The 57,671-nt window shown below is 58.8% G+C and carries 45 protein-coding genes and 6 tRNA genes (1 of these 51 running past the window's edge); 45 read left to right on the forward strand and 6 right to left on the reverse strand.

Annotation, left to right across the window (positions count from 1 at the left end):
- Positions 1 to 225: 225 nt before the first annotated feature.
- From coaE to uvrB, 3 genes are read left to right on the forward strand one after another with little or no spacing between them, the layout of a single operon-like run.
- The gene (coaE, locus tag DWW51_RS05185) at positions 226 to 867 is read left to right on the forward strand and encodes a dephospho-CoA kinase (RefSeq protein WP_117564883.1); all 642 of its coding nucleotides are present in this window, start codon (positions 226 to 228) and stop codon (positions 865 to 867) included.
- Positions 860 to 1,441: a lytic transglycosylase domain-containing protein gene (locus DWW51_RS05190; RefSeq protein ID WP_089573603.1), complete on the forward strand. Its 582-nt coding sequence runs from the start codon at positions 860 to 862 to the stop codon at positions 1,439 to 1,441. The genes coaE and DWW51_RS05190 overlap by 8 nt, the downstream gene beginning before the upstream one ends.
- A 51-nt stretch (positions 1,442 to 1,492) precedes the next feature.
- On the forward strand, positions 1,493 to 3,733 hold the full coding sequence (gene uvrB / locus DWW51_RS05195) for an excinuclease ABC subunit UvrB (RefSeq protein WP_117773748.1): 2,241 nt from the start codon (positions 1,493 to 1,495) through the stop codon (positions 3,731 to 3,733).
- A 65-nt stretch (positions 3,734 to 3,798) separates the two neighbouring features.
- Here the strand turns inward: uvrB and DWW51_RS05200 are convergent, their stop codons facing one another.
- From DWW51_RS05200 to DWW51_RS05215, 4 genes are all read right to left on the reverse strand, one after another.
- Complete coding sequence (locus tag DWW51_RS05200) at positions 3,799 to 5,439, reverse strand: NAD(P)/FAD-dependent oxidoreductase (protein WP_117655644.1); 1,641 nt, start codon at positions 5,437 to 5,439, stop codon at positions 3,799 to 3,801.
- An 80-nt stretch (positions 5,440 to 5,519) separates the two neighbouring features.
- Complete coding sequence (locus tag DWW51_RS05205; protein ID WP_117773749.1) at positions 5,520 to 6,791, reverse strand: NAD(P)/FAD-dependent oxidoreductase; 1,272 nt, start codon at positions 6,789 to 6,791, stop codon at positions 5,520 to 5,522.
- Positions 6,792 to 7,622 (reverse strand): Mrp/NBP35 family ATP-binding protein, encoded by an 831-nt coding sequence (locus tag DWW51_RS05210; RefSeq protein WP_117773750.1) that lies wholly within the window; start codon positions 7,620 to 7,622, stop codon positions 6,792 to 6,794.
- Between the two features lie 145 nt (positions 7,623 to 7,767).
- Positions 7,768 to 9,921 carry an alkaline phosphatase family protein gene (locus DWW51_RS05215; RefSeq protein WP_197032181.1) on the reverse strand — a complete coding sequence of 718 codons (2,154 nt, stop codon included), beginning with the start codon at positions 9,919 to 9,921 and terminating at the stop codon, positions 7,768 to 7,770.
- A 193-nt stretch (positions 9,922 to 10,114) separates the two neighbouring features.
- Here DWW51_RS05215 and uvrA point away from each other — a divergent pair, with 193 nt between their 5' ends.
- The 39 genes from uvrA to folB all read left to right on the forward strand — a co-directional run bounded on the left by uvrA (position 10,115) and on the right by folB (position 54,052).
- Positions 10,115 to 12,994, forward strand: a complete 2,880-nt coding sequence (gene uvrA / locus DWW51_RS05220) for an excinuclease ABC subunit UvrA (RefSeq protein WP_099431427.1) — start codon at positions 10,115 to 10,117, stop codon at positions 12,992 to 12,994.
- A 132-nt stretch (positions 12,995 to 13,126) separates the two neighbouring features.
- The gene (ybaK, locus tag DWW51_RS05225; RefSeq protein ID WP_089573609.1) at positions 13,127 to 13,627 is read left to right on the forward strand and encodes a Cys-tRNA(Pro) deacylase; all 501 of its coding nucleotides are present in this window, start codon (positions 13,127 to 13,129) and stop codon (positions 13,625 to 13,627) included.
- Between the two features lie 105 nt (positions 13,628 to 13,732).
- Complete coding sequence (gene murJ / locus DWW51_RS05230) at positions 13,733 to 15,313, forward strand: murein biosynthesis integral membrane protein MurJ (protein ID WP_117773752.1); 1,581 nt, start codon at positions 13,733 to 13,735, stop codon at positions 15,311 to 15,313.
- A 6-nt stretch (positions 15,314 to 15,319) separates the two neighbouring features.
- Positions 15,320 to 17,260: an excinuclease ABC subunit UvrC gene (uvrC, locus tag DWW51_RS05235; protein WP_369832564.1), complete on the forward strand. Its 1,941-nt coding sequence runs from the start codon at positions 15,320 to 15,322 to the stop codon at positions 17,258 to 17,260.
- Between the two features lie 365 nt (positions 17,261 to 17,625).
- Complete coding sequence (locus DWW51_RS05240) at positions 17,626 to 19,239, forward strand: ABC transporter substrate-binding protein (protein ID WP_117647497.1); 1,614 nt, start codon at positions 17,626 to 17,628, stop codon at positions 19,237 to 19,239.
- 157 nt (positions 19,240 to 19,396) lie between these two features.
- Positions 19,397 to 20,353 (forward strand): ABC transporter permease, encoded by a 957-nt coding sequence (locus tag DWW51_RS05245; RefSeq protein ID WP_055251823.1) that lies wholly within the window; start codon positions 19,397 to 19,399, stop codon positions 20,351 to 20,353.
- A 3-nt stretch (positions 20,354 to 20,356) separates the two neighbouring features.
- Positions 20,357 to 22,372, forward strand: coding sequence for a dipeptide/oligopeptide/nickel ABC transporter permease/ATP-binding protein (locus DWW51_RS05250; RefSeq protein ID WP_117735806.1), 2,016 nt, complete (start codon positions 20,357 to 20,359; stop codon positions 22,370 to 22,372).
- Entirely contained in the window at positions 22,373 to 23,200 is an 828-nt protein-coding gene (locus DWW51_RS05255; RefSeq protein ID WP_006236159.1) for an ABC transporter ATP-binding protein, read from the forward strand.
- A gap of 80 nt (positions 23,201 to 23,280) precedes the next feature.
- Positions 23,281 to 24,258, forward strand: a complete 978-nt coding sequence (locus tag DWW51_RS05260; RefSeq protein WP_117773754.1) for an acetylxylan esterase — start codon at positions 23,281 to 23,283, stop codon at positions 24,256 to 24,258.
- A complete protein-coding gene (locus DWW51_RS05265) occupies positions 24,251 to 25,102 on the forward strand; it encodes an acetylxylan esterase (protein WP_117773755.1) in 852 nt (283 codons plus the stop codon). The genes DWW51_RS05260 and DWW51_RS05265 overlap by 8 nt, the downstream gene beginning before the upstream one ends.
- A 68-nt stretch (positions 25,103 to 25,170) precedes the next feature.
- Positions 25,171 to 26,091 (forward strand): dihydrodipicolinate synthase family protein, encoded by a 921-nt coding sequence (locus DWW51_RS05270; RefSeq protein ID WP_117773756.1) that lies wholly within the window; start codon positions 25,171 to 25,173, stop codon positions 26,089 to 26,091.
- Positions 26,092 to 26,261: 170 nt separating this feature from the next.
- On the forward strand, positions 26,262 to 27,227 hold the full coding sequence (locus tag DWW51_RS05275) for an ROK family protein (RefSeq protein ID WP_022094876.1): 966 nt from the start codon (positions 26,262 to 26,264) through the stop codon (positions 27,225 to 27,227).
- 140 nt (positions 27,228 to 27,367) lie between these two features.
- A complete protein-coding gene (locus DWW51_RS05280; RefSeq protein WP_117773757.1) occupies positions 27,368 to 28,054 on the forward strand; it encodes an N-acetylmannosamine-6-phosphate 2-epimerase in 687 nt (228 codons plus the stop codon).
- 101 nt (positions 28,055 to 28,155) lie between these two features.
- Entirely contained in the window at positions 28,156 to 29,076 is a 921-nt protein-coding gene (gene rapZ / locus DWW51_RS05285) for an RNase adapter RapZ (RefSeq protein WP_117638000.1), read from the forward strand.
- A gap of 6 nt (positions 29,077 to 29,082) precedes the next feature.
- Positions 29,083 to 30,012, forward strand: coding sequence for a DNA-binding protein WhiA (gene whiA, locus DWW51_RS05290; RefSeq protein WP_117759549.1), 930 nt, complete (start codon positions 29,083 to 29,085; stop codon positions 30,010 to 30,012).
- Between the two features lie 193 nt (positions 30,013 to 30,205).
- Positions 30,206 to 31,231 carry a type I glyceraldehyde-3-phosphate dehydrogenase gene (gene gap, locus DWW51_RS05295; protein WP_099431436.1) on the forward strand — a complete coding sequence of 342 codons (1,026 nt, stop codon included), beginning with the start codon at positions 30,206 to 30,208 and terminating at the stop codon, positions 31,229 to 31,231.
- Positions 31,232 to 31,371: 140 nt separating this feature from the next.
- Complete coding sequence (gene pgk, locus DWW51_RS05300) at positions 31,372 to 32,562, forward strand: phosphoglycerate kinase (protein ID WP_022094881.1); 1,191 nt, start codon at positions 31,372 to 31,374, stop codon at positions 32,560 to 32,562.
- The gene (tpiA, locus tag DWW51_RS05305) at positions 32,555 to 33,322 is read left to right on the forward strand and encodes a triose-phosphate isomerase (RefSeq protein WP_022094882.1); all 768 of its coding nucleotides are present in this window, start codon (positions 32,555 to 32,557) and stop codon (positions 33,320 to 33,322) included. The genes pgk and tpiA overlap by 8 nt, the downstream gene beginning before the upstream one ends.
- Before the next feature lie 5 nt (positions 33,323 to 33,327).
- Complete coding sequence (gene gpmI / locus DWW51_RS05310) at positions 33,328 to 34,881, forward strand: 2,3-bisphosphoglycerate-independent phosphoglycerate mutase (protein ID WP_117773758.1); 1,554 nt, start codon at positions 33,328 to 33,330, stop codon at positions 34,879 to 34,881.
- A gap of 161 nt (positions 34,882 to 35,042) precedes the next feature.
- On the forward strand, positions 35,043 to 35,297 hold the full coding sequence (gene secG, locus DWW51_RS05315; protein ID WP_117773759.1) for a preprotein translocase subunit SecG: 255 nt from the start codon (positions 35,043 to 35,045) through the stop codon (positions 35,295 to 35,297).
- Positions 35,298 to 35,587: 290 nt separating this feature from the next.
- Positions 35,588 to 37,264, forward strand: coding sequence for an ABC transporter substrate-binding protein (locus DWW51_RS05320; protein ID WP_117758575.1), 1,677 nt, complete (start codon positions 35,588 to 35,590; stop codon positions 37,262 to 37,264).
- Positions 37,265 to 37,421: 157 nt separating this feature from the next.
- Positions 37,422 to 38,459, forward strand: coding sequence for an ABC transporter permease (locus tag DWW51_RS05325; RefSeq protein ID WP_117758574.1), 1,038 nt, complete (start codon positions 37,422 to 37,424; stop codon positions 38,457 to 38,459).
- Between the two features lie 14 nt (positions 38,460 to 38,473).
- Complete coding sequence (locus DWW51_RS05330; RefSeq protein WP_117640785.1) at positions 38,474 to 39,409, forward strand: ABC transporter permease; 936 nt, start codon at positions 38,474 to 38,476, stop codon at positions 39,407 to 39,409.
- Between the two features lie 2 nt (positions 39,410 to 39,411).
- Complete coding sequence (locus tag DWW51_RS05335) at positions 39,412 to 40,503, forward strand: ABC transporter ATP-binding protein (RefSeq protein ID WP_022094887.1); 1,092 nt, start codon at positions 39,412 to 39,414, stop codon at positions 40,501 to 40,503.
- Entirely contained in the window at positions 40,503 to 41,531 is a 1,029-nt protein-coding gene (locus tag DWW51_RS05340; RefSeq protein ID WP_022094888.1) for an ABC transporter ATP-binding protein, read from the forward strand. The genes DWW51_RS05335 and DWW51_RS05340 overlap by 1 nt, the downstream gene beginning before the upstream one ends.
- 595 nt (positions 41,532 to 42,126) lie before the next feature.
- A tRNA-Leu gene (locus tag DWW51_RS05345) sits at positions 42,127 to 42,216 on the forward strand.
- 59 nt (positions 42,217 to 42,275) lie between these two features.
- A complete protein-coding gene (locus DWW51_RS05350; RefSeq protein WP_117773760.1) occupies positions 42,276 to 44,621 on the forward strand; it encodes a GAF domain-containing SpoIIE family protein phosphatase in 2,346 nt (781 codons plus the stop codon).
- A gap of 78 nt (positions 44,622 to 44,699) precedes the next feature.
- Positions 44,700 to 45,446, forward strand: a complete 747-nt coding sequence (locus tag DWW51_RS05355; RefSeq protein WP_117773761.1) for an anti-sigma factor antagonist — start codon at positions 44,700 to 44,702, stop codon at positions 45,444 to 45,446.
- Between the two features lie 105 nt (positions 45,447 to 45,551).
- Positions 45,552 to 45,627: transfer RNA gene (locus DWW51_RS05360), tRNA-Gly, on the forward strand.
- Between the two features lie 34 nt (positions 45,628 to 45,661).
- A tRNA-Cys gene (locus DWW51_RS05365) sits at positions 45,662 to 45,735 on the forward strand.
- A 42-nt stretch (positions 45,736 to 45,777) separates the two neighbouring features.
- A tRNA-Gly gene (locus tag DWW51_RS05370) sits at positions 45,778 to 45,853 on the forward strand.
- A 521-nt stretch (positions 45,854 to 46,374) separates the two neighbouring features.
- On the forward strand, positions 46,375 to 48,108 hold the full coding sequence (locus DWW51_RS05375; RefSeq protein WP_231501580.1) for a glycoside hydrolase family 13 protein: 1,734 nt from the start codon (positions 46,375 to 46,377) through the stop codon (positions 48,106 to 48,108).
- A 142-nt stretch (positions 48,109 to 48,250) separates the two neighbouring features.
- Positions 48,251 to 48,326, forward strand: a tRNA-Gly gene (locus DWW51_RS05380).
- A 3-nt stretch (positions 48,327 to 48,329) separates the two neighbouring features.
- A tRNA-Val gene (locus tag DWW51_RS05385) sits at positions 48,330 to 48,404 on the forward strand.
- A 680-nt stretch (positions 48,405 to 49,084) separates the two neighbouring features.
- Positions 49,085 to 51,307, forward strand: coding sequence for an anaerobic ribonucleoside-triphosphate reductase (gene nrdD, locus DWW51_RS05390; protein WP_117773762.1), 2,223 nt, complete (start codon positions 49,085 to 49,087; stop codon positions 51,305 to 51,307).
- A 426-nt stretch (positions 51,308 to 51,733) separates the two neighbouring features.
- Positions 51,734 to 52,315: an anaerobic ribonucleoside-triphosphate reductase activating protein gene (gene nrdG / locus DWW51_RS05395; RefSeq protein ID WP_117773763.1), complete on the forward strand. Its 582-nt coding sequence runs from the start codon at positions 51,734 to 51,736 to the stop codon at positions 52,313 to 52,315.
- A gap of 66 nt (positions 52,316 to 52,381) precedes the next feature.
- Positions 52,382 to 52,939 carry a GTP cyclohydrolase I FolE gene (gene folE, locus DWW51_RS05400; protein ID WP_022094399.1) on the forward strand — a complete coding sequence of 186 codons (558 nt, stop codon included), beginning with the start codon at positions 52,382 to 52,384 and terminating at the stop codon, positions 52,937 to 52,939.
- Between the two features lie 2 nt (positions 52,940 to 52,941).
- Positions 52,942 to 53,523, forward strand: coding sequence for an HD domain-containing protein (locus DWW51_RS05405; RefSeq protein WP_172622418.1), 582 nt, complete (start codon positions 52,942 to 52,944; stop codon positions 53,521 to 53,523).
- 43 nt (positions 53,524 to 53,566) lie between these two features.
- Entirely contained in the window at positions 53,567 to 54,052 is a 486-nt protein-coding gene (gene folB, locus DWW51_RS05410) for a dihydroneopterin aldolase (protein ID WP_055251396.1), read from the forward strand.
- Between the two features lie 6 nt (positions 54,053 to 54,058).
- Here folB and DWW51_RS05415 read toward each other — a convergent pair whose 3' ends face one another.
- Positions 54,059 to 54,835 carry a M48 family metallopeptidase gene (locus tag DWW51_RS05415; protein WP_231501581.1) on the reverse strand — a complete coding sequence of 259 codons (777 nt, stop codon included), beginning with the start codon at positions 54,833 to 54,835 and terminating at the stop codon, positions 54,059 to 54,061.
- Between the two features lie 74 nt (positions 54,836 to 54,909).
- On the reverse strand, positions 54,910 to 55,923 hold the full coding sequence (locus DWW51_RS05420) for a dipeptidase (protein ID WP_117773764.1): 1,014 nt from the start codon (positions 55,921 to 55,923) through the stop codon (positions 54,910 to 54,912).
- Between the two features lie 120 nt (positions 55,924 to 56,043).
- Between DWW51_RS05420 and DWW51_RS05425 the strand changes: the two genes are divergently transcribed.
- The 3 genes from DWW51_RS05425 to DWW51_RS05435 all read left to right on the forward strand — a co-directional run.
- Entirely contained in the window at positions 56,044 to 56,472 is a 429-nt protein-coding gene (locus tag DWW51_RS05425; protein WP_035138874.1) for a peptidylprolyl isomerase, read from the forward strand.
- Between the two features lie 3 nt (positions 56,473 to 56,475).
- Entirely contained in the window at positions 56,476 to 57,054 is a 579-nt protein-coding gene (locus tag DWW51_RS05430) for an urease accessory protein UreE (RefSeq protein ID WP_089572974.1), read from the forward strand.
- Positions 57,055 to 57,136: 82 nt separating this feature from the next.
- Positions 57,137 to 57,671, forward strand: partial view of an HAD-IIB family hydrolase gene (locus DWW51_RS05435; protein ID WP_117757384.1) — the 5' portion only. The gene runs 263 nt beyond the window's last position; only the first 535 of its 798 coding nucleotides appear in the window; it begins with the start codon at positions 57,137 to 57,139; the stop codon falls past the right edge of the window.

Genomic DNA, 57,671 nt, shown 5'->3' on the forward strand with positions numbered 1-57,671 from the left:
CCAGCCCGTGGGAGGCCAGGGCGCCGCTGACCGGTGGACGGCACCGAGCCGTCTGATGACTTGAAGAAGGGGGAGGCCTCGCGGCCTCCCCCTTTTTTGCGTTTTATAAAGAGCTGTAATACAAGAACTCGCCTTCTTTTAGCTTGTCTTACTGTTTGGCTGTATTTTGAGTCCTTCTTTTGTATTTGCGCGATAATAACTCCCATTGGCGTTAGGGAGGACTTGATGTTTACCGTTTTTGTCTTGGGCAATATTGCTTCGGGTAAGTCGACTGCCTGCCGCTATCTCGAATCTCATGGCGCCATGCTTATCGATCTGGACGAGCTTGCCAAATCGCTGTATGTGCCAGGCTCCGATATCGTCAATGCCCTCGCGGAAGAATTTGGCTGGGATATTTTGGATGAGGAGGGCGGCATTCGCCGCAGCATCCTCGCTTCTCGAGCTTTCGCTTCTCCTGATTCGGTCGCACGGCTCAATGGCCTTGTGCACCCCGTTCTCATTGAACAGCTTTCGCTTAGGATTCTCGATCCGGTTTGTTGTACGGTTTCGTCCCCCCGTTATCCCTTTGCGGTTGTCGAGGTTTCTGCCCCGACTGGTTTTGAGGATGCTTTTGGCCTGGCTGATGAAATTCTGGTTATCAGTGCTCCTTTGGCAGTTCGTCGCGAGCGTGCCATTCATCGTGGTATGGAGTCCTCTGATTTTGATGCTCGCTCTGCATGCCAACCTGATGAGGCTTCGCTTTGCAATCTCGCTACGACGGTAATCGATAATGCGGGAGGCGATAATTCGCTCTTTGAACAACTGGACGCATGGCTTGTGCGCCATGGCTTCGGGGATGTAACGGATAAGGAGGAGGCCGATGCCTAAGACACGTTTCTTTACGTGGTATCGCGTTGCGCCACTTGCCGTTGTGCTCGTCTTCGGCTTTATTTCGCTCGTCTACTCGTATGCTCCTGCCGCCTTCTTTAAGCCTTTGTATCCAATTGACTACGAGGCGTATGTAAAGCAATCGAGCATTTCGCACAATCTTGATCCATATCTGGTGTGTGCTGTCATAAAGTCGGAATCGAATTGGGATCCCGAGGCTGAGTCGAATCAAGGCGCTCGGGGATTGATGCAGCTGATGCCCGAGACTGCCCAGGATATGATTGCCAAGGGTCTTGTCGATGGTAGCGAGTATTCCGCCGACAACCTTAACGATCCCGCTACGAACATCGAGTTTGGCTGTGCGTATCTTTCGTATCTTCTAACGTATTTTAACGGGTCGACTGACAGCGCCATTGCCGCCTATAACGCCGGCATGGGCAATGTCGACGGATGGGCGCAGCAGAGCACGTCGCTTCATAATGCAATCACCTTTCCCGAGACGCAGGCGTATCTGATTCGTGTCAATAATGCCTGGGTTCGCTACAAGACCCTCTATCCCGATCGGTTCGTATAGGACTATGCCTGCCGCCTGCGTATACTGCAGATATATGAGTTAGGAGTATCCATGGCGGAATTTGAAGTTGAGCGTGTTGGAGGAGAGCTCAAACGTTTTGGCGTTGAGGGCTCTGAGGTGCCGTTTGAGGTCGTGTCTCCCTATGAGCCTGCAGGTTCTCAGCCTAAGGCCATTGAGTCGCTTGTGCAGGGTGTGAGGGACGGAGATCGCTATCAGGTTTTGCTGGGCGTGACTGGTTCGGGCAAGACCTTCACGATGGCTAAGACTATTGAGGCCCTGGGGAAGCCGACGCTGGTCATGGCTCCCAATAAAACGCTCGCCGCTCAGCTTGCGAGCGAGCTCAAAGAGTTCTTTCCCAACAACGCTGTGGTCTACTTTGTCTCGTACTACGACTACTATCAGCCCGAGGCGTATGTGCCGCAAAGCGATACATATATCGAGAAAGACTCCTCGATTAACGAAGAGGTCGAGATGCTGCGCCATCAGGCGACCGCGTCACTGCTCTCTCGACGCGATGTGATCGTTGTCGCATCGGTCTCGTGTATCTATGGCATTGGCTCTCCTGAGGACTATGCGGGTCTGGCTCCAAACGTCGACAAGAAGGTGCCGCTCGAGCGCGATGACTTTATCCATGCACTTATCGACATTCAATATGATCGCAATGACTATGACCTAGCGCGCGGCACGTTCCGCGTGCGCGGCGATGTTGTCGACGTGTATCCGCCTTATGCCGAGCATCCGTTGCGGTTTGAGTTCTTTGGCGACGAGGTTGAGCTTATTGCCGAGATCGATGAGGTTACCGGTGAGATGCTTCGTGAGTACGAGGCCATCCCCGTATGGCCGGCATCGCACTACGTGACCGAGAAGCCGAAGGTCAAGGCGGCTCTGAAATCAATCAGTGAAGAGTGCGAGAAGCGTGTGGCCGAGCTCAAGGCGACCGACAAGTTGCTCGAGGCACAGCGTCTGCAGCAGCGCACCGACTATGATCTCGAGATGCTCGAGACCATGGGTTTTTGTAACGGTATCGAGAACTACTCGCGTCATCTGGACGGTCGAAAACCGGGCGAGCCGCCGTTTACCCTGATCGATTACTTCCCTAAGGACATGCTCTGCATCATCGATGAGAGCCATGTGACGGTGCCGCAGATTCGCGGCATGCACGAAGGTGACCGCTCGCGTAAGGTGACGCTGGTGGAACACGGTTTTCGCCTTCCTTCGGCACTCGATAACCGCCCGCTTCGTTTCGATGAGTTTGAGGCAAGGATCCCCCAGTTCATCTACGTTTCGGCCACGCCGGGCGACTACGAGCTGCGGGTGAGCCAGAACGATGTTGAGCAGATTATTCGTCCGACCGGCCTGCTCGATCCCAAGATCGATGTGCGTCCGGTTCGCGGTCAGATTGACGATCTTGAGGACGAGATTCGCGAGCGCGTTGCCCGCAAGGAGCGCGTGCTGGTGACCACGTTGACCAAGCGCATGGCCGAGGACCTGACCGACCATCTGCTTGATGCGGGCATTAAGGTCAATTACATGCATTCTGATACGGCGACAATGGACCGTGTCGAGATCCTGCGAACGCTGCGCGAGGGCAAGATCGATGTTCTCGTTGGCATCAACCTGCTTCGCGAGGGCTTGGATCTTCCCGAGGTCTCACTGGTGGCAATTCTCGATGCCGATAAGGAAGGCTTCTTGCGCAACCGCCGTTCGCTGATTCAGACGATTGGCCGCGCGGCCCGTAACGCCGATGGCGAAGTCATCATGTATGCTGACGTTGTGACCGATTCGATGAAAGAGGCCATCGAGGAGACGCAGCGCCGTCGCGAGATTCAGATGGCATATAACGAAGAGCATGGCATTGTGCCCAAGACGGTGCGCAAGGCCATCAACGACATCTCAAGTTTTATTGCCGAGGCCGAAAAAACCGTGGGTTCCAAGGGACGCTCGAAGGGCGACTCTCTTGGCCATGGCGCATTCTATACGCCCGATGAGTCGGGCGAGGGTGGCGTGCCGGAAACGGTGGCGCCCGAGCAGACACTTGCGGAGCAGTTGGAAGAACTGCCGCATGACGAGCTCGTGCGGATCGTCGAAACCATGGAAGAGGATATGCGTAACGCTTCTGCCGCCATGGACTTTGAGGAGGCGGCGCACCTGCGCGATGCCGTCGTTCAGATTCGGGCGATGCTCGAGGGTGCGTCTGAGGACGAGACGATCGAGCGCTTACGTTCGCAGGCTCGCAAGGGTTCCACGTTCGCATCGGGCAGAAAACGCCAGGGTGCACGGTTTAAGAAATAGCGAACATGCCCCGAGTTCCCTGCGGAGCTCGGGGCATGCGTCTTTTGCGCGCTGGAATTCGTGCGTTAGAGGTCTGCGATCAGGGCTTCGGCACAACGGATGCCGTCGGTGGCGGCGCTCATGATGCCGCCGGCATATCCAGCTCCCTCACCGCAAGGGTAGAGGCCCGGGGTCGACACGGCATGGCATGTTCGGTCTCGGGTGACGGTGACCGGTGAGCTCGAGCGAGTCTCCACGCCGGTAAGGACAGCATCGGAGCGGTCGTAGCCTCGTAGCTTTTTTCCAAGTAGGGGAAGTCCCAGGCGGAGCGACTCGACGATATGCTGCGGCAGGGCTTCGTCAATTGCCGTCCAGGTCACACCGAGCGGATAGGTGGGCTTTACCTTTCCGGGCGCCTTGCTGGCGCGTCCTGCGAGGAAATCTCCGACGAGCTGTGCCGGTGCGTTCCAGTTGGAACCGCCCAGGCGGTAGGCGGCCGCCTCGCAGGCGCGCTGGAGCTCGATGCCGGCGAGTGGGTCATCGTTGGGAAGGTCCTCAGGCGTGACGTTAACGAGCAGGGCGGCATTTGCGTTGCGTCCGTCGCGGGCATTGAGACTGGCGCCGTTGACGCACAAGTGGCCCTGCTCGGAAGAGGCGGCGACAACCTGCCCGCCGGGACACATGCAAAACGAGAACACGCTGCGGCCGTTGGGAAGATGGGCGACGAGCTTGTAGGGGGCTGCTCCGAGGGCAGGATGTCCCGCCGAGGCTCCGAATTGGGCTCGGTCGATGTCGCGCTGCGGATGCTCGATGCGAACGCCCATGGCAAAGGTCTTTTGTGCGAGGACCACGTTGTGGTCCTTAAGGAGCTCAAAAATATCGCGAGCAGAATGCCCGCAGGCGAGGATGAGGTGCTTTGTCTCGATTGGCTCGCAAGCGGTGTCTTGGGACGATTGGACATCAATACCGGTGATGGCGCCAGACGCGTCGATGCGAATGTCGACGAGCTTCGTTCGATAACGGACGACACCTCCGAGCTGCTCGATGCGCTGGGATATAGCGGTGACGACCGTGGGAAGGATGTCGGAGCCAATGTGCGGCTTGGCATCCCACAGAATATCGCGGGGCGCACCCGCCTCGACGAAGGTTTCGAGGATAAGGCGATGGGCGGGATTTTTGGTTCCCGTATTGAGCTTGCCGTCCGAGAAGGTCCCCGCGCCGCCCAGGCCAAACTGGATATTGCTCTCGGGGTCGAGGATGCGCTCCTTTAGAAAGAGGTCGATCGCCTGCGAGCGGCGAAATGCCGGGTCGCCGCGCTCGATGAGCAAGGGCTTAAGACCTGCTTCGGCGAGCGTAAGCGCAGCGAAAAGGCCGGCGCATCCGGCGCCGACAACGACAGGGCGTTCTTGAGGTACGTCGGAGGCGGGGGAGGGGAATGAAGGCTCATCGTCTTCTATCGCGCGTACGCGCGAGCGGTCACGCTCGGCAACGCTGTCGACCGCTTCTCGCTCGAGGTGGGGACTAGTCAGCTCAACACGAAAGCTCAGGATAAAATGGACGTCTCGTTTTTTGCGAGCGTCGATTGACTTGCGGTGGAGCTCGATGGACTTGATCTCGGAGTCCTTGCAACGTAGGACGCGCTTGGCGACTCGCTTGCCAACAATGAGACAGGCATTTTCATCGTCGGCTTCATCGAGCGACGCGTTGACTTGGGTGATTTCGATCATCGAGGTCTCCTTAGAGGCAAGAAAGAGGCCGTCCGGTATCCCAGACGGCCCGAATGCGTTTTTGATTATAGACTGCGCGGCTACAGGCTGCTTGCAGCGCGAATGCCCGAGAGCCAGGCCCACGCAAGGTTAAAGCCTCCGCAATCGGCGTCGATGTCGAGCGCTTCGCCGCAGACGTAAAGCGGGGCGTCGACAACGCTGCGCGCGCGTAGACTGGGTGTTGAGATGCTCTCGACAGATACGCCACCACGCGTGACCTGCGCCGAGCGCTCATCGGTCGTCCCCTCGGCAAACAGCTTAAAGTGCTTGAGGATCGAGACCAGATGGATGACATCGTTGGAGCCTGGATGGCACTGCTCGAACGCTGTGCAGACGACGCGGGAGAGTTGCGGGGCGAGCATGCCGTCGAGCCAACGGGGATCGCGGGGTGAAAAGCGGCCGAGCAGTTCAACGCGTCGGTTGAGCGTATCGAGCAGCTCGTCTTTGGAGAGGTCGGGGAAAACGTCGAGCAGGATCGTATCGCCGTGCTGGATACGACGAGAGAGGTTGAAGACAGCGACGCCCGAGATACCGAAGGTTCGAAACAGCACTTCACCGTCTTCGTGCCAGAGCTCATTATGATTGCGGGCGAGCGTCAAGCAGGCGCGGACGCGCAGGCCGTCCAACGTCTTGAGTGCCGCTCGATCGCCAACGACCGTTGCCGATACGGGGCAGAGGATGGGGCGCAGCGAAGTGAGGGGAAGGCGAAACGTATCGGCGATACCGGTGGGGTTGCCGCCCGTAGCGATAATTACGGCATGTGCCTGCAGGGCCTCGTTCTTGCGAGGGACATCGGCGAGCGCCTTCCGAAGCGAGCGGAGCTCCGATTTTCGGTCGTCGTGCTTTTTTGCCTTGAGCGCCCGCGCTGGACGGTCTATTTGGAGTGCCCAGCCTTCAGAAGCTTTGTACGCCGAGGCAACGTTGGCTCCGCAGATTAAGGTGATACCTAGGCGGTCGCAAGCGTTGAGAAGTGCGTCGCGCACCGATTCGGCGCGAAGGGAGCGCGGGTACAGCCGGCCTTCCTCGGAGGTTGTCATGATGCCCAGCGAGGAGAAGAAACCCATAAGCTCTTGTTCGGGCTGGGGGCCCATGACGGATTCGACGAATGCGGGGTGGTTATACCGCTGAGGATCAATCGATTCGTTGGAGAGGTTGCAACGGCCGTTACCGGTCGCAAGGAGCTTGAGGCCGCAGGCGACATCGCGCTCAACGATGCAGACGCTTTTGCCAGCGCGTGCGGCCGTAATGGCGGCGGCGAGGCCTGAAGCCCCGCCGCCGATTACCAAGACGTCATAGAGGGCGCTCGCGTTCACTTAGGCCTCGTCGGTCTCGTGCGGGGTAATAGCCTCGACGGCAGAGACTGCCTTGGGCAACATGCCATCGGGCAGCGCGGTCTCGACCTCGCCCTTATCGCAGGCCTCGGCGAGTGCCGGATTAATGGGAAGCTGGCCCAAGATGTCGAGGTTATAGCGCTCTGCGACCTCGGGGAGCTTGCTCTTGCCAAAGACCTCGATCTTCTTGCCGCAGTCGGGGCACTCAATATAGCTCATGTTCTCGACAATGCCCAGAATGGGGACGTTCATCTTCTCGGCCATGTTGACCGCCTTGGCGACGATCATCGAGACCAGATCCTGCGGGCTCGTGACGATGACGATGCCGTCGACCGGCAGCGACTGGAAGACGGTGAGCGCGACGTCGCCTGTTCCCGGAGGCATGTCGACCAGCAGGTAGTCGATGGGGCCCCACGAGGTCTCGCTCCAGAACTGCCTAATGGCGCCTGCGATGACCGGACCGCGCCAAAGGACGGGGTCGGTCTCGTTTTGGAGCAGCAGGTTGGAGCTCATGACCTTGACGCCGTGCCCGGAGATTTCGGGCAGCATAAGGTTGCCAAGGGCATGGACGTGGCGTCCGCTCATACCGAACATCTTGGGGATAGAGGGACCGGTGATGTCGGCATCGAGGACGCCGACCTTGTGGCCGTGACGGGCAAGCTCGGTGGCGATGGCGCCGGTGACAAACGACTTGCCGACACCGCCCTTGCCGGAAAGCACGGCGATGACGCGCTTGACCTCGGACAGCGTGTTCTCCTCAAATTGCGATGGCGACGTTTGTCCGCCGGCGGCCTGTGCGTGTTCGCAACCCATGTATGACTCCTTTGTATATGCTGGGGCCGGGGCCCCGCGATGTGACACGAGCGTCATTGTACCCTCGTTTGCGAGCGGGAGTCATTTGCGATGCATTTGGGCCGAGTGCGCTTGCAATATGATGGGCCCAAGCGAATGGGCGGGCTTACTGAACTTTGCTGGCGAACTCGAGGTACTGCATGCGCTGCAGCTTGTCGATCGTCGAGGCGAATGGGCTGTCTTCCGATTCCAAGTCGTAGCGCAGCCCGTCGGCACCGAGATAGCCGGCGACATTGATGGTGGGCACATCTGACCTTGTCGCAAGCAGGGCCTTTTGGTAATTGGTGAGCGGGGCGCCGATCTTATTAAGGGTAATGGCTGCAATCTCGTTTGCCCCGACGGTGTCGTAGACGTTGAGCTCGGTATTGCCGGCGATCTCATAGTTAGCCCAGACGAGATATGTCGACTGATAGATACGGAAAGCGTGGCTTGCCGTATCTTCCTGAGGGTACAGCTCGTCGTTGAGAGTCGTTGCGGCGCTCGGCTGATGGTCGCCAAAAAAGACAAGAACAACCGGTCTGCCGATATTGCGGAGCTCGTTGATAAAGTAATCGAGGTCCCGGTCGGATGCGTTGATGCAGGTGAGATAGGTGTTGAGCGCGCTGTTGGCGCCTTCGCTGGCTCCCTCGACCCAATAGTTTGTCAGCTCTTCGGCGGGAACGGTGCCATAGTCGTAGCCGCCGTGATTTTGCATCGTGACGTCAAAGATGAACTGCGGGGCTTCGTCGGTTCTAAGCAGGTCGAGTATCTTGTCGTAGGTGGCGTAGTCGCATACGCCGGCATGGTAATAGGGCGCACCTTCGAAATCGCCGATTGAAAGAAAGTCTCCAAAGCCCAGCTGCTGATAGATTTTATCTCGATGGTAGTTGACGGGGTTTTGCGGGTGCATAGCGGTGGCGGTATACCCAAGCTCTTTAAGGTTCTTTGCCAGGCTGTTGACGCCATTCATCTGATACAGCTGATAGGGGATTTTGCCTAATCCGACAAAGGCCGTTGTCGCTCCGGTCAAAAATTCGAATTCGGAGTTAGCCGTTCCGCCACCGGCGACCGAAGCGAGCATGGTGCCGCGAACAAGTGTGTCGGGAAGCGAGTTGTAGAATGCGGGGCCGTTGTACCCGGCCGTCTGGAGCTGCTCAAAGCACGAAAGGTCGCTAAAACTCTCATTCATGACGGCAACAATCGTCGGCTTGATTTCATTGAACTGGGCAACGGCCGCCGCGCGCTGCTCGCTCGAGCCATATGTGCTGTCGTAGGCGGCGGCGAGCTCCTGCTCGATGCTCTGCGCCTCATCGGGCGTATAGTCTTCGGGCTTCTCAATGGGCAACTCGTTGACCATTTCGGTGAACGAAGTGATAAAACCCTGAGACGCATACGTGGTGATGGGCTGCCAACGGTCAAATCCAAAATCCAGCGCCTGCTCCAAGTCGATGTTGGAAAAGCCTGAGAGCCCCACAACGGTCACTAGCAGAAAAGCACAGAGGTTAGCGGCGATAGCGGGGAAGACATGGGTGGGCGTACGGAGCTTTCGCGGTCGGATGAGCGAAAGAAGCCCCAGGGAAATCTCCAGCAGGGCGAGAGAGGTTACGATTCCGGCGGTAAAGGTAAACTCGTATCCCTCGCTCACTTCCATTGCGGTGCCAAGGGCCAAGATATCGCTTGGCAGGATGGCTTCGCCTTTAAACGTTATGACGAAGTGCTCGGCAATGCCAAGGATGCAGCAGACGACGGGCACGAGAGCCATGACGCCTCCATGACGCTGTCCCAGCAAATAAAGGGAGAGCAGAACCGTCGCGAGCAGCCCGACGGAAAACCCGAATGAGTTGGCGGGAATGCGATAGAACGTTTCGTTGCAGGCAATTTCGAGTGAAACGAACGAGAGCGCTGAAACAGCGGCGATGACAAGGATGTCACGGCAAATACAGGCAACCGTTCCCGTCGCAAGGTCGGTTTGGTCGATAAGTCCCGAAACCAAGGGCTCGACAAGAAGCATGACGGCGGCAGCACCGAGCGCCGAATAAGAAAGGACCCATAGGGAGCTGCCCTCATTTACGAGCAATTGATTCGTAACCCATGCAGCTACCACGCCGAGCGGGATGAGGAGCGTCGCGCACCAAAAGACGCGGGCAATGGGTGGCTTTTCGTTGCGTTTGATTGAAAAATACACGCGCACGACGACGGCGGCCACGATAAGGACGGCGATGAATATGGGCAGATTGGCCATGTCGCTCGAAGTGATTTCAAGGGGGATATCTTCGGTCATGGACGTTCCTCTGGTACAGCAAATTAAGTTCAGTATTAGATTACTGTAACCTTTCCACGGCATTTCGAGAAACAAAGCGCCCGATACGCAAAGCTAAAGGTCTGCGAATCTTGTATTACGAACATCTGTGCGCGTCGAGTGCGCTAAACTCATCGGCAGTATGATTCGATGCAATAGGAGGCAAGGAGCTTCCATGTCTGATTCTTCTATCGTTATTCGCGGCGCTCGTGAGCACAACCTCCGTGATATCGATGTTTCCATTCCGCGTGACCAACTCGTGGTCATTACCGGTCTTTCTGGCTCGGGCAAGAGTTCGCTGGCATTCGACACTATCTATGCCGAGGGCCAGCGTCGATACGTCGAGAGCCTTTCGAGTTATGCGCGCCAGTTCTTGGGCCAGATGGACAAACCCGACTTGGATTCAATCGACGGCCTTTCGCCGGCTGTCTCAATTGATCAAAAGACGACATCCAAGAACCCGCGCTCGACGGTTGGCACCGTAACCGAGATTTATGACTATCTGCGCCTGCTGTTCGCCCGTGTGGGCACCCCGCACTGTCCCGAATGTGGCCGTGTCATTGAGCGTCAGACGACCGATCAGGTTGCCGACAAGGTCTTGGCGGCGGGGGAGGGCCGCCGCGCGTTTGTGCTAGCACCGGTGGTACGCGGGCGAAAAGGCGAGTACACCAAACTGTTTGAGGACCTTCGCGCCGAGGGCTTTAGCCGCGTGCGTGTCGACGGTGAAGTGCGCTCGCTCGACGATCCGATCGATCTGGACAAGAAGTTCAAGCACGATATCGAGGTCGTGGTCGATCGCATCGTGATCCGTGAGAACTCTCTGGGCCGTATCGCCGAGTCTGTTGAGCAGGCGACCGCGCTGGCGCACGGCAATGTGAACGTATACTTGCTGCCCGACCGCGACGCTCCCGAGGGGACCGAAGGCGAGTTGCTGGAGTATTCGCTGGCGTTAGCGTGCCCGGAGCATGGGCACTCCATCGATGACCTGCAGCCGCGTGATTTCTCGTTCAACGCGCCCTATGGCGCGTGCCCAGAGTGCGATGGCCTGGGCTTTAAGAAGACGGTCGATGCCGAGGCCCTAATCGAAGACCCCTCGAAGTCGATCGCCGACGGGGTCTTTGGCAGCCTGTTTGGCAACTCTAACTACTATCCGCAGATTTTCGCTGCGGTCTGCAAACACTTTAAGGTGAGCGTCGATACGCCGTGGGAGGATCTGCCTCCGCGGGTGCGTCGCGCGTTTTTAGACGGCATGGGCGACCAGAAGATTTCGGTCGACTATCAAAAGCTCGATGGGCGCCGCAGCCAGTGGGACACCAAGTTCTCGGGCGTGCGCAATATCCTGTACGAGCGCTATACCGAGACGACGAATGAGAACACCAAGGCGCGCTTGGAGAAGTACATCCGCGAGGAGCCGTGCTCGAGCTGCCACGGCGCTCGTTTGCGCCCCGAGATGCTCGCTGTTACCGTAGGCGGTAAGTCCATTTACGAGGTCTGCTGCCTATCGTGCCGCGAGTCGCTCGAGTTTTTTGAGGGCTTGGAGCTTACCGAGCGCCAACAATTTATCGGCGGGCGCATCGTCAAGGAAATCCTGGAGCGCTTGCGTTTTCTGGTCGATGTCGGACTCGACTATCTGACTCTCGATCGTGCCTCGGCGACGCTTTCCGGAGGCGAGGCCCAGCGCATTCGCCTGGCAACGCAGATCGGCGCCGGCCTCATGGGTGTCCTGTACATTTTGGACGAGCCATCGATTGGCCTCCATCAGCGCGATAACGAGCGCCTGATCAAGACGCTTGAGCGCCTACGCGATATCGGCAATACCGTCATCGTCGTCGAGCATGATGAGGATACGATTCGTGCTGCCGACTATGTGATCGACATGGGCCCCGGCGCGGGCGTGAACGGCGGACACGTGGTCGCCGCGGGAACGCCTGCCGATATCATGGCGTGCCCCGATTCGATGACGGGTGCCTACCTGACCGGCAAGCGAATGATTCGGGTTCCCGATGAACGCCGCAAGCCCGGTCGCGGCTGCCTTAAGATCACGGGCGCCCGCGCCAACAACCTCAAAAACGTTACCGCCAAGATCGAGTTTGGTACGCTTACGGTCGTTACCGGCGTGTCGGGATCGGGTAAGAGCTCCCTGGTTACCGACACCATCGCACCTGCCCTTACGAATGCCATTCACCGTTCGACGCGCCCTGTGGGTCCGTATAAGAAAATCGAGGGCATCGAGTGTATCGATAAGGTTATCGATATCGACCAGTCGCCGATTGGCCGCACGCCGCGTTCCAACCCTGCTACGTACATTGGCCTGTGGGATGATCTTCGCGCGCTGTTTGCGAGTACGCCGGAGTCGAAGGCGCGTGGCTACTCGCCGGGACGTTTCTCCTTTAACGTGAGCGGCGGTCGCTGCGAAGCATGCAAGGGCGACGGACAAATTAAGATCGAGATGCACTTCCTTCCCGATATCTATGTCCCCTGTGAGGTCTGCGGCGGCAAACGCTATAACCGCGAGACGCTTGAGGTCACCTACCGTGGTAAGACCATCTCGGACGTGCTCGACATGAGCGTCACCGAGGCACTGGCCTTCTTTGGGAATATCCCGCAGATTAAGCGCAAGCTCCAGACGCTGTACGATGTAGGCTTGGGCTACGTGAGCCTGGGCCAGCCCGCCACGACGCTCTCGGGCGGCGAGGCGCAGCGTGTGAAGCTCGCCAAGGAGCTTCATCGACGCCAGACGGGCAAGACGTTCTATATTTTGGATGAGCCGACGACCGGCCTTCATTTTGAGGACGTCCGCCAGCTGCTCGATGTGCTGCAGCGCTTGGTCGATGCGGGCAACACGGTGCTGGTGATTGAACACAACCTTGATGTTATCAAGGTTGCCGACCGCCTGATCGATATGGGCCCCGAGGGCGGTAACGGCGGCGGAACCGTCGTGGTTTCGGGCACACCGGAGCAGGTTGCGGACTGTCCGCAGAGTTATACGGGCAAGTTTTTGGCGCCGTTGCTCAGGCGTGACCGGGAGCGTCAGGCTCAACTTGATGCTCAATAAATAGGCGATTCAGTTTATGGGCGCCATCGACTCCTTGTGATTCGATGGCGCTTGCTGTGTCGAAGTGACGTATGCAGCCGAATTGGACATATACTTAATCCTTGCGTCCGAATGCGAGGGAAAGGATATGCCATGGCAAAGGCTGTAAAGACGCCAAAAACCAATGCGATGCGCGAGCTGGAAAGCGCCGGCATTTCCTATGTTCTACATACGTACGAAGACGATGGTGATGAGTCGGCGGGCCTGGGGGTCGCGATTTCGGAGCAGCTTGGCGAGGAGCCCGGACAAGGATTTAAGACCTTGGTCTGCGTGACGCCGTCCAACGACCACGTCGTGTGCTGCATCCCTGTTGCCGACGAGCTCGATCTAAAGTCCGCCGCGCGTGCCGCGGGGGAGAAGTCCTTGGCCATGATGCATGTGAAGGATTTGCTTGCGGCGACTGGCTACGTTCGCGGCGGCTGCAGTCCGGTCGGTATGAAAAAACGCTACCGGACGCTCATTGATGAGACATGTGTCCTTTGGGATACCATTTTTATTTCGGGAGGCAAGCGTGGTTATCAGCTTGAGCTTGCACCCGATGATTTAATTGCATTTTGCGGGGCGACGGTCGCCCCGATTACGAGAGAGGACTGAGCGATGCCGCAGGAAGAATTGAAGTGCGGAGCTCATTTTGCAAAAGAATCTGCGCCTCAGACACCCTCATCCGAAGCTTCTTCGTCGCGAGATGGCACTGATGATATGGGCTCGTCGGACTACTCCACGGTTGGTCGTTCCGCCGGGCTTATGACCATCCTGACCATCGTGTCTCGCGTCACCGGCTTTATCCGCACATGGGCAATGGCGGCCGCTATCGGCATGTCGCTGCTCTCGTCCTCCTATCAGGTCGCCAACAACCTGCCCAATATGCTCTACGAACTCGTGATGGGCGGCATGCTCGTGACGGCGTTTTTGCCCGTGTACATGGGCGTGAGGCGTGAGCAGGGTCGCGAGGCCTCGAACGAGTACGTGGGCAACCTGCTCGGTATTCTGCTATTGGTGCTGGGTGGCATTTCGTTGCTGGGGACCGTGTTCGCTCCGGGCTTTATTTGGACGCAATCGTTCCTTTCGGGTGACGGCGGCAGCATGGATACCGCTGCGTTCATGTTCCGTTTCTTCGCCATCCAGATTCTGTTTTATGGTTTGGGCTCGGTGTTCTCGGGCGTTCTCAACGCACACCGCGACTACTTCTGGTCGACGTTTGCCCCGGTCCTCAACAATGTGATCGTCATTGCGAGCTTTATGGGCTTTGCGCCCGTGTCCGCACAGTTTGGCGAACGTGCCGGCATCATCTTGATTGCGGCCGGTACGACCCTCGGTGTCTTTGTTCAGATGGCTTGTCAGATCCCCGCGCTTGGCAAGCACGGCGTGCATCCCCATATCCATATCGACTTTAAGGACCCCGCACTGCTCCAGACGATTGCGCTCGGTATCCCGACGCTGCTCGCTACGGTGTGCATGTTTGTCTCGACTTCTATCACGAACGCTGCCGCGCTGGTGGTCCAGCCCGAGACCGGTCCTTCCGTCATCGCCTATGCGCGCCTGTGGTACACGCTGCCCTACGCGCTGATTGCCGCCTCGCTTTCGACGGCGCTCTATACCGAGCTCTCTCACGACGCACAGGAGAAGGATTACGACAGCGTTCGCACGGGCATTTCGCGTGGCGTCGCCCAGATGCTGTTCTTCCTGGTTCCGTTCGCGCTGTACCTGATTGTCTTCGCGCGTCCGCTCAACATGATCTACTGCGCTGGCAAGTTCGATGAGTCCGGTGTGGCGCTGGTGTCCGAGTTCCTTGTCTACCTGGCGTTCTCGCTGCCGCTCTACGGCGTGGTCGTGCTGATGCAGAAGAGCTTCTCTGCCTTGCTCGACATGAAGCCCTATAGCCGCTATTGCCTGTATTCCGCCATCGGCCAGGCCGGCTCGGTTCTGCTGTTTGGCGTTGTGCTGGGCTTCGGTATGCCGGCAATCGCGCTTTCGTATGTCGTCGACTACGTGATCTTGGTCGGCTGTTCGCTGTGGTGGCTGCGTCGCCGCCTGCGTGGTCTTCAGGTTAAATCCATCCTGCATGGCGGTTTCTTTGGCCTTTTGCTCGGTGGCCTGGGTGCTGCCGCAGGCGCCGGCGTCATGTGGGCGCTTGAACGCTTTGTCGGGGCACTTGGCGGCTCGATTCTGATTACTCTTGGCTACGTTTGCGTTGCGGGTGTCGTCTCGCTTGCTGTTACCTTTGGCCTTGCCGTCATCCTTAAGATGCCCGAGGTCTCGGCGCTGCTTCGTCGCAAGTAGGTGCGCGTGGCCGGTCACGACAACATTCCAACGCTTGCCGAGCAGGTTTCGCGCGTTCCCACGCAGCCCGGCTGCTACCTTTGGAAAGACGCCAAGGGCGATGTCATCTACGTGGGCAAGGCGAAAAACCTGCGCGCTCGTATGCGTCAGTACGTGACGCTGCAGGACGAGCGCCAGAAGATCCCGCTTATGATGCAGCTGGTGGCGAGCTTTGACTATATCGTGGTGGAGACCGAGCACGAGGCGTTGGTGCTCGAGCGCAATTTGATTGGTCAGTACCATCCGTACTTTAACGTCGACCTCAAGGATGACAAGAGCTACCCCTTTATCGCCATTACAAAGGGCGACCTGTATCCCGCTATCAAATACACGCGTGAGCGTCATAAGCCGGGAACGCGCTATTTTGGACCTTATACCGATAGCCGCGCGGCACGTGAGACGATAGATACGCTGCGCAAGGTTATCCCCATCTGCTCCGCATCCTGTGCGGAGTGGCGTCGTTGTCGCCGTATCGTCGAGTCCCACAAGGGCGAGGAAGACATCGTCAATATGATTTGCGCGCAAAACGGGCGCCCCTGCTTTGACTACCATGTCGGGCGCGGCCCGGGTGTGTGTGTCGGCGCGATTTCCCCGGCAGACTATGCCAAGAACGTCAAGCGTGTCGAGCGCTTTTTGTCGGGCCATCGCAAGGATGTCGTCGATGAGCTGACCTCCGAGATGACGGATGCCGCTGAGGCGCTCGACTTTGAGCGCGCGGCACGCGTCAAACGTCGTTTGGAGGTCATCAGGGGTCTGGACGATCGTCAGCAAGTCGTTTTTCCCTCCAGTGTCGATATAGATGTCATCGGTTTCTATCGCGAGGAGACCATCTCCGCCGCTTGCGTCTTCGTCGTTCGCGAGGGCCGAACAGTTCGCACCTGCGAGTTCATTCTCGACAAGGGTCTTGATGCTGACGAGGAAGAGCTCCAGTCGGGCTTTCTTAAGCGCTATTACGACGAGACGGCTGATATTCCAGCTGAGGTCAACCTTTCCGTCGAGCTTGAGGATGCGGAGGCGCTGGGGGAGTGGCTTGCGGGCAAGCGTGAGCGTTCCTGCCATCTCCATAGGCCGCAGCGTGGCGAAAAGCACCGTCTGCTCGATATGGCATCCAAAAATGCGCGCCATGCTCTCATGCGCTACATGATGCGAACGGGGTACGCTGACGACCGCACCAATCAAGCGCTCCTGGAGCTCGAAAGTGCGTTGGCGCTGCCATCGCCGCCGTTGCGTATCGAGTGCTTCGATATCTCTACACTGCATGGCACCTTTACGGTCGCCTCGATGGTGGTGTTTACCAACGGGCGCGCCGACAAGAGTCAGTATCGTCGTTTTAAAATTCAGGCCGAATTGGACGAGGCAAACGACTTCGTGTCGATGTCCGAGGTTTTGGGACGACGTTATGCTCCCGAGCGTATGGCCGACGAGCGCTTTGGCTCGCGCCCCGATTTGCTCGTTGTCGATGGCGGTAAGCCGCAATTGACCGCTGCGATCAAGCAACTTGAGGCTCTTGGGCTCGATATACCAGTTTGTGGCTTGGCAAAGGCCGATGAGGAGGTTTTCGTGCCTTGGGACGAGACTCCAGTCGTGCTGCCGACCGGGTCCGCGTCGCTCTATCTAATTAAACAGGTGCGCGATGAATCGCACCGTTTTGCCATCACGTTCCATCGCGAATTGCGCGATAAAGCCATGACGGTTTCGGTACTCGATGACGTTCCAGGCGTGGGACCCACCAGAAAACGTGCCCTTATGCGCCATTTTGGCTCGATGAAGCGTTTGCGCGCGGCGAGCGAGCAAGAGATCGCGGAAGTTCGAGGCGTTCCTGCCGATGTCGCCAAAGCGGTTCACGAGGCGCTCGTTGCATGGAATGCCGAGCGCGCCGAGGCGGCGGCAAAGCAATCCGAAAACTAAACACGCCTCTAAACAACTGATATACATGATTGCGTGATTTTCAATCATTTATTTCACGGCGATTACCAGCCGATTTCGGGTTTAATTAACGCTAAAACGTTTGACTAACCATGGTGAACAACACTGCTATCCTGCGGGTTGACGAAGACTGATATCTCACCTCGTCGATACATACTGTCTGTCGAATCATTTGTCAATGAATTCGGCGAACGGTAGTAAATACCGTTCAAGCGGATGTATGTATCGGTCGCCGAGCGCGGCACCTCACTTGGGTTCGTCGGTAGGTAAGGTATATATCGTCCGCAAGTTGCGCGGGGGCACGTCTAGGTGCTCCCGGGTAAGATTCTCTATTGATAGGAGAAGACATGGCCATCATCAACAAGGGTATGTCCAGGCGTTCGTTCCTCGGCCTCACCGGCAGCGTCGCTGCTGTCGCAGGGCTTGGTCTCACCGGCTGCGGTGGCAGCTCTAGCGACGAGGGTTCCGCTTCCGGTTCCACCGATTCCGCCAACCGTGGCGGCGGCGTGATCACCGCTGGTTCCGCTTACGCTCCGTCCAGCTTCGATCCCGCCAGCACCGGCTCCGCTGTGGGCCTGGGTGCTAACTGGCACGTCGTCGAGGGCCTCTACGGCATCGATTACCACGACTACAGCACCTTCAACGAGCTCGCCACCGACGATCCCAAGTCTGTGGACGACACCACTTTCGAGGTCACCATCCGCAAGGGCGCCAAGTTCTCCGATGGCACCGAGGTCACCGCTGACGATGTCGTCGCTTCCTACACCGCTTGCGCCGCTTCTGCTACGTATGCTCCGTTCTTCCAGCCCTTCGAGTCCATCGAGGCCAAGGACGCCAGCACCGTGACGGTCAAGACCAAGGTCCCCAACTTCTCCCTGCTCAAGGATCGTCTGGCCATCGTCCGCGTTACCCCGGCCACCCAGACCGAGGAGGATCGCGCCAAGCAGCCGATCGGCTCCGGCCCCTGGATGTACGACTCTATCTCCGATACCGAGATCACCCTGGTTCCCAACCCCGAGTACAACGGTGAGTATGCTGCCGAGGATAAGAAGATCCAGTACAGCATCCTGACCGACCCCACCGCTCGCGTTACCGCTCAGCAGGAGGGCTCCACGCTCGTTATGGAGCTCGTTACCGCTGACGCCGTCGACCAGCTCGAGAGCGCCGGCTGCAAGATCGATAACGTTCAGGGTTTCGGCACCCGCTTCATCATGTTCAACGTCGCCAAGGAGCCTTGGAACAACGTCAAGGTCCGTCAGGCTGTCATGTATGCACTCGACACCGAGAAGATGGTCAGCAACACCTTCGCCGGCCTTGCCACCGCTGCCAGCTGCTACCTGCCCAAGAGCTTCACCAACTATCATGAGGCTTCCACGGTGTACAAGACCGACGCCAAGAAGGCCAAGAAGCTCATCGAGGAGTCTGGCATCACCCCGGGTGCCATCACCCTGCGCACCACCGACAACGAGCAGATCAAGGGCATGGCCGCCCAGGTCAAGAACGACCTCGACGCTCTCGGCTTCGATGTGACCATCCAGACCGATACCTCGCCGGCCACCTACGCTGCCATCGACGGCGGCGAGGCCTACGATATCCTCCTTGCCCCTGGCGATCCTTCCTGCTTCGGCGCCGACCCCGACCTGCTGCTTAACTGGTGGTACGGCGACAACGTCTGGATGCAGACCCGTTGCCCGTGGAAGGAGTCCGCTGAGTGGCAGAAGCTCCACAGTCTCATGGACGAGGCTCTTGCCGCCGAGGGCGACGAGCAGCAGAAGAAGTGGAACGAGTGCTTCGACATCATTGCCGACAACGCTGTTCTGTACCCCGTTGTCCACGTCAAGACCGTCTCCGCTTCCTGGGACGATCCGTCCACTGCGCCCAACGGCGAGGCCCTCGATGGCTTCAAGGGCATCGGCACGACGAGCATGTCCTTCAGGGGCGTCGCGACCGTCAAGGCGTAAGGCTCGCTTGAGTCTGTATGCAGGATGTCGGTCGTTGGGACCGTATCCTCATAGTTGAAACAAAGACCCGGGCGGCAACGATGTCGCTCGGGTCTTGTAATGAGTATCCGTACTCATATACCAGTTGGTCCTACCGACAAAAGAAAGGGGAGAGAACGTGAACAACTTGCTACGTTTGATTGGAAGGCGTCTCGTGGCGCTGCCGATCATGGCATTGGGCGTCACCGTCCTGGTGTTCTTCCTTATGTCGTTCTCCAAGACCGACCCCGCCTATACGGCGTTGGGTGACGGTGCCTCGCCCGAGGCGGTTGCCGAGTACCATGAGAAGTATGGTCTGGACGACCCCTGGCCCGTGCGCTACGTGCGCTACATGGGCGATCTGATCCATGGCGACATGGGCACCTATGGTGCTGCTCGCAACTCCGTTGCCAAGCGCATCTCCACTGCCCTGCCCGTCACGATGCAGCTGACCTTCATCGGTCTTGCCATCGGCGCGGTCGTTTCGTTTTTACTCGGCGTCATCGCGGCACTGTATCGCGATAAATGGCCGGACCAAGTGATCCGCGTCTTCTCCATCGCTGGCTTGGCAACCCCGTCGTTCTGGCTTGCCGTTCTGTTGATTCTGCTGTTCTCTTCCTACCTTAAGGTGCTTCCGGCGTCCGGTGCTCTGCCTCACTTCACCACCAACCCGGCTGGCTATCTGGGACGTATGATCATGCCCGCCATTGCTCTTGCCTTCCCGCTGACGGGTCAGATGACTCGTATCGTGCGTACGGCCATGGTCGAGGAGCTCGACAAGGACTATGTCCGTATGGCTCGCGGCGCCGGCGTTCCCGAGAAGGTCGTCGTCGGCATCAACGTACTTCGCAATGCGCTGATCACCCCGGTCACCACCCTCGGTCTTAAGATCGGTTACCTCATGGGCGGCGCCGTCGTCATCGAGGTTATCTTCAACCTCCCCGGCATGGGCACCGCGATCCTGCAGGGCGTTCAGGGCAACGAGGCGAACCTGGTTCAGGGCGTCGTCATCGTCGTTGCTCTTGCCTTCATCATCATCAACATCGTGGTTGACATGCTCTACCTGCTCATCAACCCGCGCATCAGGACGGTGTAGATTATGGTAAAGATTCGAGAGAAGCAAACCGAGCAGCTCGAGAAGGCTGCCTCCAAGGGGCTCAAGCTCGGTGGCTGGAAGAAGATGACGCTGTCTTCTAAGATTGCCGCCGTCGTGCTGGCGCTGGTCGCCCTGACCGCGATTCTGGCGCCCCTTCTTGCCCCCTATAGCCCGGTCGAGATCTTTACGGCTCGCCAGGCTCCCGGCAACGGATTTATCTTCGGTACCGACGATAAGGGTCGCGACATTCTGTCGCGCATGCTCTACGGTGGTCGTTACTCGCTGATTATCGGCTTTGGCGCCACTGCCATGGCTCTGGTCTGCGGCTCGGTCGTGGGCGCCCTCGCGGCGGTTTCGCGCAAGGCCGTTTCCGAGACGATCATGCGTATCCTGGACATCATCATGTCCATCCCGGGTATCGCCCTCGCGGCCGTCTTCGTCTCCATCCTGGGCAACTCCGTGCCGTCGATCATTTTCGCCATCGGCTTTATGTACACTCCGCAGATTGCCCGTATCGTGCGCGCCAACATCGTGTCCGAGTACGGCGAGGACTATGTCCGCGCGGTCATCGTTTCCGGCGCCAAGGCTCCGTGGATTTTGATCAAGCATGTTCTGCGTAACTGCATCGCCCCGATCATGGTCTTCACCGTTACCCTGGTCGCCGACGCCATCATCTTCGAGGCCTCGCTGACCTTCATCGGCGCTGGTATCCAGGAGCCCACAGCTACCTGGGGCAACATCCTCGCCGACGCCCGCGGCGGCGTGCTCGCCGGCCGTTGGTGGCAGGCACTGTTCCCGGGCCTGGCCATCATGATCACCTGCCTGGCGCTCAACATCCTCTCCGAGGGCATTACCGACGCCATGGCCGCTGCTCCCTCCGCCGCCCTGGATCCGACCGATTCCTCCAAGCGTCGCGAGGCCGACCTGCTGGTCTCCGACCCCGTTCGCGCCTACAAGGAGCAGGCCCAGTCCCTCTCCGCTCGCCTTGGCGCCCTGCGCGATGTCGAGCTCAAGCGTGACGATCGCCATGTGCCTGACGAGTCTGTCGAACCGATTCTCTCGGTCCGTGACTTCTGCATTCAGTTTGAGCACCACGGCGATATCAACGTCGTCGACCATGTCAACTTTGACGTCCGTCCTGGTCAGACCATGGGCCTGGTGGGCGAGTCCGGTTGCGGCAAGTCCATCACCACGCTGGCCATCATGGGCCTGACCGACGATGACGAGCACCTTTCCGGCGAGGTCCTCTGGGAGGGCCGCGACCTGCTCAAGATGAGCAAGAAGGAGTGGTTCGGCCTGCGCGGTACCGATATCGCTATGGTCTATCAGGACGCCCTGTCCTCGCTCAACCCCTCCATGCTCATCTCTGCCCAGATGAAGCAGCTCACCAAGCGCGGCGGCACCCGCAGCGCCGAGGAACTCCTGGAGCTCGTGGGCCTCGACCCCAAGCGTACGCTCGAGAGCTACCCGCATGAGCTTTCCGGTGGCCAGCGTCAGCGTGTTCTGATCGCTATGGCCCTTACCCGCGACCCCAAGCTGGTCATCTGCGACGAGCCCACGACCGCTCTGGACGTTACCGTCCAGAAGCAGGTCATCAAGCTGCTCAACGACCTTCAGGCCAAGCTCGGCTTTGCCATGATCTTCGTCTCGCATGACCTGGCGCTGGTCGCCGAGGTCGCCCATAACATCACGGTTATGTATGCCGGTCAGGTTATCGAGCAGGCACCCACCAAGGAGCTGCTCACCAACCCGATTCACGAGTACACCCGCGGTCTTCTGGGTTCCGTTCTGTCCATCGAGAGCGGTTCGGGCCGCCTTCACCAGGTACCCGGCGCCGTTCCGAGCCCGCGCGATTTCCCCAAGGGCGATCGCTTCGCGCCCCGCTCGAGCCATCCGCGTATTGGCCTGGACACCCGTCCGGTCTTCAAGCGCGTGCCCGGCACCGAGCACTTCTATTCCGAGCTCCCCGACGAGGTGCTCAAGGCAAATGGTTTGACCCCTCACGCGGAGGTGATGTAGATGAGCGAGACCGCAGTCAACGGCGTCGAGCCGATCATCTTCCTTGATGACGTCCACGTCACCTTTAGGACCCGTACCGGCTCGATTCTGCACCCCAACCTGGTTCACGCCGTCCAGGGTGTAACGATTAAGCTCATGCCCGGTCAGACGATCGGCATCGTCGGCGAGTCCGGTTGCGGAAAGTCCACCACCGCCAACGTCATGTGCGGCCTGCAGGCCCCCACGAGCGGCAAGGTCTACTTTAAGGGCAAGGACGTTACCAAGCGTACCGCCGAGGACCGTCGCCACATGGGTCGCGTCATCTCGGTCGTGTTCCAGAACCCGGCCACGGCGCTCAACCCCCGCATGGTCGTTCGCGAGCAGCTGCTCGACCCCATGCGCGTCCACAACCTGGGTACCGAGGCCGAGCAGGAGAAGCGCGTCAAGGAACTCCTGGAGCTCACCGGTCTGCCCAGCTCCGCCGCCGAGGTTCTTCCCGGCCAGCTTTCGGGCGGCCAGCGCCAGCGCGTCGCAATTGCCCGTGCCCTGTCGCTGAACCCCGATGCCATCATCGCCGACGAGCCCACCTCGGCTCTGGACGTTTCGGTCCGCGCGCAGATTCTGAACCTGCTGACCGACCTTAAGAAGGAGCTCGGCCTGGCCATGGTGTTCATCAGCCATGACATCCAGACGGTCCGCTATATCTCTGACGACATCATCGTTATGAATGGCGGCAAGATCGTCGAGCAGGGCGAGGCCAAGCAGGTCTTCCAGCACCCCCAGGACCCCTACACCAAGATGCTGCTCGGCGCTGCGCCGTCGCTGCTGCATCCCAAGCTCGGCGAGTAGTCTCGCTTTCCCTCCCGTGCGCCCGGTTCCCTTGCCGGGCGCACCTCCGTTGCGATTTCGAAAGGTTGGGTTCACGAGCCATGCCAAGTGCTCAGGAGCTACAACAGCAATTTGGTGAATATCGAGGCGCTATGCCCCGTCCATCGGATTTCGATCTCTTTTGGAAGGACCGCATGGCCGAGGCCGACGCCGTCGGGCTTGACTATGCGATCGAGACGGCATCGGTCACCGATGCCGTGACCTGCCAGCTTTTCGACCTCTGGTATACCGGCATGTGTGGCGCTCGCCTGCATGCCAAGTACCTTAAACCCGTCTCGGATGAGCCCGTGCCGTTGGTACTTCAGTTCCATGGATATCCGGGTGCAAGCCGCAGCTGGTTTGAGCAGGCGTCGTTTGCGGGCATGGGCATGGCGCTCATCGCCCTCGACTGCCCCGGTCAAGGAGGTCCCTCCGAGGACATTGGTGGATTTGAGGGCACAACGGTCGCGGGCCATATCGTCGCCGGTATCGACGGCGACCCGGCCAACCTCTACTATGTCCGCTTGCACCAAGATATTCGCATCCTGTGCCGCATCGTTCGCGAGCTTGAGGGCATCGATCTTGCCCACGTATTTGTGAACGGCGCGTCGCAGGGAGGCGGTTTGGGCATTGCGACCTGTGCGCTCAATAGTGATTTGGTTGACCACGCGGCCATCCTCTATCCCTTCTTATCGGACTTCCGCCTGGTTTGGGATCTGGACGCCGACGATATTGCCTACGAGGGTCTGCGCTATTGGTCGCGTTGGTTTGACGAGGACTCGACTCGTATCGAGGAAGCCTATGCCAAGCTGGCGTACTTCGATTCCAAGAATTTTGCCCCCATGGTCAAGTGCCCCGTGCTGTTTGGCACGGGCACGGCTGATATCGTCTGTCCGCCGGCAACGCAGTTTGCGGTGTACAACAACCTGTCCTGCGATAAGCGTCATGAGTTCTTTGAGGGCTTTGGCCACGAGGAGATTCAGGATTTTGACGATCTGATCATTCCGTTTTTCTGTGAGGGAGGGGAGGCTCATGTCTAAGTGCGAGAGCAATGTTGACGAGCTGATAGTCCCCGGGCTCGTGGGAATTCCTGGAACGGTTTCATCAAGGCTTGCAGAATATCGGGACTGGCACGGCGATGTCCAACCAGATGTTTCTGATTTAGAGACATGCGCTTCGAATCTTGAGATTCAAGGCCTGGCCATTACGGCGATTGACTTTGTTAACCCCTGCGCTCGTTACTCGGAGGTTTCCTTTGAGCTCGGTGACGATGCGGTCCACGCTCGCTTGATTGAGCCTGTTGGTCGTGCCCGAGTATCTATGCGCGTGCCGCTGTGCCTGATGTTCCACGACATCGATCGGCCTGTGCGCGGCTGGCATCACATGACGAGATTTGCCGCCATGGGGTATGCCGTCCTCGCGCTGGATGACGATGTCGCTGGTGCGGACGACCTGCAGCGGGGGATTGCTTCGCCCGCTTTTGTCAAGCGCGTCCGTTGGGGTTGCGCGATGGCGAAGGTGGCGCGCAATCTTGATGGCATGGACCCCGACCGCATCTTTGCATGGGGCGAGGGTCTTGGCGGCGGAGTCGCGCTGGCGGTTTCTGCTCTGGACGAGCGGGGCCTCGCCTGCACGGCGGTTGCCAATCCGCTTCCTGGCGGCCTCGAGGCGCTGTCGTCTCGGGTGCACGGATCGGTGCTCATGGGCACATCGCTTATGGATACCGTGAGCGATCCCAAGGGCCAGTTTGCCGTATTCAACGGTCTTGAGTGTGACCGGAGGCATATCATCTATGCCAAATACGCTCATGAGCGCATCAATGCGTTCGAAAACGAAGTCGTCGACTTCTTTAACCAAACGTTCTACTCGTGTTCTTTGGCCTAGACGGCCTGGACACTGCCAGCAAGAGTGGGTGGCATAGGGCCGCCCGCCAGACAACTAAGGAGATTCTTGTGGCAACTCAGAAATTCACCGGCGTTATCCCTCCCGTCGTTGTTCCCGATACCGAAGATCACCAGCTTGATGTTGCCTCCTTTGAGCGCAGCATCAACCGCATGATCGATGCCGGCGTCGATGGTCTGTTCTTCCTGGGCTCTTCGGGTGAGGTCGTCTTCTCCACCGACGAGCGTCGCCGTCAGATCATCGCCGAGGCAGTACGCATCGTCGACCACCGCGTTCCCGTTCTGGTCGGCATCATCGACACCGAGACCGAGCGCATGATCGAGCACGGTAAGGTCGCTCAGGAGCTGGGCGCCGATGCGCTCGTCGCCACCTGTCCGTTCTATGCCCTGCAGGGCATGACCGAGGTCGAGGAGCACTTCCGCATCCTGCACGAGGAGCTTGACCTGCCCATCTTCGCCTATGACATTCCCGTCTGCGTTCACACCAAGCTCCCCTGGAAGCTCCTTGCCAAGCTCGGTGCCGAGGGCGTCCTTGCTGGCGTCAAGGATTCCTCGGGTGATGACGTCTCGTTCCGCTATCTCGTTCAGGAGAACGAGAAGAACGGCCATCCGATGAGCATCCTCACCGGTCACGAGGTTGTTGTCGACGGCGCTTACCTCGGTGGCGCCGACGGTTCCGTCCCGGGTCTCGCTAACGTTGAGCCCGAGGGCTACGTTCGTCAGTGGAAGGCCGCTCAGGCCGGCGACTGGGCTACCGTCAAGGCCGAGCAGGATCGCCTCAATGAGATTTCGCACATCTGGGATGTCACCTCGGGCGTCCAGGGCTATGCCGGTGGCGTCGGCGCCTTCAAGACCGCTATGAACCTCATGGGCATCTTCGACAGCCCGACCATGCCGCGCCCGGTGAAGGCCATGACCGGCGAGAACGTCGAGGCTATTAAGAAGGTCCTCCAGGACAACGGTCTCCTGTAAAGCTTCCCCAGGCACCCGATCTTGGGGCTCAAGTGGTCGGGCGTGACCCATTAGGTCAACGCCCGACCACTTTCACCCCAACCTCGGGCACCTGGGAAACCTTTATCAACCTGTGGCGATAATTCTGCCCTCATTTCCTGTAGTTGTTTTTATCTCCGAAGGAGAGCGACATGGAGAACAAGTACGTCTGCTCTGTCGATATCGGCGGAACTAAGATTGCGACTGCCATCATGGAGTACCCGGCTGACGGTAGTGTGCCCCATCCCGTTTTTGAGGCCGAGGTTCCCACAGAGGCCCAAGAGGGCGGCGAGGCCGTCTTCCAGCGTATCGAGGCGTCCATCAAGGCTGCTCTCGAGGCGAATCCCGATGTCGAGGTCCTTGGCGTCGGTATCGGTGCCGCCGGCGTCGTCGATCCCAAGACGGGCGCCATCGCGTACGCCAATGAGATCATGCCCGGCTGGTCCGGCGTTCAGTTGGGGCCGCGTCTGCGCGAGGATCTCGGTCTTCCCGTTGCCGTTGTAGGCGACGTGCAGGCTCATGCTCTGGGCGAGGCCCACTGGGGCGTCGGCAAGGGCAAGTTCTCCGTCTTGTGTCTTGGCATCGGTACGGGCATCGGCGGCGCATATGTCGAGAACGGCCGCGTAATGCAGGGCTTCCATGGTGCTGCTGGCCATATGGGCCACATCGAGTGCTCGGCTGCCGCCGGCATTCCCTGCGCCTGCGGGCGTTCCGGCCATCTTGAGTCTGTCGCTTCGGGCACTTCCATTGGTCGTATGTACGATGAGCGCTTTGGTCGCGTCGACCCCAGCCGTCCTTCGGTCGGTCGCGATGTGAACGACCTGTGCCGCGCGGGCGACGCAAAGGCAACCGAGGTCATCCATGACGCTGGCTTTGCGCTGGGCGCCAGCTTGGGCTCGCTCGCCAATATCCTTGACCCGGAGGTCATCGTGCTTTCGGGCGGTGTGATTCACCAGGGTCCCGATTGGCGCTCGCAGACGTGGAAGGACTCGGTGCACGAGGGCTATGCCAGCCAGGCGCTCGACCCGCTTCAGGACACGCCGATCCTCATCGGTTCTCTGGAGGGCGACGCGCCGCTTATCGGTGCCGCCGAACACCTTCTTGCGTCGTTGAAGTAAACATAACTACCAAGTGCGCCTTCTGAGGTGCCGCAGATTGACGTGAAAGAGGAGCGAAGCGTACTTCGGTACGCGAGCGACGGTTTGAACGTCAAGGTGCGGTGTCTCAGAAGGCTGTTTTGAGAAAGGTTGAGTCGCACATGACCGTTGATCCTTTGATTCAATCCCTGAAGGGAAAGCTCGTCGTGAGCGTTCAGGCCTATATGGGCGAGCCGCTTCGTACGCCCGAAACCATGGCTCAGATGTCTCGCGCCTGCGAGCTTGGCGGCGCCGCCGCTATTCGCTGCCAGGGTCTTGCCGACATCGCCGCCATTAAGGGACGCTGCGAGGTCCCCGTCATCGGCTTGTGGAAGGATGGACACGAGGGCGTCTACATCACGCCGACGCTGCGTCATGCTCGCGCCTGCGTTGCCGCCGGTGCCGACATCGTGGCAATTGATGCCACTGATCGCCCACGTCCCGATGGCAAGACCATCGAGGACACCTTCCGTCCGCTGCACGAGGAGGGCGTGCTCCTGATGGCCGACTGTGCCACCATCGAGGATATTCGTCGTGCTGTCGATATGGGCTTCGACCTGGTGTCCACTACGCTTTCTCATGGTGTCGCCGCCATCGATTGCACCATGGCCGACGGTCCCGATCTGCCGCTCCTGCGCCAGGCGACCGAGGAGTTTCCCGGCCTTCCCATTATCTGCGAGGGCCGCGTGCACACGCCCGAGGAGGCCCGCGCCGCAATTGATGCGGGCGCCTGGGCCGTTGTCGTGGGCACCGCCATTACGCACCCCACGAGTATTACGAGTTGGTTCAAAGCCGCGCTTGAGGCGTAAGACGGACCTCGTATCCGCTCAGGGCGGTATACTCATTAAAAGCAATTGACCGCGCGGGATCCGGGTTGCTGGGTCCCGCGCTTGTTTTTAGGAGGCAGCACATGCAAAAGGGAGATGCCATGGATGCGGCGGAGCGCTCGGAGCGTATCCCCGATATCGTCATCATCACCGGAATGTCCGGATCGGGCCGCACACAGGCCATGCACGTGTTCGAGGATATGGGCTATTTTTGCATTGATAACCTGCCTCCGCGTCTGATTGCCCAGCTTGCCGAGCTCGTTGGCATCAATACGGGCGTGGGTAGGCACCTTGCCGTCACCTGCGACCTGCGCAGCCAGGGCTTGTTCGATGAGCTGCTCGATGCCGTTGCCGCACTCGAGGAGCGCGAGATGAGCTGCGACATCGTTTTTCTCGAGGCCTCTGACGAGGTGCTGATCCGTCGCTACAGCGAAAACCGCCGCCGCCATCCCATTGCCAAGCCGGGGGAGACTACGGCCGATGCGATTCAGCGGGAGCGTCTGCAGCTGCGGGGTGTGCGCGATCGAGCCGATATGATCATCGACACGAGCCGTCTGCGCACCTCTGCCCTGCGCAATAAATTGCGCATGGCGTTCTCCGAGTTGTCCGACCAGCAGCTCATGGACGTTCACGTGTTCTCGTTTGGCTTTAAGCACGGTATGCCCGTCGAGGCGGACATTATGATCGACGTTCGCTTCCTGCCCAATCCGTTCTACGATCCCGAGATGCGCACCATGACCGGTCTCGATAAGAAAGTCTCCGACTTTGTTCTGGACCATCCCAAGACCCAGGAGTTCTGGAAGGCCTGGACGCAGCTGCTCGATACGGTTATGCCCGGCTATATCGCGGAGGGCAAGCCGCAGCTTTCTATCGCCATCGGCTGCACGGGCGGACAGCACCGTAGCGTCGCCATTGCCGAGGCCACGGCCCGTTACCTGGAAGGCGCCCAGTATCACGTGAGCATCTCCCACCGCGACCTGTCGCGCGCCAACACGAAGGCATAGGCCTGCATGTCGTTTACCGCTGAGGTGCGCGACGAGCTTGCGCGCTGCGAACCCGAATGTGAATACTGCGATTTGTCGACGCTTGCCGCCCTGACGCGTGTGAGCGGTACGCTTTCGTTGGCCGGCTCCGGGCGGTATCGTTTGACGGTCGCGACCGAGACGGGAGCCGTCGCGCGCACGATGATCACGCTGACGCATCGCATCCTTAAGCTCAAAACGGAATTCACCGTTCGTAAATCGGTCTTGCATAAGGTCCGTAACTATCTCATTACCCTGCCCGATCAACCCGACCTGGACAAGGCTCTGGTGCTGCTGGGCATTCTAGACCGCAGGGGAGGGCTCGTTGCTGGTGTTCCCCGACACATCGTTGCCCGTCCCTGCTGCAGGCTTGCCTACATCCGCGGCGCGCTCATCGCGGGCGGCTTCGTGGCCGATCCACGCGGCGATTTTCATTTGGAGATCGCGGTGCAGGGCGAGCAATATGCCAAGGGGCTTTGCGACCTGTTGGGGCAGATTGGGGTCCATGCTCGTGTTAATGCGCGGCGGGGGTCATATGCCGTGTACATTAAGAGCGCCGAGGAAATCGAGCATTTATTAAAGCTGATTGGTGCCAAGCGCAGCGTTGCCGAGATTGAGGAGGCGCGCGCGGTCAAGTTGGTTAAGAACGATGTGAACCGTCGCGTGAACGCCGAGCTCGCCAACCAGACCAGAAGCGCCGGTGCTGCCCAACATCAGCTTGCGCTTATCGATGAGCTCGAGCAGCGCGGCCTTCGCGATGCGCTTCCGGATGCCTTGGCGGTCTTTTGCGACCTGCGCGAGCGCTATCCCGATCTGTCGCTGCGTGATTTAGGGGAGATGGCTGACCCTCCCTTGTCGAAGTCGGCCCTCTACCATCGAGTTTTGAGGCTTGAAAAGCTCATTGAAGCAAACGGGTAGTTTAAAGTATCGACTTATATACGGATTTAGCTGCTATTTTATTCTTTAAAACGTTTTAACGTAAATTTGATTTTCAATTTCGAGCATTCTCGTGAAATTCAAGTCAAAAAAAAGGTATATTAGGCGAGTGGTTAGTTTGTGGGCCTCAACGGCGGGCGCTGTAGCTTGCGGGGGCCTTACGAAAGGAGACACAATGGCAGTAAAGGTTGCTATTAACGGCTTCGGTCGCATCGGTCGTCTGGCTTTCCGTCAGATGTTCGGTCATGAGGGCTCCGAGATCGTCGCTATCAACGACCTCACCTCTCCCGATATGCTCGCTTACCTGCTGAAGTACGACTCCACGCAGGGCAACTACGCTCGCGATCACGAGGTCGTTGCTGGCGAGGATTCCATCACCGTTGACGGCAAGGAGATCAAGATCTACAAGGAGGCCGACGCCAACAACCTGCCTTGGGGCGACCTCGACGTCGACGTCGTTCTCGAGTGCACCGGCTTCTACACCAGCAAGGCTAAGGCTCAGGCCCACATCAACGCTGGCGCCAAGAAGGTCGTCATCTCCGCTCCGGCCGGCAGCGATCTGCCCACCATCGTGTACAACGTCAACCACGAGACGCTGACCGCTGAGGACAACATCATCTCCGCTGCTTCCTGCACCACCAACTGCCTCGCCCCGATGGCCAAGGGTCTGAACGACTTCGCTCCCATCGTGTCCGGCATCATGACCACCATTCACGCCTGGACCGGCGACCAGATGCCGCTCGACGGCCCGCAGCGCAAGGGCAACAAGCGTCGTAGCCGCGCCTGCGCCGTCAACATCGTCCCCAACACCACCGGTGCTGCCAAGGCTATCGGCCTGGTTCTCCCCGAGCTCAACGGTAAGCTCATCGGTGCCGCCCAGCGCGTCCCGACGCCGACCGGCTCCATCACCAACCTCTACGCTGTCGTTGACAAGAAGGTCACCGTCGACGAGGTCAACGCCGCTATGAAGGCCTACGCTTCCACCATCTCCGAGACCTTCGGTTACAACGAGGACGACATCGTCTCCACCGACATCATCGGCGAGACCCACGGCTCCATCTTCGACGCCACTCAGACCATGTGCTCTGACCTCGGCAACGGCCAGACCCTCGTTCAGGTCACCTCTTGGTACGACAACGAGAACTCTTACACCTCTCAGATGGTCCGCACCATCAAGTACTTCGAGAAGTTCGTTGCTTAATTTAGCTTTTAGCGAATAGCTCGTTGAGCGTCTAAAGAAGGGCGCGGCCTTATAGGGCTTACACCCTAGGGTCGCGCCCTTTTTATAGGAAATCGTCTGCCGTAATGGGAGGCAGACACGTACGAAAGGTAGAAGCAAACATGGCCTTTACCAAGAAGACCGTCCGCGACATCGATGTCGACGGCAAGCGCGTTCTCGTCCGCGTTGACTTCAACGTGCCTATCAAGGATGGCGTCGTTGGCGACACCACCCGTATCAAGGCTGCCCTGCCCACCATCAACTATCTCGTTGAGCACAACGCTCGCGTCATCCTCATGAGCCACCTCGGCCGTCCCGATGGCACCGGCTTCCAGCCCGAGCTGTCCCTCGAGCCCGTCGCCAAGAAGCTCGCCGAGCTCTCTGGTCTCGACGTTGCCTTTGTCGCCGACACCTACGGCGAGAAGGCTGCCGAGGCTGTCGCTGCTGTCGAGCCGGGCAAGGTTCTCGTTCTCGAGAACGTCCGCTTCGATAAGCGTGAGAAGAAGAACGATCCCGAGATCGCCAAGAAGCTCGCTTCCTATGGTGACGTCTTCGTTCTCGATGCCTTCGGCACCGCTCACCGCGCCCAGGGTTCCGTCGTGGGCCCCGCCGCTTACCTGCCTGCCGTCGCTGGCTTCCTGCTCGAGAAGGAGGTCGACACGCTGACCGGCATCTTCGCCGAGCCCGAGCGCCCCTTCGTCGCCATCGTCGGCGGTTCCAAGGTTTCCTCCAAGATCGGCGTTCTCGATCACCTCATCGACTCCGCTGACACCCTGATCATCGGTGGCGGCATGGCCTACACTTTCTTCCTGGCTCAGGGCCTGTCCGTTGGTCAGTCCCTCAAGGAAGAGGACTGGGTCGAGCGCGCTGGCGAGATGCTCAAGAAGGCCGAGGAGAAGGGCGTCAAGATCCTGCTCCCCATCGACAACCGCGTTGCCGATCACTTTGGCGAGGACGCTGTCCCCGAGGTTGTCGCTTCCGACGCTATCCCCGACGATCGTGAGGGCATGGACATCGGCCCCAAGACCGAGGAGCTTTACGCCGAGGCCGTCAAGGGTGCCAAGACCGTGTTCTGGAACGGCCCCATGGGCGTCTTCGAGTTCGACAACTTCGCTCACGGCACCCAGGCTATCGCCGAGGCTGTCGCCGAGGCCGACTGCACCTCGATCATCGGCGGTGGCGACTCCGTCGCAGCTGTCAACAAGTTCAACCTGGCCGACAAGATGAGCTGGATCTCCACCGGTGGTGGAGCTTCCATGGAGCTCGTCGAGGGTAAGGCCCTGCCCGGAGTGGAGGCGCTTCTCGATGCCTAATCGCACCCTTCTTATCGCTGGTAACTGGAAGATGAACAACGACGTCGCCGAGGCCGCCAAGCTCGCCGACGAGCTGGCTCAGGCTCTGCCCGAGGTTCCGGCTGGCGTCGAGGTGCTCGTCTGCCCTCCGACTATCGACATCACCACGGTTCATGACCGCATTCAGGCTGCCCCCATCGCCCTCGGTGCACAGAATGTGTACTGGGAGGCCAAGGGTGCCTTCACCGGTGAGTCCTCTTGCGACATGCTCAAGTCCGCTGGTTGCACCTACTGCATCATCGGTCACTCCGAGCGTCGCGACTACTTCCACGAGACCGACGAGGACCAGAACAAGAAGGCCAAGGCTCTCGTTGCCGCCGGTCTTGTTCCCGTCTTCTGCTGCGGCGAGTCCCTTGAGGTCCGCGAGGCCGGCACCTATGTCGAGCACGTCGTGAACCAGGTCAAGGCCGGCCTTGCTGGTCTTGAGATCACCTGCCCCAAGCAGGTCGTCGTCGCCTACGAGCCCATCTGGGCCATCGGCACCGGCAAGACCGCTACCGCCGAGGACGCTCAGGAGGTCTGCGGCGCTATCCGTGAGACCCTCAAGGAGATGTTCGGCGAGGAGCTCGCTAACGGCATCCGCGTCCTGTACGGTGGTTCCGCTAAGCCCGGCAACATCGCCGAGCTCGTCGCCAAGCCCGACGTTGACGGCGCCCTTGTGGGCGGCGCTTCGCTCAAGGCTGCCGACTTCGCCTCTATGGTCGTCAAGGCAGGCGAGTAGGACATATGGCACAGCGTCATCTTCCTGCACTCCTGATCATCATGGATGGTTGCGGCCTTGCTCCGGCCGATGGCGAGAACGCCGTCGCCGCTGCCAAGACGCCCTTCCTTGATAGCCTGTACGAGAAGTACCCCCACACCACGCTCGGCGCTTCGGGCGAGGACGTGGGTCTTCCCGATGGCCAGATGGGTAACTCCGAGGTGGGTCACCTCAACATCGGTGCCGGCCGCATCGTGTTCCAGGAGCTTTCGCGCATCAACAACGCCATCAAGGACGGCTCCATCGCCAAGAACGAGGTTTTCGTCAAGGCTATGGACGACGTCAAGGCTGACGGCAAGACCCTTCACCTCATGGGCCTTATGAGCCCTGGCGGTGTTCATTCTCACATGAACCACGTCGAGGCTCTGGTCAAGATGGCTGCCGAGCATGGTGTCAAGACCGTTCGCGTCCACGCCTTCATGGATGGCCGCGACGTTGACCCGCAGTCCGGTGCCGGTTACATGAGTGAGTTCTGCGCCTTCCTGGCTAAGATCTCCGAGGAGACTGGTTGCGACGCTCGCGTTGCCACCGTCTCGGGCCGTTATTGGGCCATGGACCGCGATAATCGTTGGGAGCGCATCCAGCGCGCCTACGACGTCATGGTCAACGCGTCCGATGCCGATACCGACCCCGTTGCCGGTATCAAGGCCTACTATGAGAAGGATCCGCGCGGCGACGAGTTCGTCGAGCCCTTCGCTGCCCACAACGAGGGCATCCACGAGGGCGACGCGGCCATCTTCTTCAACTTCCGTCCCGACCGTGCTCGTCAGATGACCCGCGTGTTCACGGACAAGGAGTTCGACGGCTTTGAGCGCGAGCAGATCAAGCTTTCTCACTTTGTGACGATGACCGAGTACGATCCGACGTTTGACGTCGAGGTCGCCTTCCCCAAGACGTTCCCCGAGAACGTCCTGGCCGACGTTATCGCCGCCAACGGCCTGAAGCAGCTGCATACCGCCGAGACCGAGAAGTACGCCCACGTGACGTTCTTCCTCAACGGCGGCATCGAGGAGCCCAAGGAGGGCGAGGAGCGCGTGCTCGTCGCTTCCCCCAAGGTCGCTACCTATGATCTGCAGCCCGAGATGAGCGCTCCGGAGGTTACTGAGAAGCTCGTCGCTGCTATTAACGAGGATCGCGCTGATTTCTACATCGTAAACTTCGCGAACTGCGACATGGTTGGTCACACCGGTGTCTTCGACGCCGCCGTTAAGGCCGTCGAGGCTGTTGACGATGCCCTGTCCAAGGTTGTCCCGGCGATTCTCGCCAAGGGCGGCTTTGCGCTGATTACCGCCGACCACGGCAACGCCGATCACATGTTTGACGTTGCTTCCGACGGTTCCAAGCATCCGTTCACGGCTCACACCACCAACCGTGTGCCGTTCATCATCGTTGATGAGAAGGCCAAGCTCACCGGTATCGAGGACGGTCGTCTCTCCGATATCGCTCCGACCATGCTCACCATGGCTGGTCTCGAGCCTTCCGCCGAGATGACGGGCCGCGTGCTCGCCACCGAGGCCTAAAGAAAACAACTATCGTTTTCTTGTAAGGGGGTTGTCCACGTCCGGGCAACCCTCTTTTGGTATTTCTGCCATTTCTACTCCGTCCCCAAATGGCAGATGGGGAGTGTTGGGGGTTGTGGTACAGTACTGGAGTTTGAATTGTTCTATTAAGGAGCTTATCTATGGGTCCGTTCCAGATTCTTCTGTTTGCTGTGTGGGCTGTTTCTGCCGTGGCGCTGACGATTCTCGTTCTGATGCACTCCGGTAAGGGCACCGGCGTTTCGGATATGATCGCCAGTTCTCTGTATAACTCCACCTCTGCCACGGGCGTTATGGAGCAGAACCTTGACCGCCTGACCGTCATCATGGCTGTTGTGTTTGCCGTGTGCGTCGTGCTGTGCATGTTCTTCTTCCCGCAGGGCATCGTCGGCTACTAAGCATCGGCGTATATACGTTTGTAAAGGGTCCCGCATGTGCGGGGCCCTTTTTGTTTACAGACTTGTAATAGAGTCAAAATATCCCCACATACTTCGCCTAACTAAAGAAATTCTCGACCGTTAACCGGAATCAGCGCCAAATTGTGCATAAAATGCGCTACTGTATTGCAAAACGTTGGCCCGCACTGCATAACCAGCCATAACGGCGGACCGCGTTTGAATGGTTCGATTGGGCTGTCTCGACGTTGCCCGGCCGAATTCACTTTGTCCTATCTCATAAGGAGGATGGCATGGCTGATTCTATGTTCCACCAGCCCGTTATGGGTCGTCGCGCCTTTGTTGGCGGCACCCTCGCTGCGAGCTCCATGGCTTTTCTTGCCGCATGCGGCAAGAAGGGCGGCGACGCTTCCGGATCTGACTCCGGTTCGACGCTGAACTTCTACATCAACAACCCGGTCTGCATCGACCCCTACAACGTCCAGGAGGATCAGGGCACTCAGGTCGAGTACCAGCTCTTCGACGCTCTGACGGAGTACGACCCCGAGAAGGGCGAGATCGTTCCGCTGGCTTGCGAGTCCTTTGAGGCTAACGACGACGCCACCGAGTTCACCTTCAAGATCAAGAAGGCTAAGTTCCACAACGGTGACGACGTTACCTCCAAGTCCTTCAAGCTCGGTTGGGAGCGTCTAGTCAACACCAAGTCGGCCATCGCCACCGAGTATGGTCCTTCCGAGGTCTCCTATCACCTTTCCATGGTTGAGGGCTATGACGATCTGCTTGCCGGCAACGCTACCGAGCTCAGCGGTGTTACTTGCCCCGACGATGAGACCCTCGTCGTCAAGCTGTCTTCCGCTTACGCCGACTTCCCCTTCGTCGCCTCTCACCCGGCTCTGTCCCCGGTTCCCGAGTGCGCCGAGTCCGATGTCAAGAGCTTCTACCTTGCCCCGGTCGGTAACGGCCCGTTCATGATGGACGGTAAGTGGGAGGATGGCCAGGAGATCAACCTCAAGAAGTTTGACGATTACTATGGCGACAAGGCCAAGATCGATGGCATCCACTTCCAGGTCATCAAGGACATGGAGACCGCTTACAAGGAGTTCCAGGCCGGTAACCTCGATGTCTGCGACGTTCCCGTTGCTCAGATCGATGCCGCCAAGAAGGACCGTGGCGAGTCCAAGGACGGTTACACCATGGGTGACGGCGAGCATATGCTGCTCGGTGCCGAGCCTTCCACGTACTATCTGACCTGCAACACCACGGCCGAGCCGTTCAATAACGCCGACCTGCGCAAGGGCATCTCCCTGGCCATCAACCGTGAGGCCATCTGCAAGACCATCTTCAAGGGTACCCGTACCCCCGCCGACGGTATTGTTCCTCCGGGAATCGCCGGCTACAAGGAGGGCGCATGGGAGTTCTGCGCCTATGACGTCGACAAGGCTAACGAGTACCTCGACAAGGTCGCTCCCGCTGGCGCTAACGGCGATCGTGGCATTAGCGTGACCCTTTCCTACAACCAGGACGGTGGTCACAAGGAGATCATGGAGTCCATCATCGGCGACCTCGCCAAGGTTGGCGTTACCGCTGTCTCCGATACCCCTGAGTGGTCTGCCCTGCTCGAGCAGTATCAGAACTTCAACTATCAGTTCGGCCGTCTGGGCTGGATCGCCGATTACCCGATCATGGACAACTTCCTGTACCCGCTGTTCCACTCCGACTCCCTCGGTGGCGACAACCGCTCCGGTTACAGCAACCCCGAGTTCGATGCCAAGGTCGACGAGGCCCGCACCACGGTTGATGACGAGGAGCGCATCGCCAAGATGCGGGAGGCCGACGCTATGGTCGCTGCTGACTGCCCGGTTATCCCGGTGATGTTCTACACGCACACCATCGCTGGCTCTGACCGCGTCAAGCATCTCTATGTTGATCCGCAGAAGCACGCCGATCTGGGTACCGCCGAGCTCGCCTAAGGGTTTTGCAGCTTCCGTGAGGGTCAAGTATTTACGTAGACCTCATGGGAAACATACAGTTCTCCCTAACCTGGGGTAAACTGGCTGATGGTAATTTTGGGATGCCGGTCTGGCGATCGGCATCCCATTTAGGTTAATCCCTAGATAGGGGAGTGGTATGGGTAAGTACATCGTTAAACGTGTGCTTCAGTTCATCCCGGTGTTTTTGGGCGTTACGCTGATTCTGTTCGCCCTCCAGAATATCGTGCCGGGAGATCCGATCAAGCTGATCGGTGGAGACAAGGCTCTGTCCCCCGAGGTGGAGCTCCAGCTTCGCGTTCGCTATCACCTGGTCCAGACGGACGAGGACGGCAACGCGATCCTTGACGAGAACGGCGACCCCGTTCAAACGTCGCTCGTGGACCGTTACTTGTATTACATGAACGGCCTGCTTCATGGCGATCTGGGCAATTCGTACCAGCGCAAGCTGCCGGTTACGGAAATCTTTGCCCAGAAGTATCCGTATACGGTCAAACTTGCCGCGTGCGCCATCGTGCTCGAGGCAATCATGGGTATCGGTGCGGGTATCATTTCGGCGGTTAAGCGTTATTCCTTCTGGGATATTTTGGTAACGCTCACCACGTCGATTCTCGTTGCCGTCCCGGCCTTCTGGCTCGGTATGTTGCTGCAGCTGTTCTTTGGCGTCATTCTCAAGGACGCCACGGGCGGTGCATTCTCCATGCCGATCTCGGGTGCCGGCGGTTCCAGCTCTCAGTATCAGGATTGGATGCACTATGTGCTTCCGACCATTACGCTGGCTTCGGTTTCGACCGCTTATGCCGCCCGCATTATGCGCTCGCAGCTGCTTGACGTCATGAACCAGGATTACATCCGTACGGCAAAGGCCAAGGGTCTCTCCAATCGCGCGATCATTATCAAGCATGCGCTTAAGAATGCACTCATCCCCGTCGTTACCTATATTGGTGTCGACTTCGGCGGCATGCTTTCGGGCGCCATCCTGACCGAGACGGTCTTTAACTGGCCCGGCATCGGCTTCGAGGTCTACCGCGCCATTAGCATGCGCGACTGGCCCATCGTTATGGGCGGCGTTACGCTCATTGTTGTCGTCGTTATGGTGATCAACCTGCTCGTCGACATTAGCTATGCATTCCTCGACCCGCGCATCCGCCTTGGCGGTCCGTCGGATAAGGCCTAAGGGAGGTACGTCTCATGCAGGAAACTGATTCTCAGTCTCAGGAGCAGGCTACCGCCACCAAGGCCGCATCTGCTCCCGCCAAGTCCCGCACGCTGTGGGGCGACGCTTTTAAGCGTCTTCGTAAGAACAAGCTCGCCGTTATCGGTGTCTGCTGGATCATCATCGTTGTTGTGGTCGCCCTGACCGCCGATCTGTGGGCTAAGCCCTGGCTCGGCTCTCCTACGGCTTCTGACTCGACCACCATGGCCGAGACGTCGCTGCTGGCTCCGTGTGCCGAGCACCCGTTTGGCACCGACTCTCTTGGTCGTGACATTCTCGTCCGTGTTATCTACGGTGCACGCGTTTCGCTTTCCGTCGGTATTATGGCCACCGCCATCTCCACGGTGATCGGTCTGGTCATGGGCGCCCTGGCCGGTTTCTATGGCGGCATCTGGGATACGATCATCATGCGCTGTGCGGACATCTTCCTGGCGTTCCCGTACGTGCTGTTCGTTGTTGCCATGATTGCCGTTATCGGTCGTGGTCTTCAGAATGTCTTTATCGCCATCGGCATTCTCGGCTGGCCTTCGATTGCGCGCGTCTTTAGATCCGCGATCCTGACGGTCAAAGAGAACGACTATGTTGACGCCGCTCGCGCTATGGGTGCATCCGATGCGCGTATCGTTATGCGCCATATCTTCCCGAACTCCGTTGCTTCTATCGTGGTCTATGCGACCATGAACATTGGTGGCGCTATTCTGACCGAGTCTGCCCTGTCCTTCCTCGGCATGGGCGTTATCCCGCCTACGCCTTCGTGGGGCTCCATGATTCAGGACGGTCAGCAGTATCTTCTGACTGCTCCCTGGATGATGATCATGCCCGGTCTGGCAATTCTCTCGACGGTGCTCGCCTTCACCCTGCTGGGTGACGGTCTGCGCGACGCCCTCGACGTCAAGATGAAGGACGCATAAGGATGAAGAAGAACAAGAACTATGTGGACCTGAAGGACCAGCCGGTTCCCGAGGGCCAGCATCTGCTCGAGGTCGATGACCTTAAGATGTATTTCCATACCGAAGATGGTGTCGTTCGCGCTGTCGACGGTGTGTCCTACACACTCGATCGCGGCGAGACCCTGGGTGTCGTCGGTGAGTCCGGCTCCGGTAAGTCCGTGACCGCCATGACCATCATGGGCCTCATTTCGATGCCTCCGGGAAAGATTGAGGGCGGCGACGTTCGCTATCGCGGTCGTTCTATCCTCGAGATGACCGAGGAAGAGATGCAGCACATTCGCGGTAACGATATCGCGATGATCTTCCAGGATCCTATGACCTCCTTGAACCCGGTCTATAAGATCGGCAAGCAGGTGGGCGAGGGCCTTCGTCTGCATCGTGGCTACTCCAAGCAGGAGGCGCTCAAGCGCGCCACCGAGCTTTTGGACCTCGTTGGCATTCCCGAGCCCGAGAAGCGCGTCAATGAGTATCCGCATCAGTTCTCTGGTGGCATGCGTCAGCGTGTCATGATTGCTATGGCCCTTGCCTGCGATCCCGATATTCTGATTGCCGACGAGCCCACGACCGCCCTGGACGTTACCATTCAGGCTCAGATTATTGAGCTTATGCAGGAAATGCAGGAGAAGAACGGCAACGCCATCATCATGATTACCCATGACCTGGGCGTTGTCGCCGATATGGCCGACAAAATCATGGTTATGTACGCCGGCCGTCCCGTCGAGTTCGGTACTGCTGAGGAAATCTTCTACGAGAGCCGCCACCCCTACACCTGGGGCCTTATCCGCTCTATCCCGGAGCAGGCCATCGAAGAGAAGAAGCCGCTGACGCCGATTCACGGCAACCCGCCTTCGCTCATGAACCTGCCCGAGGGCTGCGTCTTCTCTCCTCGTTGCCCCTATGCGACGGACAAGTGCCGCAAGCAGCGCCCCGAGCGCGTTGTCACCGAGTCCGGTCATTACTCTGCGTGCCACTACTCCGGTGACCCCGAGTTCCTCAAGAACGCTCCTGAGACGTCCCGTACGCGCAAGGATTCTAAGAAGGGAGGCGAGGCGTAATGGCAGATACCAACGAGCGTACTCCGCTGCTGAAGGTCGAGCACCTCTCTAAGGAGTTCCCCGCAGAGTCCGGCATGTTCGCCAAGCGTTTTTCCAAGCGCGTCGTCTCTGCTGTAAACGACATCTCTTTTGAGATTTATCCTGGTGAGACCTTTGGTCTGGTTGGTGAATCTGGTTGCGGTAAGTCCACGACGGGTCGCACCATCATGCGCCTGACCAAGCCGACCGCCGGTAAGGTGTTTTTCCAGGGCAAAGACGTTGCCGAGATGAGCAAGCATGAGATCAAGGACATGCGTCGCGAGATGCAGTTTATCTTCCAGGATCCTTATGCTTCGCTCAATCCTCGTATGACCATCGGCGAGATTGTCTCTGAGCCCATGACCATTCATGGCGTGGGTACCAAGGAAGAGCGAATCGAGCGCGTCCGCGAGCTGCTGGACGTCGTCGGCCTCAACCCCGAGCACATCAACCGCTATCCGCACGAGTTCTCGGGCGGTCAGCGTCAGCGTGTCGGCATCGCCCGTGCGTTCGCTCTGAAGCCCAAGCTGATCATCTGCGACGAGCCCGTTTCCGCTCTGGATGTTTCCATTCAGGCCCAGGTTCTGAACCTGCTCAAGGAACTTCAGGACAAGTTCGGTACGGCCTATCTCTTCATTGCCCACGACCTGTCCGTCGTGCAGCACATCTCCGATCGCGTTGCCGTTATGTATCTGGGTAAGATGGTCGAGGTTTCGGACTGGAAGACGCTCTATAGCGAGCCTCACCATCCGTACACGCAGTCGCTGCTATCTGCCGTGCCGGTTCCCGATCCGGATATTCAGAAGACCCGCAAGCGCATCATCCTCGCCGGCGATCCGCCGTCGCCGCTGGATCCGCCGACCGGCTGCCGTTTCCACACGCGCTGCCCGATCGCGCAGGGCATCTGCTCCGAGAAGCTTCCTGAGTTTAAGGAAGTTGCCCCGGGCCACTGCTGCGCGTGCCACTTCGCGGAGCCGTTCCCGATCAAGGAATCTCACATCGACCTGTAGTCGGCTGTTTGTCCGGGCCCGTGCTGGACTTAGTTTTCAGAACGTCCTCGACCATGGGAACCCCCTTATCCTGCTCCTTCGGAGCTGTGGATAAGGGGGTTTCCTGGTCTGCGGAATGTTCTGAAAACTAAGTCCAGCACGGGCTCTGTGTTACCGATGCAGGGGGGGGGCGATTCCTTGATCGCTCACTTAATCTAATGGGATAGTTAGTGAGGCCGGAGCAAAAGCTCCGGCCTCCTTATATAAGGGCTCGGCAAAGCCGAGCCACTAAATTTATATCAGCCCCAGAACATATTTGAGAACTGTGCCCGGAGTACATACTCCTAGGGCCGGAATGAGGTTGCTTTCCAACGCATTCCGCAGGGGGCGGCATTATTTTGTAGCGCGAAGCGCGAATCAAAATAATGCCGCATGCCCGAGGACGCGTTGGAAAGCAACCTCATTCCGGCCCGAACAGGTCCGTCTACCAGCGCATTTACAAATTCGTAAACTTTTTTGAAAAAAGTGCTTGCACAGTTCTCGAATCATAGGTTATTATCTTTCTCGTTGAACGCGCGGGTCCAACAAAACGAACCGCGAATCAATAACATAGCATGTCGGAGTGGCGGAATTGGCAGACGCGCTAGCTTGAGGTGCTAGTGACCGCTTTTTGGTCATGCGGGTTCAAGTCCCGCCTCCGACACCATCGCATTTGAGAAGCCTCTTCGGAGGCTTTTTTGTTACCGATAGACGGTGAGGTCCACGATGGAAACGCTTGAACGCAACGAGTGGGCAGACGTTGCCCAACTAGTCGAGATCACGAGCGATGCTGTCATCATCTGCGAGCTCGACGGAACCATTCTGCATGTGAATAATCGCTTACTTGGTTTGATGTGCGAGGAACGCGCCGACGTCATCGGCGGAGATGTTAAAGACGTCCTGTACTCGTCCGCTTTTGAACGTGCGACGGAACATCGTCTGCCATTTGAAACTGATGGCTCCGAGAACGAACTGATGCTCAAGCTGAGTGACGGCTCTTTTATTCCCGTCTTGGTTCGTGCGGGCTCCGTAACGCCTCCACACATCTTTGGGCGCCGCGCACCACGTGTCCTGGTGGCGCTTCACAGTATCGAGGAACAGTATTCTCACGACCGGCAACTCAAGCGTGCGCTTTCGGAGCTTAGAGTGGCGAACAAGCGCCTCTCTGGCACGCTCTCGGTCATTATGAGTACCGTGGGCTCCGATGAGCTGCCCAGCCTACTTGATACCGTTTTGAACCAGCTTGTAGGAACGCTCGATGCTTCGGGTGCCGCTATCTATTTTTCTGAGAGCGGTGGTTTTAAACTTCGCGGTGTTTCCAAGGAGCTGTACGACAGCTACCTGCCTGAGTTTTTGCCGTATGGCGCTGGCATTCCGACGTATGTTCTTCGTGAGTCGCGTGCCTGTCGCTTGTCGATTCAACAGGACCTTGAGGGTGATAAGGTCGCCTCCGGTATGTTCATGGATCTGGACAATCGTTCTAAGCACCTGTTGCGCATGCAGGATATGCCTCCGTACCGCAGCGAGATCTGTCTTCCCGTTTTTTACGGTACGCAGATCCTTGGCGTGCTGGAAGTTGGTTGGAAACGCCCTCAGGCACCGCTCGCCTATGACGTTAATGTGCTCGAGGTCATTTGCGATTACCTGTCTATCCAGCTGGTCGGCATGGCATCGAGCCTTCGCTCCCGTCGCACGGCCGAGCTTGGCCGCTCGCTCAATGTCTTGCGTGACGAGTTGTTTACCTTTCTAGACGATTCCGCCGCGGCTACCCAGGCGGTATCGTCCGAGATCTGCAATATGCTCAACTGCCATTTTTGCCCTATTGAGTATGACGCCAGTCTGGATTCCTACGTCATAGATTTTGAAGGCGGCAGTCGCGTTGCTTTGCCGGACGATCCCGAGAAGCTTTTCTTTTCCACGACGGCGCCAGCGGCACGTCTGGGGGCTGGCCCTGATGGCTTTGAGGCATCTGTTTTGGGCGGCACGAGCGCCGAGGACCTTAAACACGTCCGTCTAACTCGCGTTGACGAATCGATGCCTATGGGAGGCTGGCTTAGGGCGCATGGCCTGCCTTGCCAGGGTCTCTACGTCGACGCCGGCATCGAGGCGGGGCGCCCGCGCTCTGAGGGCGATGGCAAGCACAGTAACGACGCGATCGTTCCTGCTTCTGTTGCGAAGGGCCCGACGACGCGCGCGCTGCTGCTTCGTGATGGTAGCCAAGAGCCGATTGATGACCTTGAATATGACTACTTGGTGCACTTGGCTCATGACTTTGAACTGATCTATGAAGGCGAATCTCAAAAGCGTGAGGAGCGCCATATCGCTCAGACCCTTCAGATTGGCATGAGAAATTCACTGGGGGATGTTCCGGGAATCGCCGCCGATTCGGTGTACCTGTCGGCCACGAACTCGGCGTTGGTCGGCGGCGATTTCTATACGCTCATCCGTCTTCCCGACGATTGCGCCGTCATGATTCTGGGCGATGTGTCTGGCAAAGGCATTGAGGCTGCATCGATGTCCGCGCTCGTCAAGACGGCCCTGACGGCATATGCCTGGGAGGGCGCTGGGCCGGCCCGCATGGCACGCTCCCTTAACAGCATGCTCATGGGCTTTTCAAGGGTCGAGACGTTCGTGACGGCCTTTATCGCCAAGATTGACCTTAAAGCCGGACGTGCAACGTATTGTTCGGCGGGCCATCCTCCGACCATGGTCATCAGGCCAGAGTCGATGCCGCTGGGTGGCGGCGAGGCCCGTGGGGGGGAGGTCGAGCTGCTTGGATGCCAATCGGGGGTAATCGGTGCCTTTGAGAGCATGGTATACGAGACAGGCGTGTTTACGTTCGCTCCTGGTGACATGCTATTTATGTACACCGACGGAACAATCGAAGCGCGTGACCGCTCGGGTGCTTTCTTTGGCGAGCAGCGCCTTCGCGACCTTCTGCTCTCTGTCTCGGGTGAGGGCGTGTCGGGCATTTGCGGCAAGGTCTTGGGCGAGCTTGACCGATTTACCGAATCGGCGCTGGACGATGACATTGCATTGGTGTCCCTTGAGTTTTTACGGGGTCGTTCATAGACGACGCTGGGCGGGCTGAATCCGTACGGTTGGGGAAACGAATGCATCGAGTGGGCTTTTTTGGGGAACCATGGTCGTATGAATGAGTGGAATGACATAGTGGTTTTGACGCCACCAGGCGATATCGACATCGCCACGGTGCCTGCGCTGCGTCGGCGGTTGGATGCTTTGATTGGCCGCGGCGTGCGTCGTGTCGTCATCAACTGCCAGGCTGTTAGCTTTATCGATTCGACAGGCTTGGCATTCCTGCTTACGCGCGCTCGTGAGCTCATGAGGCGAGAAGGCCTGCTTTCGCTCGTCAATGCATCAGGTGAAGTTGTTCGCTTTTTGGAGATTGCCCGTCTTGTCGATATTCTTCATGTCGCGGGGCCGGCACGGGAGTCTATTCCCGCCATTCCGGTGGGGGAGCTGCCTCGCTGGAGTAAGAGCGTCGAGGTCCGTCAGGGTATCGAGAATCTTCCATACTACCGACATCGCATCGCCGAACTCCTTGAATCGCTTCCGTTGCGCCGTGACGAGCGCTACGATGTCGCGTTGGCGTCGGGGGAGGCGCTGGGTAATGCCTATGACCATGCGGGCGGTATCGGGTGCATCCTGACGGTTCAGGCCTATGGCGATCGCGTTGTGGTCGAGGTACTTGATCGAGGTGCCGGCTATTCTATCGATGAAACGAGCGAACCGGTCGCATCTGAGGAGCGCGGCCGTGGTATCAAGCTTATGCGTATGCTCGTCGATAACGTGGAGGTTGCTCGTCGTACGGACGGCGCCGGCACGCGCGTGCAGATGGTGAAGCTGTTTAGCGGAGCGCTGGAATCGTGTGCCTAGCCAATCGCTTTAGCGCGTTTAGCTACTAAGAACATGCGGCAGACAAGTTTTTTGAAAAAAGTACTTGCGTCTTTTGGACAACTCGCGTAAATTAATAACCCGCAAGCGGACATGGCTCAGTTGGTAGAGCACAACCTTGCCAAGGTTGGGGTCGCGGGTTCGAGCCCCGTTGTCCGCTCCATTGCATTTCCGGACCGTTTAGGCGGTCCTTTTTCGGCGAAGTGGCCAAGTGGTAAGGCAGAGGCCTGCAAAGCCTTTACCCCCGGTTCGAATCCGGGCTTCGCCTCCAGGTAACATCCGGGCGCTCCGGCGCCCGTTTTGTTTTACATATGCGGACATGGCTCAGTTGGTAGAGCACAACCTTGCCAAGGTTGGGGTCGCGGGTTCGAGCCCCGTTGTCCGCTCCAAACGCAACAGCCCGACTACTACGGTAGCCGGGCTTTTTCGTACCCATCGTATGGGCTCGAACCCGAGAGGGAGTGAGCGTTAAGCAAACGCGGAGCGTTTGTAGCGAGCTGGCGAAGACGCCGGCAGGCGGCCGAAGCCGGTGCGGATCCGCGAAGCGAATACGCAGACGCCCCGTTGTCCGCTCCAACTATCTTACGCGGTTCTAACGAACCGCGTTTTTGTTGACGCTGCGCGAGCCCCGGGCACCCCATCTTGCCCCTCAATCGTCGGTCGCGTACATAAAGTACGCTTCCCTCCTCTTTCGCGGCAACTTGGGGCACCCGGAGCCCGCTCGCTGTCGTGGCCGGAGGAGTGGGCCTTCCGTTCTTTTCACTGATCGATCGATTCGTCCCAGGAGACTCGAACCCGAGAGGGAGCGAGCGTTTGGGGCGTGGCTGTGGCGTTGTTTGCCGCGAATGTCCGCTTTGGGCGTATCATCGTGGGCATCTCGCAAAACCTCGTTGCAAGGGAGACTCATCCCATGGCTACAGAAAAGTCCTCGTCGCGCCCATGGATGTCCGATGCCGCGATCTATCAGATCTATCCGCGCTCGTTTAAGGATTCGACTGGTTCGGGTCTGGGCGATATCGCGGGCATTACCCAGCAGATGGACTATCTTGAGCAGCTGGGCATCGAGGCCATCTGGCTGAGCCCGTTTTACCCATCGCCTCTTGTCGATGGCGGCTATGATGTGGCGGACTACTGCGATGTCGACCCACGTCTCGGCTCGCTTGACGACTTCGATGACATGATCGCCGCGGCTCACGCGCGCGGCATCAAGGTCATCGTCGACATCGTGCCCAACCATTCGTCCAACCAGCACCCCTGGTTCAAAGCCGCTCTTGCCGCCGGCCCCGGATCGCCCGAGCGCGCCCGCTATATCTTCCGTGATGGTCGCGGCGAGCATGGCGAGCTGCCTCCCACCAATTGGAATGCCAACTTTGGCGGCCCCGCCTGGACGCGTGTTGCGGACGGTCAGTGGTATCTGCACATGTTTACGCCCGAGCAGCCGGACTTTGACTGGTCATGCCCCGAGGTTCGCGCGTTCTTTTGCGACGTCCTGGCGTTTTGGAGCGATCGAGGCGTCGATGGCTTTCGCATTGATGTGGCGCACGGTCTCGCCAAGGATCTCGACCGCGATGATCTCGACCAGTGGCATCTCGCCGAGGGCGATGACATGGTTGACGACGGCACCCATCCGCTGTGGGATCGCAACGAGGTTCACGAGATCTATCGCGAGTGGCGCCGCGTGTTCGACCGCTATAATCCGCCGCGCAGCGCTGTTGCCGAGGCGTGGGTGCTGCCCGAGCGCCAGTATCTCTACGCGCGCCCCAGCGAGCTTGGCCAGACATTTAACTTTGAGTTCGCCAAGGCCACTTGGACCTATGATGACATGCACGCTGCAATCGAGGAGGGCTTGAAGGCGGCCATCGAATCCGATTCCGCCTCGACCTGGGTACTCTCCAACCACGACGTGCCGCGCGTGGCGACGCGCTTCGCCCTGCCGCAGATCAAGGCGACGCGCTACCACCAGATTGCGCTTGACTGGCTCTTACGCGACGGGTCGTCTTATGACGAGGACCGTGAACTCGGCGAGCGCCGCGCGCGGGCGGCCCTTTTGCTTGAGCTGGCGCTTCCGGGCTCGGCATACGTGTATCAGGGTGAGGAGCTCGGCCTTTTTGAGGTGGCCGATATCCCGTGGGCCGCACTCGAAGATCCTACTGCGACCAATACGCACGGACCGAAGCGCGAGAAGGGGCGCGACGGCTGCCGTGTGCCCCTGCCGTGGGTGGCAGCGGACGATCCCACGCAGGGCGGATCGTTTGGGTTTTCACCGGCGGACGCCGATGCGGCGCCCCATCTGCCGCAGCCTGCATGGTTTTCCGATTACGCTGCCGATAGGGAAGAAGCGGACCCGACATCGATGCTTGCGCTCTATCGTGACGCCCTCTGGCTGCGGCGCAAGCTGCGCGGGTGCGCCAACGATCTTGCGTGGCTCGATCTTGACGGGCGCACCGGCCTTGCGGATGGTGCCGAGGGCGCTGAGGGCGGCGTCATCGCCTATCGCCGCGACAACGGCTGGGCGTGTGTGACGAACTTCGGTGCAGCACCCGTGGAGCTGCCGGCGGGCAAGGTCCTGCTCACCTCATCACCGCTTGCAGACGGCAGACTTGCGCAGGACAGCTCTGCCTGGATCATGCTCGCTGAGTTGTAGGGGGCCTCTTGCGGCGAGTTTGCGTTTGCCCGCGCTTTCCATGGTGGCTGATGTCTTCGCGAGGTTCGAGAGGGCGTCGCAAAACTTTTCAAAAAAAGTTCTTGCATAGGATGCGGGTATCACGTAAGATTAATCCTCGTAAGCGGACATGGCTCAGTTGGTAGAGCACAACCTTGCCAAGGTTGGGGTCGCGGGTTCGAGCCCCGTTGTCCGCTCCATTTGGGCGGTTAGCTCAGGGGGAGAGCGCTTCCCTGACACGGAAGAGGTCAGAAGTTCAAATCTTCTAACGCCCACCAAATGTTCGCAGCCCAGAGGCTTAGCCTCTGGGCTGTTTTATTTTGCTCGCCAAATGGGTCGCCAAATACGTCACCAAATTTCGAGTTTTTTGATCTTCTGGGATGTTTCTCAGTAGCCATCCGAGAAAACTCTCATCTTCTCTGTTTGCATACACATATCTTTCAAGGATTCGTGCCGCGGTTACATGGGGCTCGGCAAGGCACGACCGCAACATATTGGTCAAGCATAATCTTTTGGATTCTTTTGGCGTGAGCGGCTTGGTTTTGGTAGGATTTGTCAGCGGCGCGGTTGAGGGGGTTTCAAAACTGCCGTGCAGGTAGTCGAGCTGATAACGTTTTAGCACTCTGCCAAGAGCCCTTCATTTTTAATGCGTCTGCAAAATGACTAATTGCTTTGACCTGCTGAAACACTATATGTTGTGTTTGACCTAAAAAAAGAATACAGGATATAGATGCTTCTTTGTCGTATGATAGATGGCGGACAGAGAACGAAGACCTTAACTGCCTCTTTTGAACGTGTCCCTGAACCGCTTGATCGGCTCCTGGGAATGTCCGCATGGAGGCTTATGGTTTATCGAGAACACAGATTGCGCGACGGCGCCGCAAGGCAGGGGCAGGCCCTGCCGGGCATCGTTTGGCTCTGAAGCGCAATGAGGCTACGACGCGAAAGAGGCAAGAGGATGAAGATCATCAAGCGCAGCGGCACCGAGGTTGTCTTTGACATCGATAAGATCGTCAATGCCATCCGCGCCGCAAACTTGGAGGTCGAGGAGAGCTCTCGTCTTACCGACCGCCAGGTGGTTTATGCGGCGCAAAACGTCGCCGAGGCATGCGAGAACGCGGGCCACACCGTGTCGGTCGAGGAGATTCAGGATCTGGTCGAGGACGAGATCATGCGTCTCGACTGCTATGAGGTCGCTCGCCATTACATCATCTATCGCTATGTTCAGAGCCTGAAGCGCCAGAAGAACACGACCGACGACAAGATTCTGTCGCTCATCGAGTGCAACAACGAAGAGGTCAAGCAGGAGAACTCCAACAAGAACCCGACCGTCAATTCCGTTCAGCGTGACTACATGGCCGGCGAGATTTCCAAGGACCTGACTCAGCGTGTGCTGCTGCCCCAGGAGATCGTGGATGCTCACAATGAGGGTCTGATCCACTTCCATGATTCGGACTACTTTGCCCAGCACATGCATAACTGCGACCTGGTGAACCTGGAGGATATGCTCCAGAACGGTACTGTTATCTCGGGTACGCTGATTGAGAAGCCGCACAGCTTCTCGACGGCTTGCAACATCGCGACGCAGATCATCGCCCAGGTTGCTTCCTCCCAGTACGGTGGCCAGTCGATTTCGCTGACCCATCTTGCCCCGTTCGTCGAGGTGAGCCGTCAAAAGATTCGCGGCGAGGTCGCCCGCGAGCTCGAGGAGCTCGGCGTTTCCGCATCTCCCGAAAAGGTCCGCGAGGTTGTTGAGGACCGCCTGCGTGACGAGATCCGTCGCGGCGTCCAGACGATTCAGTATCAGGTCGTGACCCTTATGACCACCAACGGCCAGGCGCCGTTCGTGACGGTCTTTATGTATCTCAATGAGGCCCGTACGCCCCAGGAGAAGCACGACCTTGCCATGATCGTGGAGGAGACGCTTCGTCAACGCTATGAGGGCGTTAAGAACGAAGCCGGTGTGTGGATTACCCCGGCATTCCCCAAGCTTATCTATGTACTCGAGGACGATAACGTTCACGAGAATTCCCCGTACTTCTACCTGACCCAGCTGGCTGCCAAGTGTACCGCCAAGCGCATGGTGCCCGATTACATCTCCGAGAAGAAGATGCGCGAGCTCAAGCTGTCGAAGGGCGAGACCGCCGGCAACGGCGATTGCTACACCTGCATGGGTTGTCGCAGTTTCCTGACGCCCGACCGCTCGGGCAACGGCTTTAACAATGTCGCCAACGCGCTGAACTATGACCCGACCAAACCTAAGTACTATGGCCGCTTTAACCAGGGTGTTGTGACCATCAACCTGCCTGATGTCGCGCTGAGCTCGCATCAGGACATGGACAAGTTCTGGAAGATCTTCGACGAGCGCCTTGAGCTGTGCCACCGTGCTCTGCTGTGCCGTCATGAGCGCCTGATGGGCACGCTTTCTGACGCTGCACCGATTTTGTGGCAGTACGGCGCCCTCGCTCGTCTGAAGAAGGGCGAGACGATCGACAAGCTGCTCGTGGGCGGATACTCTACCATCAGCCTGGGCTATGCTGGCCTGTATGAGTGCGTCAAGTACATGACGGGCCACAGCCACACCGAGAAGGAAGGCACGCCGTTTGCCATGGCCGTCATGCAGCGCATGAACGACAAGTGCGCCGAGTGGAAGGCTGCGAGCGACATCGATTTCTCGCTGTACGGTACGCCGTTGGAGTCGACGACCTACAAGTTCGCCAAGTGCCTGCAGCGTCGTTTTGGCATCATCCCGGGCGTGACGGACAAGGGCTACATCACCAACAGCTACCACGTCCACGTGTCCGAGGAGATCGACGCATTCGACAAGCTCAAGTTCGAGGGCATGTTCCAGCAGCTTTCGCCGGGCGGTGCCATCTCCTACGTCGAGGTTCCCAACATGCAGGACAACCTCAAGGCTGTCATCCGCGTGATGCAGTACATCTACGACAACATCATGTACGCCGAGCTCAACACCAAGAGCGACTACTGCCAGGTGTGCGGCTACGATGGCGAGATCAAGATTGTCGAGGATGACGGCAAGCTGGTGTGGGAGTGCCCCAGCTGCGGCAACCGCGACCAGGAGAAGATGAATGTCGCCCGTCGCACGTGCGGCTACATCGGTACCCAGTTCTGGAACCAGGGTCGAACCGAGGAGATCCGCGACCGCGTGCTGCATCTCTAATAGTCATTCCAGACCGCCCCGTAGCGAGGCCCCGGACCTTTACTCGCTATTTCGGACAGTCCTGGCTCACGACGGAGGCGCCACTGGCGCCTCCTGTTCGTGCGGAACTCATATCGAGCAAAGGTCCGGGGCCTCGCTACGGGGCGGCCAAGTTGATGTAGCTGAGATGCAGCATGCGGTCTGCTCACTCCTCGAAGTTCTTAGCGGAAATAATTCGAGCTGCAGCTGCGATTTACTTGCGATGGCGGTTGAGCCGCAACCCAGTTTTTATTGGACCTCGAACCCTATACTCGATGTTCGCTTCGTTCATTGAGTTGCCTTTTGCATGAGGCCGGGACATATCGTCCCGCCCGCAGTTTCGCAGGCCGCAGGCCGAGAATGTTTGAGGACGGGATGATATGCTCCAGACCCCCAGGAAGGTTACTTATGAACTACGCGAACATTAAGTATTTCGACATTGCTGATGGAGAAGGCGTTCGTACTTCTCTGTTTGTGAGTGGGTGCCGTCGTGGGTGCAAGAATTGCTTTAACTCTGTCGCGTGGGACTTTGCCGCGGGCGAGCCCTTTGATCGCGCCGTCGAGGACAAGATTATCGAGAGCCTCGACCATCCCTTTATCGATGGTCTGACGATTTTGGGCGGCGAGCCTATGGAACCTGAGAATCAGGCGGGACTCGTTGAGTTTGTCGAGCGTGTTCGTGCCGCTTATCCTGCGGGGTCAGGAAAGACCATTTGGTGTTTTACCGGCGATGTGCTCGAGGAGCTTATGCCGGGAGGACGCCACCATACCGAGGTCACGGACCGTATCCTTACCTGTCTTGATATGTTGGTGGACGGCCCGTTTGTTCAAGATCTGTACGATATCTCGTTGCGTTTTAGGGGCTCGAGTAACCAGCGCGTGATCGATATGAACGCCACGCGCGCCCGTGCTGAGCGCGAGGGCGTTGCGCTTTGTGATGCGGTTGAACTTTGGCGTGATGATCCGGTCTATTCGACCCATACTATGTAGCTTGTGGTCGATGCCGGAGGGCGTGGTACCATAGCGCGAACGTGAAATCGGAAAAGTGAGGCCCAGATGGTCGATCAGGAAAAAGTCGAGGCCGCCATTAAGCTGTTGCTTGAGGGCATAGGCGAGGACCCAACTCGTGAGGGCCTGCTGGAGACCCCGGCGCGCGTTGCCCGTATGTATGGTGAGATCGCCGGCGGCATGGACCAGAGTGCCGAGGAGCACCTGTCCAAAACCTTTGCCGTCGCTTCGAACGATTTGGTTATCGAGCGCGACATCACGTTCTACTCGCTGTGCGAACATCATCTGCTGCCGTTTTACGGCAAGGCCGCCATTGGTTATATCCCTAACGGTCGGGTGGCTGGGCTTTCCAAGCTCGCCCGCACGGTTGAGGTTTATGCCCGCCGTCTTCAGCTGCAGGAGCAACTGTGCGCACAGGTTGCCGATGCCCTCATGGATTATCTCGCTCCCCAGGGAGCGATTGTGTTGATGGAGGCCGAGCATATGTGCATGACGATGCGTGGCGTGCAAAAGCCCGGCACCAAGACCGTGACGCTTGCTCGCCGCGGCGTCTTTGAGACCGATCCCGCGCTCGAGGAGCGTTTCTTTAGGATGCTGGGCCGCTAACCATGAGAGTCGTCAACGACTTTACATCGAAGACCGATGAGGGGACGTCGCGTCGCGGCTTTATGGCTTCGGGCCTGGCCCCCTTTGGTGCCATGCCTCGCATTGATTACATTTGTGCCAACGGGCTGTTCCGGCGGCACCTGGGTAACATCGTACAGTTGGAATCGGGGCGCATCTTCTGCCGCCACGGTATTGACCATCTGCTCGATGTCGCTCGCATTATGTGGATCAAGAATCTCGAGGAACAGCTCGAATTTGACCGCGAGGTCATCTACGCCACGGCACTTCTTCACGATATCGGCAAAGATGAACAGTATGAATCGGGTATATCCCATGATGTTGCAAGCGAACGCGTCGCTGATGCGATTCTCGGCGGCATGCCCGATGACGTGGCGTTTGAGCCGGCCGATGCCGCAGCCATTAAGACGGCCATTCTGGGCCATCGAAAGCTGCGCGTGAACAGCCAACCGCTTGAGCGTCTGCTCTATGCAGCCGACAAAGCGTCGCGTGCCTGCTTTGCATGCCCCGCGCGCAATGCTTGCAACTGGAGCGATGATAAAAAGAACCTGTCGATTCGCGTGTAGTTAGTTTGCGCGGTCGGGGTTCTAAACGAAGGAGACGATCGCGTTGAGTAACAAAAAACTGCCCGAGAATGCAACCAAGACTGAAGGTGCTGAGCTCGCCCGCCGTGGAAGGGGCGAAATATCCACCGCAACGGCGGTGCCTCACGTGAGCTATGACGATCTGCGCCATGCCGATCGTATTGTCATTGACGGCCTTGAGGTTTTTGCCAACCATGGCGTGTATCCCGAGGAGAACGCGCTGGGTCAGAAGTTCATCGTTTCTCTGGTGCTCTATGCCGACCTGCGCGCGGCGGGGGAGCACGATAACCTGGATGCCTCGATTGACTACGGCTCGGTGTGCCACGATGTCGATGGCTATCTGCGCGAGCATACGTTTAAGCTCATCGAGGCGGCAGCCGAGGGGACAGCCCAGATGCTGCTGCGCCGTTATCCCTCGCTGCTTGGTGTGCGCATAAAGCTCGATAAGCCGTGGGCTCCTGTTGGCCTGCCCCTGGCAAGCTGCGGCGTCGAGATCGAGCGCGTGCGCTAGTCGGCGCTAGAGCTTGTTGAGGGGTGGCTGCTTGAGCCGCTGAGACAGTGCTCTATTGTTGGGACAGTACGTGTCGAGCAGGGCGTGAAAGCGCTGATTGTGGCTCGGCTCGAGCAGATGGACGAGCTCGTGGGCGACAACCATGTCGAGGCATTCGACAGGGTAGGCGGCGAGCTCGCGCGCGATGCGAATGGCGCCGGTCTTGGGCGTGCATGATCCCCAGCGCGTTTTCATGCTGCGCACGGAGACGCGGGCCACGGTGACGCCCATTGCGATTTCGTACGCGTGCACCATATCGTACAGTGCCGTGGTGACCTCGGTTGCATAGAGCTGGTCGATACGGGCTTGGAGCTCATCGGACGTTAGGCCGTCGAGGATTGCGTGCCGCTTGGCCTGTGGGCCTTCGTCCGATTCATCGGTACCCATAAAACTTGCGAAGGTGGCCTGTTTGGGTCGCGGTGCGGGTGATGCAAAGTTGTGATCGAGTGCATCCTGTACCGTGATGGGCTTGCCCCAAAGTGCAATGATGGACGAGGGGCTGAGCGGCTCTCGTGCCGTCGCCTGACGTTGCTCGCGCTGGGCAAGTCGGCTGATAATCCAGGCGCTGTTGCGCTTCACAAACGCTTCGATACGCTCGCGGCTGGCGCCGATCGGTGCGCTGGCGTGGACCTCGCCGCTCGATGTGACGCGTAGGTTGAAGTTCTTGACGCGCTTTTTGGTAACGACGACGGGGATGGTCGTCCCATCCGGTCGGGATGCGGAAATCGTAAACTGCTGCGTCAAAAGCGGTCCTTCAGATCGGGGACGGGCCGGCATGTCGACCGTTCGGCATGCCGGCCCGCTCAAGGGATGTGAAATTAATAACGCTCGAAGAAGGCAAGCGCGTTGTCGCTGCAGAGCTTTTGCATCACGGTCTTGCCAAAATGCTTGGAAAGCATGTTCTGGAACTCGGGCATCTTGCTGGCATCGGAGAGGAAAGCGGGCACCGTGGCGCCGTCCCAGTCGCCGCCGAGCGCGATGACGTCCTCGCCGCCCAGGTCGAGCCAGTGCTCGATATGCGCCGCCAGCTGGTCGAAGGTGACGTCTGCGGCGGTCTTGTCGGTTGCGTCGTTGGAAAGGAACTCGCTGCAGTAGTTGAGGCCGACGATGCCACCCATGTCGCGAATGGTGCGGAACTGGTCGTCGGTAAGGTTGCGTTTGGCGCCGCAAACCGCACGGGAGTTGGAGTGGCTGGCGACGAAGGGACGCGTGGCGCGGGCGGCGGCCTCGTCAAAGCACTCATCGTTGAGGTGGGAGACGTCGAGCACCATGCCGGCGTGCTCCATCTGCGTAAGCGCCTCGATGCCGGCGGCGGTGAGGCCGGCGTGGGTGTCGTGGCCGCTCGCGAGCGGTCCCTGCGCGTTCCAGCTGAGTGACGACATAAGCACGCCCAGGCTCTTGAGCACCTCGATCAGCGCGGGGTCCTCGGCAAAGAACGTGGCGTTTTCGATGGTGTGGATGCAAGCGACCTTGCCGTCCTTGAGCGCGGGGCGAATGTCTGCGGCGCTGCGCACGTTGACCATACGGTCGTGGTTGAGCATTGCCTGGCCGCTCATATGCGCCATGATCTGCGCCTGGAAGCGCGCGGCGTGGGCGGTGGGAATCTCGTCGGGGACAAACGTGGCGAAGCACTGTGCCCACGGCGTGTTGCCGATCTTTGCGAGCGAGATGGCACAGGCGTTACCCTCGATGAGGTCGAAATCTTGCGGATGCGTTTCGTCGCCGGGGAAATAACCGTCGGTGCCGGCGGTAAAGCGCAGGTCGAGATCGAGCGTGGCCCAGCCGATTCGGTCGGCAGTGTCGCAGTGTAGGTCAAATACGGGATATGCCATGGTTCCTCCGGTTGCAGCGTTTCTTTGCAAACTGTCATTGAATTGTATGACTAGGGTATAGTTAGCGCCATATGTTCACGGCGGCCCGCGTTGTGCGCCGCCCTTATCACGGAGGTTACCATGTCCAACCAGGGCAAGAAGGTCAAGACCCATTATCGCGGCACGCTCGATGACGGCACGCAGTTCGATAGCTCCTACGATCGCGGCGAGCCGCTGGAGTTCACCTGCGGCGCCGGTCAGATGATCAAGGGCTTCGACGCCGCTGTTGTCGACATGCAGGTGGGCGAGAAGAAGACCGTGCACATTCCTGCTGCCGATGCCTACGGCGAGCACAATCCCGAGATGGTTCTGACCTTCCCGGCCGAACAGGTTCCCAACATCGAGCAGATCGAGAAGGGCATGAAGCTTTTCCTGTCCACGCCGAGCGGTATGCCCGTTCCCGCCGTGGTCATCGACGTAACGCCCGAGGCTGTGACGCTCGACGCCAACCACGAGCTGGCCGGCAAGGACCTCAACTTTGATATCGAGCTCGTTGAGGTCGAGGGTTAGAGTATGCCTGAACGCTTGGTTTCGACGACATGCTTGGGAAATCTCAACGATCCGTCCTATGAACTCCTGCTTCGCCGGAAGTTGGGCGGCGTCTTTGAAGTTGACGAGCTACTGTTCGATTGGGACCGGGCTGATGTATGCGCGTTTGCGGGCGTGACGGAGCTGGGGCGCACGATCGATGTTCGGCTGGATGCTGCCGACGGCGGTCGTCTTGCCGATGGCGACGTGCTCGCCATCGACCGTTCGGGCATGGTGCCCGTGGCGGTTGTCGTGCGCCTGCGCAGCGCCGAGGTTTATTTGGTCGAAGTCGACCGCATGGATCCGATTGCGCTCGCGCATGCGTGCTGGGAGATCGGCAATATGCACGCGCCGCTTTTCCGAGGCGATTCGGACGAGCATACCGTGCGCATGTATACGCCGGTGCAGCCTGTTTTGGGCCGCATGCTCCGGGGCGTCGAGGGTGTTCGGCTCTCGGTGGTTACCCGTGAACTCGATGCGGACCGGCGCTTTGCATCGAGTGCGGCGGAGGCCGTCGTGAGCATGGCTCCCGACTTTACCATCGTAAAAAAGACGCGCGGCTAAGCGCGTATATACGCAAGGCGGGCTTTGAGGGGCGACCAATCAAGGTCCGTCTTGCTGTTGATAGGAGGCTTTGGGGAAGCATATGGGTCTTGAGGGAATCAAGCTGATTGCATGCGATTTGGACGGCACGTTGCTGCATCCGGGGGAGCGCGAGCCGCGTTCCGAGGCCTTTGAACTCATCGATGAACTGCATCGTCGCGGTATCGTGTTTATGCCGGCGAGCGGCCGTCAATATGCGAGCTTGCGCTACCTGTTTGCCCCGGTGGCCGATGAGCTCGCCTATGTATGCGAAAACGGAGCCCTGGTGATGAGCGAGGGGCGTGCCGTTGTCAAGCGCTCTATGGAGCGTGACCTGGCGATGGATATCGCGAATGCCGTGGTCGCCTACCCCCATGCCGACGTTACCCTTTCCTGCGAGGGGCACCTCTACACCATAAGCGGCAACGATGCGTTCGTCGACCATTTGCGCTATGAGGTCCACTGCGATGTGGCGGTGGTCGGCCGTCCCGAGGACATCGACGAGGACGTCATTAAGATTGCCTTCCAGATGCCCGAGGTGGATCAGCCGGCGGCCCTGGAGTATTTCGAGCGCCTCTTTAGCGACCGTGTTGACGTGA

It is taken from the genome of Collinsella sp. AF15-51 (assembly GCF_003462845.1).
GTDB lineage: Bacteria > Actinomycetota > Coriobacteriia > Coriobacteriales > Coriobacteriaceae > Collinsella.

Bases quoted from the DNA above. Each gene is read 5' to 3' on its own strand.
- DWW51_RS05250 (WP_117735806.1), top strand. From the start codon at position 20,357: ATGGTAAAGATTCGAGAGAAGCAAACCGAGCAGCTCGAGAAGGCTGCC.
- DWW51_RS05330 (WP_117640785.1), top strand. From the start codon at position 38,474: ATGCAGGAAACTGATTCTCAGTCTCAGGAGCAGGCTACCGCCACCAAG.
- DWW51_RS05355 (WP_117773761.1), top strand. From the start codon at position 44,700: ATGAATGAGTGGAATGACATAGTGGTTTTGACGCCACCAGGCGATATC.
- DWW51_RS05350 (WP_117773760.1), top strand. From the start codon at position 42,276: ATGGAAACGCTTGAACGCAACGAGTGGGCAGACGTTGCCCAACTAGTC.
- DWW51_RS05340 (WP_022094888.1), top strand. From the start codon at position 40,503: ATGGCAGATACCAACGAGCGTACTCCGCTGCTGAAGGTCGAGCACCTC.
- murJ (WP_117773752.1), top strand. From the start codon at position 13,733: ATGGGCTCGTCGGACTACTCCACGGTTGGTCGTTCCGCCGGGCTTATG.
- DWW51_RS05240 (WP_117647497.1), top strand. From the start codon at position 17,626: ATGGCCATCATCAACAAGGGTATGTCCAGGCGTTCGTTCCTCGGCCTC.
- DWW51_RS05255 (WP_006236159.1), top strand. From the start codon at position 22,373: ATGAGCGAGACCGCAGTCAACGGCGTCGAGCCGATCATCTTCCTTGAT.
- DWW51_RS05320 (WP_117758575.1), top strand. From the start codon at position 35,588: ATGGCTGATTCTATGTTCCACCAGCCCGTTATGGGTCGTCGCGCCTTT.
- nrdG (WP_117773763.1), top strand. From the start codon at position 51,734: ATGAACTACGCGAACATTAAGTATTTCGACATTGCTGATGGAGAAGGC.
- DWW51_RS05215 (WP_197032181.1), bottom strand. From the start codon at position 9,921: ATGACCGAAGATATCCCCCTTGAAATCACTTCGAGCGACATGGCCAAT.
- DWW51_RS05200 (WP_117655644.1), bottom strand. From the start codon at position 5,439: ATGATCGAAATCACCCAAGTCAACGCGTCGCTCGATGAAGCCGACGAT.
- DWW51_RS05335 (WP_022094887.1), top strand. From the start codon at position 39,412: ATGAAGAAGAACAAGAACTATGTGGACCTGAAGGACCAGCCGGTTCCC.
- uvrA (WP_099431427.1), top strand. From the start codon at position 10,115: ATGTCTGATTCTTCTATCGTTATTCGCGGCGCTCGTGAGCACAACCTC.
- secG (WP_117773759.1), top strand. From the start codon at position 35,043: ATGGGTCCGTTCCAGATTCTTCTGTTTGCTGTGTGGGCTGTTTCTGCC.
- DWW51_RS05265 (WP_117773755.1), top strand. From the start codon at position 24,251: ATGTCTAAGTGCGAGAGCAATGTTGACGAGCTGATAGTCCCCGGGCTC.
- DWW51_RS05190 (WP_089573603.1), top strand. From the start codon at position 860: ATGCCTAAGACACGTTTCTTTACGTGGTATCGCGTTGCGCCACTTGCC.
- gap (WP_099431436.1), top strand. From the start codon at position 30,206: ATGGCAGTAAAGGTTGCTATTAACGGCTTCGGTCGCATCGGTCGTCTG.
- DWW51_RS05275 (WP_022094876.1), top strand. From the start codon at position 26,262: ATGGAGAACAAGTACGTCTGCTCTGTCGATATCGGCGGAACTAAGATT.
- folE (WP_022094399.1), top strand. From the start codon at position 52,382: ATGGTCGATCAGGAAAAAGTCGAGGCCGCCATTAAGCTGTTGCTTGAG.
- DWW51_RS05325 (WP_117758574.1), top strand. From the start codon at position 37,422: ATGGGTAAGTACATCGTTAAACGTGTGCTTCAGTTCATCCCGGTGTTT.
- DWW51_RS05420 (WP_117773764.1), bottom strand. From the start codon at position 55,923: ATGGCATATCCCGTATTTGACCTACACTGCGACACTGCCGACCGAATC.
- DWW51_RS05260 (WP_117773754.1), top strand. From the start codon at position 23,281: ATGCCAAGTGCTCAGGAGCTACAACAGCAATTTGGTGAATATCGAGGC.
- gpmI (WP_117773758.1), top strand. From the start codon at position 33,328: ATGGCACAGCGTCATCTTCCTGCACTCCTGATCATCATGGATGGTTGC.
- DWW51_RS05405 (WP_172622418.1), top strand. From the start codon at position 52,942: ATGAGAGTCGTCAACGACTTTACATCGAAGACCGATGAGGGGACGTCG.
- DWW51_RS05375 (WP_231501580.1), top strand. From the start codon at position 46,375: ATGGCTACAGAAAAGTCCTCGTCGCGCCCATGGATGTCCGATGCCGCG.
- uvrB (WP_117773748.1), top strand. From the start codon at position 1,493: ATGGCGGAATTTGAAGTTGAGCGTGTTGGAGGAGAGCTCAAACGTTTT.
- tpiA (WP_022094882.1), top strand. From the start codon at position 32,555: ATGCCTAATCGCACCCTTCTTATCGCTGGTAACTGGAAGATGAACAAC.
- whiA (WP_117759549.1), top strand. From the start codon at position 29,083: ATGTCGTTTACCGCTGAGGTGCGCGACGAGCTTGCGCGCTGCGAACCC.
- ybaK (WP_089573609.1), top strand. From the start codon at position 13,127: ATGGCAAAGGCTGTAAAGACGCCAAAAACCAATGCGATGCGCGAGCTG.
- DWW51_RS05210 (WP_117773750.1), bottom strand. From the start codon at position 7,622: ATGGGTTGCGAACACGCACAGGCCGCCGGCGGACAAACGTCGCCATCG.
- DWW51_RS05280 (WP_117773757.1), top strand. From the start codon at position 27,368: ATGACCGTTGATCCTTTGATTCAATCCCTGAAGGGAAAGCTCGTCGTG.
- DWW51_RS05425 (WP_035138874.1), top strand. From the start codon at position 56,044: ATGTCCAACCAGGGCAAGAAGGTCAAGACCCATTATCGCGGCACGCTC.
- rapZ (WP_117638000.1), top strand. From the start codon at position 28,156: ATGCAAAAGGGAGATGCCATGGATGCGGCGGAGCGCTCGGAGCGTATC.
- pgk (WP_022094881.1), top strand. From the start codon at position 31,372: ATGGCCTTTACCAAGAAGACCGTCCGCGACATCGATGTCGACGGCAAG.
- nrdD (WP_117773762.1), top strand. From the start codon at position 49,085: ATGAAGATCATCAAGCGCAGCGGCACCGAGGTTGTCTTTGACATCGAT.
- DWW51_RS05430 (WP_089572974.1), top strand. From the start codon at position 56,476: ATGCCTGAACGCTTGGTTTCGACGACATGCTTGGGAAATCTCAACGAT.
- coaE (WP_117564883.1), top strand. From the start codon at position 226: ATGTTTACCGTTTTTGTCTTGGGCAATATTGCTTCGGGTAAGTCGACT.